Source organism: Phycisphaerales bacterium (assembly GCA_016716475.1).
Classification (GTDB): domain Bacteria; phylum Planctomycetota; class Phycisphaerae; order UBA1845; family Fen-1342; genus JADJWG01.
The window spans coordinates 807,400-865,070 of record JADJWG010000004.1 but is presented as its reverse complement, the minus strand read 5'-3'; the positions used below and the strand labels follow the sequence as shown (position 1 = coordinate 865,070).

48 protein-coding genes and 1 pseudogene (2 of these 49 only partly in view) are annotated in these 57,671 nt (G+C 65.2%); 25 read left to right on the top strand and 24 right to left on the bottom strand.

Translation table 11 applies throughout. The annotated features are described in order from the left end of the window. Positions 1-1,729, bottom strand: the 5' portion of a protein-coding gene (locus tag IPM18_17570; GenBank protein MBK9121391.1) for a beta-galactosidase. The gene continues 884 nt to the left of window position 1, outside the view; 1,729 of the gene's 2,613 nt are visible here — the first part of the coding sequence; the start codon lies at positions 1,727-1,729; the stop codon falls past the left edge of the window. Positions 1,730-1,849: 120 nt separating this feature from the next. After that, positions 1,850-2,623 carry a PEP-CTERM sorting domain-containing protein gene (locus IPM18_17565; GenBank protein MBK9121390.1) on the bottom strand — a complete coding sequence of 258 codons (774 nt, stop codon included), beginning with the start codon at positions 2,621-2,623 and terminating at the stop codon, positions 1,850-1,852. Between the two features lie 299 nt (positions 2,624-2,922). Between IPM18_17565 and IPM18_17560 the strand changes: the two genes are divergently transcribed. Next, on the top strand, positions 2,923-3,987 hold the full coding sequence (locus IPM18_17560) for a hypothetical protein (GenBank protein MBK9121389.1): 1,065 nt from the start codon (positions 2,923-2,925) through the stop codon (positions 3,985-3,987). Here IPM18_17560 and IPM18_17555 read toward each other — a convergent pair. Beyond that, a complete protein-coding gene (locus IPM18_17555; GenBank protein ID MBK9121388.1) occupies positions 3,906-5,681 on the bottom strand; it encodes a glycosyltransferase in 1,776 nt (591 codons plus the stop codon). The genes IPM18_17560 and IPM18_17555 overlap by 82 nt on opposite strands. 403 nt (positions 5,682-6,084) lie before the next feature. Continuing rightward, positions 6,085-7,206, bottom strand: coding sequence for a hypothetical protein (locus IPM18_17550; GenBank protein MBK9121387.1), 1,122 nt, complete (start codon positions 7,204-7,206; stop codon positions 6,085-6,087). 271 nt (positions 7,207-7,477) lie between these two features. Here IPM18_17550 and IPM18_17545 point away from each other — a divergent pair, with 271 nt between their 5' ends. From IPM18_17545 to IPM18_17480, 14 genes are all read left to right on the top strand, one after another. Further along, on the top strand, positions 7,478-8,083 hold the full coding sequence (locus IPM18_17545) for a response regulator (protein ID MBK9121386.1): 606 nt from the start codon (positions 7,478-7,480) through the stop codon (positions 8,081-8,083). 153 nt (positions 8,084-8,236) lie between these two features. Next, the gene (locus tag IPM18_17540) at positions 8,237-9,493 is read left to right on the top strand and encodes an efflux RND transporter periplasmic adaptor subunit (GenBank protein MBK9121385.1); all 1,257 of its coding nucleotides are present in this window, start codon (positions 8,237-8,239) and stop codon (positions 9,491-9,493) included. A gap of 19 nt (positions 9,494-9,512) precedes the next feature. Further along, the gene (locus IPM18_17535) at positions 9,513-12,668 is read left to right on the top strand and encodes an efflux RND transporter permease subunit (protein MBK9121384.1); all 3,156 of its coding nucleotides are present in this window, start codon (positions 9,513-9,515) and stop codon (positions 12,666-12,668) included. A 121-nt stretch (positions 12,669-12,789) separates the two neighbouring features. After that, on the top strand, positions 12,790-14,457 hold the full coding sequence (gene aroE / locus IPM18_17530; GenBank protein ID MBK9121383.1) for a shikimate dehydrogenase: 1,668 nt from the start codon (positions 12,790-12,792) through the stop codon (positions 14,455-14,457). 359 nt (positions 14,458-14,816) lie between these two features. Further along, positions 14,817-15,014, top strand: a complete 198-nt coding sequence (locus tag IPM18_17525) for a Flp family type IVb pilin (GenBank protein MBK9121382.1) — start codon at positions 14,817-14,819, stop codon at positions 15,012-15,014. Between the two features lie 177 nt (positions 15,015-15,191). Next, positions 15,192-15,782 (top strand): prepilin peptidase, encoded by a 591-nt coding sequence (locus IPM18_17520; protein ID MBK9121381.1) that lies wholly within the window; start codon positions 15,192-15,194, stop codon positions 15,780-15,782. 47 nt (positions 15,783-15,829) lie between these two features. Next, the gene (locus IPM18_17515; protein ID MBK9121380.1) at positions 15,830-16,180 is read left to right on the top strand and encodes a pilus assembly protein; all 351 of its coding nucleotides are present in this window, start codon (positions 15,830-15,832) and stop codon (positions 16,178-16,180) included. 180 nt (positions 16,181-16,360) lie between these two features. Beyond that, positions 16,361-17,482, top strand: a complete 1,122-nt coding sequence (cpaB, locus tag IPM18_17510; protein ID MBK9121379.1) for a Flp pilus assembly protein CpaB — start codon at positions 16,361-16,363, stop codon at positions 17,480-17,482. Further along, entirely contained in the window at positions 17,479-19,017 is a 1,539-nt protein-coding gene (locus tag IPM18_17505; protein MBK9121378.1) for a type II and III secretion system protein family protein, read from the top strand. The genes cpaB and IPM18_17505 overlap by 4 nt, the downstream gene beginning before the upstream one ends. 222 nt (positions 19,018-19,239) lie before the next feature. Then, positions 19,240-21,051: a VWA domain-containing protein gene (locus IPM18_17500; GenBank protein MBK9121377.1), complete on the top strand. Its 1,812-nt coding sequence runs from the start codon at positions 19,240-19,242 to the stop codon at positions 21,049-21,051. A gap of 155 nt (positions 21,052-21,206) precedes the next feature. Continuing rightward, positions 21,207-22,421, top strand: coding sequence for a response regulator (locus IPM18_17495; GenBank protein ID MBK9121376.1), 1,215 nt, complete (start codon positions 21,207-21,209; stop codon positions 22,419-22,421). Positions 22,422-22,505: 84 nt separating this feature from the next. Further along, positions 22,506-24,008 carry a CpaF family protein gene (locus IPM18_17490; protein ID MBK9121375.1) on the top strand — a complete coding sequence of 501 codons (1,503 nt, stop codon included), beginning with the start codon at positions 22,506-22,508 and terminating at the stop codon, positions 24,006-24,008. Between the two features lie 5 nt (positions 24,009-24,013). Next, complete coding sequence (locus IPM18_17485) at positions 24,014-25,021, top strand: type II secretion system F family protein (protein ID MBK9121374.1); 1,008 nt, start codon at positions 24,014-24,016, stop codon at positions 25,019-25,021. Between the two features lie 32 nt (positions 25,022-25,053). Next, positions 25,054-26,007, top strand: a complete 954-nt coding sequence (locus IPM18_17480) for a type II secretion system F family protein (GenBank protein ID MBK9121373.1) — start codon at positions 25,054-25,056, stop codon at positions 26,005-26,007. Positions 26,008-26,031: 24 nt separating this feature from the next. On the opposite strand, the gene IPM18_17475 is transcribed toward IPM18_17480, so the two are convergent. Further along, the gene (locus IPM18_17475; protein MBK9121372.1) at positions 26,032-26,460 is read right to left on the bottom strand and encodes a hypothetical protein; all 429 of its coding nucleotides are present in this window, start codon (positions 26,458-26,460) and stop codon (positions 26,032-26,034) included. Positions 26,461-26,596: 136 nt separating this feature from the next. Beyond that, positions 26,597-28,789 carry a TIGR03790 family protein gene (locus tag IPM18_17470; GenBank protein ID MBK9121371.1) on the bottom strand — a complete coding sequence of 731 codons (2,193 nt, stop codon included), beginning with the start codon at positions 28,787-28,789 and terminating at the stop codon, positions 26,597-26,599. Positions 28,790-29,076: 287 nt separating this feature from the next. Here IPM18_17470 and IPM18_17465 point away from each other — a divergent pair, with 287 nt between their 5' ends. The 5 genes from IPM18_17465 to IPM18_17445 all read left to right on the top strand — a co-directional run bounded on the left by IPM18_17465 (position 29,077) and on the right by IPM18_17445 (position 32,062). Then, entirely contained in the window at positions 29,077-29,742 is a 666-nt protein-coding gene (locus tag IPM18_17465; protein MBK9121370.1) for a sigma-70 family RNA polymerase sigma factor, read from the top strand. Positions 29,743-29,787: 45 nt separating this feature from the next. Continuing rightward, positions 29,788-30,303 (top strand): hypothetical protein, encoded by a 516-nt coding sequence (locus IPM18_17460; protein ID MBK9121369.1) that lies wholly within the window; start codon positions 29,788-29,790, stop codon positions 30,301-30,303. 18 nt (positions 30,304-30,321) lie between these two features. Beyond that, the gene (locus tag IPM18_17455; protein ID MBK9121368.1) at positions 30,322-30,741 is read left to right on the top strand and encodes a hypothetical protein; all 420 of its coding nucleotides are present in this window, start codon (positions 30,322-30,324) and stop codon (positions 30,739-30,741) included. A 177-nt stretch (positions 30,742-30,918) separates the two neighbouring features. Further along, positions 30,919-31,299, top strand: a complete 381-nt coding sequence (locus IPM18_17450) for a PQQ-dependent sugar dehydrogenase (protein ID MBK9121367.1) — start codon at positions 30,919-30,921, stop codon at positions 31,297-31,299. Between the two features lie 10 nt (positions 31,300-31,309). After that, positions 31,310-32,062, top strand: coding sequence for a PQQ-dependent sugar dehydrogenase (locus tag IPM18_17445; protein MBK9121366.1), 753 nt, complete (start codon positions 31,310-31,312; stop codon positions 32,060-32,062). A 137-nt stretch (positions 32,063-32,199) separates the two neighbouring features. Here the strand turns inward: IPM18_17445 and IPM18_17440 are convergent, their stop codons facing one another. From IPM18_17440 to IPM18_17425, 4 genes are all read right to left on the bottom strand, one after another. Next, entirely contained in the window at positions 32,200-32,445 is a 246-nt protein-coding gene (locus IPM18_17440; GenBank protein ID MBK9121365.1) for a DUF2934 domain-containing protein, read from the bottom strand. A 237-nt stretch (positions 32,446-32,682) separates the two neighbouring features. Next, on the bottom strand, positions 32,683-33,192 hold the full coding sequence (locus IPM18_17435; GenBank protein MBK9121364.1) for a hypothetical protein: 510 nt from the start codon (positions 33,190-33,192) through the stop codon (positions 32,683-32,685). Between the two features lie 55 nt (positions 33,193-33,247). Next, on the bottom strand, positions 33,248-33,604 hold the full coding sequence (locus IPM18_17430) for a hypothetical protein (GenBank protein MBK9121363.1): 357 nt from the start codon (positions 33,602-33,604) through the stop codon (positions 33,248-33,250). A 116-nt stretch (positions 33,605-33,720) separates the two neighbouring features. Then, positions 33,721-34,797, bottom strand: a complete 1,077-nt coding sequence (locus tag IPM18_17425) for a DUF2961 domain-containing protein (GenBank protein MBK9121362.1) — start codon at positions 34,795-34,797, stop codon at positions 33,721-33,723. A gap of 319 nt (positions 34,798-35,116) precedes the next feature. Between IPM18_17425 and IPM18_17420 the strand changes: the two genes are divergently transcribed. The 3 genes from IPM18_17420 (at position 35,117) to IPM18_17410 (ending at position 39,443) form a co-directional block, all read left to right on the top strand. Beyond that, the gene (locus tag IPM18_17420) at positions 35,117-38,257 is read left to right on the top strand and encodes a proprotein convertase P-domain-containing protein (GenBank protein ID MBK9121361.1); all 3,141 of its coding nucleotides are present in this window, start codon (positions 35,117-35,119) and stop codon (positions 38,255-38,257) included. A 411-nt stretch (positions 38,258-38,668) separates the two neighbouring features. Beyond that, positions 38,669-39,037: an RNA-binding protein gene (locus tag IPM18_17415; protein MBK9121360.1), complete on the top strand. Its 369-nt coding sequence runs from the start codon at positions 38,669-38,671 to the stop codon at positions 39,035-39,037. A gap of 196 nt (positions 39,038-39,233) precedes the next feature. Further along, complete coding sequence (locus IPM18_17410) at positions 39,234-39,443, top strand: hypothetical protein (GenBank protein ID MBK9121359.1); 210 nt, start codon at positions 39,234-39,236, stop codon at positions 39,441-39,443. A gap of 372 nt (positions 39,444-39,815) precedes the next feature. Here the strand turns inward: IPM18_17410 and IPM18_17405 are convergent, their stop codons facing one another. The 11 genes and pseudogenes from IPM18_17405 to IPM18_17355 all read right to left on the bottom strand — a co-directional run bounded on the left by IPM18_17405 (position 39,816) and on the right by IPM18_17355 (position 49,671). Continuing rightward, positions 39,816-40,220 (bottom strand): type II toxin-antitoxin system VapC family toxin, encoded by a 405-nt coding sequence (locus IPM18_17405; protein ID MBK9121358.1) that lies wholly within the window; start codon positions 40,218-40,220, stop codon positions 39,816-39,818. Further along, on the bottom strand, positions 40,220-40,450 hold the full coding sequence (locus IPM18_17400; protein MBK9121357.1) for an antitoxin: 231 nt from the start codon (positions 40,448-40,450) through the stop codon (positions 40,220-40,222). The genes IPM18_17405 and IPM18_17400 overlap by 1 nt, the downstream gene beginning before the upstream one ends. 901 nt (positions 40,451-41,351) lie before the next feature. Continuing rightward, positions 41,352-42,782, bottom strand: a complete 1,431-nt coding sequence (locus tag IPM18_17395) for a tetratricopeptide repeat protein (protein ID MBK9121356.1) — start codon at positions 42,780-42,782, stop codon at positions 41,352-41,354. Positions 42,783-43,049: 267 nt separating this feature from the next. Beyond that, positions 43,050-43,430, bottom strand: coding sequence for a transposase (locus IPM18_17390; GenBank protein ID MBK9121355.1), 381 nt, complete (start codon positions 43,428-43,430; stop codon positions 43,050-43,052). Beyond that, positions 43,427-43,567 (bottom strand): hypothetical protein, encoded by a 141-nt coding sequence (locus IPM18_17385; GenBank protein ID MBK9121354.1) that lies wholly within the window; start codon positions 43,565-43,567, stop codon positions 43,427-43,429. The genes IPM18_17390 and IPM18_17385 overlap by 4 nt, the downstream gene beginning before the upstream one ends. Then, the gene (locus tag IPM18_17380) at positions 43,564-43,791 is read right to left on the bottom strand and encodes a transposase (protein ID MBK9121353.1); all 228 of its coding nucleotides are present in this window, start codon (positions 43,789-43,791) and stop codon (positions 43,564-43,566) included. The genes IPM18_17385 and IPM18_17380 overlap by 4 nt, the downstream gene beginning before the upstream one ends. A 1,453-nt stretch (positions 43,792-45,244) precedes the next feature. Next, positions 45,245-45,595, bottom strand: a pseudogene (locus IPM18_17375) (recombinase family protein). Then, on the bottom strand, positions 45,592-46,107 hold the full coding sequence (locus tag IPM18_17370) for a DUF2924 domain-containing protein (GenBank protein ID MBK9121352.1): 516 nt from the start codon (positions 46,105-46,107) through the stop codon (positions 45,592-45,594). The pseudogene IPM18_17375 and the gene IPM18_17370 overlap by 4 nt, the downstream one beginning before the upstream one ends. A 510-nt stretch (positions 46,108-46,617) precedes the next feature. Continuing rightward, a complete protein-coding gene (locus IPM18_17365; protein MBK9121351.1) occupies positions 46,618-47,853 on the bottom strand; it encodes an HlyC/CorC family transporter in 1,236 nt (411 codons plus the stop codon). Between the two features lie 333 nt (positions 47,854-48,186). Next, positions 48,187-48,828, bottom strand: coding sequence for a DUF502 domain-containing protein (locus IPM18_17360; protein MBK9121350.1), 642 nt, complete (start codon positions 48,826-48,828; stop codon positions 48,187-48,189). A 153-nt stretch (positions 48,829-48,981) separates the two neighbouring features. Next, complete coding sequence (locus IPM18_17355) at positions 48,982-49,671, bottom strand: exopolysaccharide biosynthesis protein (protein MBK9121349.1); 690 nt, start codon at positions 49,669-49,671, stop codon at positions 48,982-48,984. A gap of 764 nt (positions 49,672-50,435) precedes the next feature. Between IPM18_17355 and IPM18_17350 the strand changes: the two genes are divergently transcribed. Continuing rightward, positions 50,436-53,210: an HAD-IC family P-type ATPase gene (locus IPM18_17350; GenBank protein MBK9121348.1), complete on the top strand. Its 2,775-nt coding sequence runs from the start codon at positions 50,436-50,438 to the stop codon at positions 53,208-53,210. An 820-nt stretch (positions 53,211-54,030) separates the two neighbouring features. Here IPM18_17350 and IPM18_17345 read toward each other — a convergent pair. The 3 genes from IPM18_17345 to IPM18_17335 are packed head-to-tail and all read right to left on the bottom strand — an operon-like array spanning position 54,031 to position 56,886. Then, a complete protein-coding gene (locus IPM18_17345; protein ID MBK9121347.1) occupies positions 54,031-55,350 on the bottom strand; it encodes a hypothetical protein in 1,320 nt (439 codons plus the stop codon). Positions 55,351-55,396: 46 nt separating this feature from the next. Beyond that, the gene (locus tag IPM18_17340) at positions 55,397-56,284 is read right to left on the bottom strand and encodes a nucleotidyl transferase AbiEii/AbiGii toxin family protein (protein ID MBK9121346.1); all 888 of its coding nucleotides are present in this window, start codon (positions 56,282-56,284) and stop codon (positions 55,397-55,399) included. Beyond that, a complete protein-coding gene (locus IPM18_17335) occupies positions 56,281-56,886 on the bottom strand; it encodes a type IV toxin-antitoxin system AbiEi family antitoxin domain-containing protein (protein MBK9121345.1) in 606 nt (201 codons plus the stop codon). The genes IPM18_17340 and IPM18_17335 overlap by 4 nt, the downstream gene beginning before the upstream one ends. A 562-nt stretch (positions 56,887-57,448) precedes the next feature. Here IPM18_17335 and IPM18_17330 point away from each other — a divergent pair. Further along, positions 57,449-57,671: the beginning of a hypothetical protein gene (locus IPM18_17330; GenBank protein ID MBK9121344.1), read on the top strand. Its footprint extends 479 nt past the window's final position; only the first 223 of its 702 coding nucleotides appear in the window; it begins with the start codon at positions 57,449-57,451; the stop codon falls past the right edge of the window.

The following is a 57,671-nucleotide window of genomic DNA, read 5'->3' as shown; positions in this document are numbered from 1 at the left end:
CCGCCGGGGCGGTCGCATCGAGCTGTGGAAAGCGATCAAAGCCAAAACGCACGGGCGGCAGGACTTCGAGCTCGCGATACCCGCGAACGATCAGGGCATCCACCCCGCCGAGTGGAGCAAGCTCCCACCACACCTCGTGCCGGCCCGGCTCGAAGCCCAGCGTGTTCAGCGAGACTCGATTCGTACCGGGCGCCGGCACAACGAGGCGCGCGATCTCGACCGAACTCTCGCGATCGTCGGGATCGCCCGTGCCGATCCGGAACGACACACCCTGCGGCGGCACCACGTCGAGCGTGACCTGCAACGGGGTTGCCAGATCGCGAGGTGTCGTACTGCGGAGCGGATCGTCCCAGCGCACCGCGGTTGCGGATTGCCGAATCGTCTCGCCGGGCGCGAGGATGTACAGCGGCTCGCGGCCCACCTCTATCTCGTACACGCCGCTGTCGGACCGCTCGATGCGCCATCCGCCGTGCAGATCCTGCAGCAGGACAACGGGGACGCCGAGCACGAGGCAGGCAGGAGCGCGCGGCGCGCTCCAATCACGCCACACGACCAGCGTGTCGGCGCTGCCGCCGGAAAACCCCTCGGGCGCGCCGAACAGGATGCCGGTGACTCCTGGCGCCGGCCGAAAGATACCCTGCGCCCGCAGCATTCCCACTCGCGCTGCCATCACCTGGTAGGCCCGCAGCGCAAGCTTCGGCGTGTAGTCGGTGCGCGTCAGCCCGCGATACACGCTGCGGTCAGCGGAATTCGGATCGTCCGTCCAGTCTGCCACCGTAAGCTGAAACGTCCGCTCGATCCCCAGCCCCAGCAGCCCGAGTGAGTAGCGCATCAGGCGCGCGGCCTGGTCTTCCTCGGAGAGCCCGACCGGCCCTGTGTAGAAGCCGTTCTCCGTATGCCAGATCGGCTTCTCGGCGTCCCCGTTCGCGGCCATGATTTCGCGCAGCCGCTTCAGCGCAGGCCACTCGGTGTCGAGGTCGGCGTGCTGGTTGTAGTTGTGGTAGCTGAGCACATCGAAGTGGCCAGCGGCGCCATGGGCGTACATTCCCGCAACGAACGCCGCATCCGGACCGGCGGTCACCCCACCCACCACCACGCAATTCGGGTCCGCCTCTTTCGCCGCGCGGTAGGCAACCTTCAGCAGTTCCGCATAGAGTGCCGGGTCCGGCCGCGGGGACCAGAATGGCTGAATGTTCGGCTCGTTCCAGATTTCCCAGGCGTGAATCCGCCCACGATAGCGTTTGACCATCTCATGCACGTAAACACCGAAGGCCGCGCGCTCTTCCGGCGTGGTCGGGCTGTCACCGCCACCCCACGCGGAACCGTAGCAGAGAATGGCAAGCACATTCACGCCGGCCCGCTCGTAGCTTTCGACCGCGCGGTCGAAGTTCGCCCACTCCCACCTTCCCGGCTGCGGCTCGACCTGCGCCCACCAGAAGTCCTGCCGCACCCACCGGGCACCGCTGTCGCGGATGATGCGCAGGCGGGCGGTCCCCTCTTCCCAGAGATGCGGCTTGCCCTCGGCGACCCAGTGGGAGTAGCTTGGCCCGTGGATGCCGAAGGGGCTGAGCCGGCGCTGCTCGAAGTCAAGGTCCATCGTCCGGGGTGGTCCGAACGGCGGCCATCCCGCGACTACGACGCAGCCCGGCAGGGACACCGTCGCCATCAAGAGCAAGCTGGTGTGAATCCAAGTCGCGTTCGCGCGCCACGAGATTCGGCTGTGCATCATCGGTCCTCCCACGGGCACGCAGAGAGTGTGCGGCCGCGTAGGAGACCCTAAAGAAAAACCGCGGGGTGGACAAGCCATCCCGCGGTCTGAATTGGAACGCTCCCTACCGTCACGTACCTTCTAGCGGCGGCGAATAGCCAGCGCACCCACCAGCGTGAGGAGCAGCAGACCGGCCGGTTCCGGCACCTCAACCACGTCGATCTCCCAGATCAGCGGAGAGACGAACGCGGCGGTCAGGCCATCATCAACACCCGTGAACGGATTGACGCCATCGAACGGATCACGCATCTGGCCGCCGGTGTTGTCAACCGCGTACAGTTCGAAGATCAGGTTCGTGGCGCCGGCCAGCAGCGTCGGGCTGGCGTCGTCGTAAATCGTGACGAGGGTCGAGGCCCAATTGTTGCCACCGCCTGAATTCAGCGTGCCGGACGGATCCGACTGGAAATAGCCCAGCAGATCCCAGCTCTGGCCGTCATTGTTCGAATAGCGGATGACCGTGGTCGAGAATACACGGCCGTCGCGGCCGGCGTTGCCCGAGAGAATGCGGATCTCGGCGAGGTCCGCGGCGGCGAAGTCGTAACGGATGAGCTTGGCGGGGGTGCCGACGCCCGGGAAGTCGTTGAGCAGACCTGTGAGGCCGGAGCCCAGCAGGCCCGCGCCGTCCGTCAGGGCCGGCAACTGGTCGGCAGGATTCGAGTTGGCCGGGTGCCAACCGAGATCGCCGGGCAGTTCCGTGCCAATCATGCCGGCGATGATGTCATTCGCGGCAATCTGTGCGTCGAGGCCATTGACGGCCGTGCTGTGTTGCGTCGAGTGGGTGATGGCAGCGGTGGCCGAAAAGGCGAACAGTAGTGCGGCACAACCGGCCCCTAGTCTCAGCGAGTGTCGATACATTCTTCTCCTCCAAGGCGTAAAGATGGTGAGCAGACGTGAAATCCCGTAACCGTCAAGCACAAGTATAACGGGGGCCCGGGCGGTAATACCAGCGTTTCGCTAAATCGGCAGGTGAATCTGATGTGCCATCCGTCAATTATTCGGACATTGTAGGGTGAGCATCGGAGGATACTCCGACTTGCAGTCAGCGCACCGCGCGAAGTATACTGAAACCAGCCGTGGTACGTTCGCCGCGATGCGGCGGGGGACGGCAGCCACGATCAAATCCCGCAACTTTGGAGAACAGGAGCGAAACCCACATGAAGCGACTGGCGCTGCTTTGTTTACCGCTGGTGGTGGGCGCGGCACAAGCCGACGTCAACCCTTACTTCAAATGGGAACTCGCACCCACCTTTGCCCAATTGTCGCATCCACCGAGCAGCACCGATCTCGTGCAGGGCTTCGCGACGACCACCGAATCGGGCATCCTTTCAAACCAGATCCTGAACGAAAGCGCCTACCCGTTCAACTTCGGCATCATCGACGCCACCAACGAAGTGTACTCGATGCTGATGAATCAAGGTTCTGCGCCGTGCCTTTACGATCAGTTTCCGGGTATCGGCCAGGCGAGCGACGGCTTCTACTGCTGCCCGTCGTTTGCCGGCGGCCACCCGGGCGTGTTCGTGGACGGTTTGGCGAATGGACCGCTCGACGGCATTCTGCGGGACTTCGCACGGGCCTCCCTGGTCGTGCGCTTCGGGTTCACGACTCCGACCAACATCGGGTACCTGCGTGTGCTCGGTGGTAACTTCCTCAATCTCGACGGTCGGGTGTTTCAGCACTATGACGTATGGGCTTCGACCGATGGTCTCGGCGACCTTGGCACCTACACCTTGGTGGCGGCCAGCGTGCGGACGGGCGAATTCGGCCAGCTCTTCAACACCGGGCTGTGGGCGGGCAGTCTGACCGAACTACACAACTTTGATAGCAAGTACCTCGTTCAGGGCTGCACCGATCTGCGGATCGTCTTCTATTGCGTCAGCAATACCCAGGGTGCCTTCCGCGACCCGTGGAACGGCGCGGCGAACGAGACCGATGCCGCCTATCTTTCGTGCGACATGGATCCCGAGGACGTGGACGGGCTCCGCAAGGCAATCGAAGCTCCCATCATCCGCGAGATCGATGTGTTCCCGCCGGGTGTTGGCACGCCGTGGGGCGATATCGACTACAACGGCAAGCGCGACATGATCGACGCGGCCGCATTCCAGGTTTGCGCGAGCGCAGACCTCACCACCGGCGGCTGCTACCGCTTCGACCTGGATGAAGACGACTTCTTGACGGGTGCTGATGTGACGCTCTTCGGTGCCCTGATGACGGGGCTGTAAGCTGGCGACCATTTCGAAAATACCAGGAGAGGTGAGACCCCCGGGTGGCCACAAGGAAGTGGGCCATCCGGGGAGTTTTTTTCACCTGACTGCGCGGGTACTGCCCGGTACCGGGGATCCACCGGAAGGCGGCGGAACCCTACCCCGTGGCGAGTCCGCCCGGCTGGAGTGGCGCCGTCGCAGGTATCCGCTTCGGTTTTCCACGAATGGAACGTGGCCGTGACTGCCAGCCCATCAGCAGGAGCCCCGTGGCATACAGAAGCAGGAAGATGCTGCCGGGGCCGTCGAAGTCGACGAACACGCACCACTGTGCAAAGCAGAAGGTGCCGACCAAGAGCTCGAGAATCCACAGCTTGCTCTGCAGGCCCCGGTAGCGCCCGCGCGGTCGGCTGTGCCCCTGGCTGCCGGACTTCGGCGTGCGGACAAACTCCCCTCCGCGCTGCACGAGACCAGTCGCGACTGCCACGGCATTGTTGACGGTCAGCCCCAGCCCCAGCAGGAGCAACTTGACGATCTCCGCAAAGCCGGGTGTGCGCCCACCCAGGGCCCGACGGGCATAGATGTGGACAATCACGGGTGCCAAGCGCCGCACCGAGGAAAACCAAACCTACCGAGTTCAGCCAAATCGGCCAGGGCTCGTCAAACAGCATCATCGGCAGCAGCGGCAGCAACCGCCCCAGTAGTGCCACGCACAACATCGGCAGGTAGATGCCGTACTGGAGGAGGTGCAGTGTCCCCTCGACCTTGGCGGCGAGCGGGAGTTGCGAACGCCACACCGCCGGCAACAGCTTGCGGGCGGTCTGGATCGTCCCCACGGCCCAGCGCCGCTGCTGACTCTTGACCGCATCGGCATCGGCGGGCAATTCAGCCGGAGAAACCTCATCCGCACAATAAATCATGCGCCAACCTGCAAGTTGCGCGCGGTACGACAAATCGAGGTCTTCCGTGATGGTGTCGCCGCTCCAACCACCGACGGCGGGGTCATCAATCGCGGCACGACGCCACATGCCTCCCGTGCCATTGAAGCCCATGAGCAGCCCGTTCCAACCGCGGGCGCCCTGCTCAATGGCGAAGAGGTTGTCCAGACTCAGTGCGAGGCCGGAGGTAATCCAGGTCTCCTGCGCGTTGAGGTGGCCCCAGCGACCCTGGACCGCACACGCCCGCGGGTCCGAAACCAACAACGGCACCATCCGACGCAGGAAACCACGATCGGGTACGAAATCCGCATCGAAGACTGCTACGAACTCCCCACGCGCGGTCAGCAACCCATGGGCGAGCGCTCCGGCCTTGTAGTCCGTGCGCTGCGGGCGACGAACGACAACGACGTGGTAACCATGCGACTGCAACTCGGCAACGACGTGATCCACAACCTGGCGCGTGCCGTCGGTGCTGTCGTCGAGCACCTGCACTTCATGCCGACCATGGGGGTAGTCCATCCTGGCGGCCGCCTCGATGATGCGGCGGGCAACGTTGATTTCGTTGTAGAGGGGGATCTGGGTCGTGACCAGCGGCCACTGTTCATCCGGCACGGACTGCTGGTAGTGCGCAATGCAGGCCTGCTGTTCAGCCCGTACCGACGCACGGCGCCGATGGGCCAGGTACAGAAGCAGGTACATGTGGAAGCCGTACAGACTAGGTACGGCTACCAGCAGCGCGAAGAATACGACACATAGGATGGCGACAAGAGTTTCCAAGGAAGCGCCTCAGACATGGCTCCCCCCAAGACGGTGCGGGAAAGGAGCCGAACGGCGACACGACGCGCACCACGAACGAAAAAGCTTTTTTAGGCCCCGGTGGCCGTGTATGTCAACAAACTCGTGTCCACGCGTTACCGGACGCGGCCGTCAGTACCCGAAACCGGTACGTGCCTTATTCACGCAGTCCGGGGGGGCAGTCGATGACCCGGACAGGGCTGAGGGTCCCCGCCCACTCCGTGCGGGCAGCCCGGCTTGGAGGGTCCGAGCGACGGCGAGCTCGGGCCCTCTCCTTTTTCCCGCGCTGGGCGATCGCGATCGCAGCCGGACGGCATGATTTCTGGTCCCGGCCGTTGCCAGTGCGTCGACCCGTGACAATCACACTCCTGTGTTTCCACAGGTATCAGCGCTGGCTCTGCTCGGTGCGCCTTGCACTTCCAGCGGCACGCTCGCCCGCAGGGGCCTCACCACCGGTCTCGCGTGACTTCTCGCGCTCTTCGGCTTTCGCACGTTGCGCGCGTGTCGGCAAGCGTTCCAGCCGGTCCTTGAAGCGCGCGAAATAACCGTCAATCGGCTCGCGGACCTTCTCGAGGTCTTTGCCGATGCGCTCCTTCGCCTCGGGTGAGTCCGCCGCGCTCAATCGTTCCTGCAGACGCTGGATATCGCCGGCCTTGATGCGTAGATACGAGTCGCGTGAGCGCTTGGCGTCCTCGAGAAAACTCAGTGCACGATTCGCCTGGGCCTGGTCCAGCTCGTACCGCTGGATGAAATCCTCGACATACTTGTCCCATTCATCCTTTGCCCCGCCGGGCGTGGCCGGCCGCACGTTCCGGTCCTCCGGTGTGGGTCCCGCGCCCGGCGCCGCGCCGGCATAGACCTGCGCACGCGCTTCGGACTCGGGCAGGCCCTCTTCGACGAGTTGTGCGACGCGCTGCTCACGCTCCAGTTCGCGGCGGCGTTCCCGTTCCGTCTCGCGGAACTGCGGGCTGCGGACCCACTCCGTATCGGGGTCATAGCCGCCATCCGCCCAGATCTCCATGCGCTGCTGGGCCATGTTCATGCCAACCCGCACCGCGGCCATCTGTCCGTTCAGGATTACCACTTGGTCATCCGTCATGAACGTCTTGAACTCTTCCGCCGACTCCTCCATCAGGACATTGAATTCTTCGAAGAGCGGGATGACGCGCTGCGACCAGGCGGCGACCTGATCAGGCGTCGGCGGCTCGTCCGCAATGAGGCCCTCGAAGTAATCATTCATCAGGGTCTGCATCTCAGCCCGGTTGGCCTGCATCCAAGCCGGAAATTTGGACTTGATCACTTCGCGCGTCAGCCAGACCTGGTCTTCGGTCAGGTCGTAGACCTTGGCCATCTCCTCCGTCATGCGGTTGATGCCGAAATCGATCATGCGCGGTGTCGGCCAGAAGCCCGCCGCGGGGACCTCCGAGGCGCGCTCCTGGCTCCACGCAACACCTCCGCCTGCGCTGAGCAACGTCAGCGCCACGATCCCACGATGGATAACTCTCATGTCCTGCCAACCTCCGCGCTGCACCGAACCAAGCCCCGGAGGGCGCCGGCGAATCGGCTCAGCGACCGCTCTGCACATACACCCCGCCGACCGCATTACCTTGCACACTATCGCACTCTGGCCGCGCATTTTCCAGTTGTCCAGCGCAGGCCCGTCACCACCGACAACCCTTGACAACTTCGCACATTCAAACCGCAGCGGAACTCACGCTGCAAGAGCCCGGTCCGCCCGGCCCCTTGGCTTGTGACCCGGCAGACCGGAGAATGGCACCATGACACGCTTGCTGCCCCTGCGCGCATTGGTGCTGGACGACGAGGAAGCCGTCGGGCGGCGGCTGGGTGAATGGCTGCGCATCGCCGCCTGCGACGCTGTAACGTTCACCGAGCCGGCGGCGGCACTCGCCCACGTGGCACAGGCGCCGCCCCACCTCGCATTCGTGGATCTGCGACTGCCGGGACTCGCGGGGGCCGAGGTGATCGCGCAACTGCGGATCCGCGCGCCGGGCGTGCGGATCATCGCACTCTGCGGCTTCCCCGAAACCGCAGAGGTCATCACCGCGGTGCGGGCGGGCGCCCGTGATGTGCTGGAAAAGCCGGTTCAACAGCCCGCCCTGCTCGCCGCCGTGGAGCGCGCCCTCGCCGAAGACGGCTTGCACATCCGCACCGAGGAGGAGTTCAACCAGCGCCTCGGCGCGCGGTTGCGGCTGCTACGCAGCGAGACGCAACGCACCCTCGCCGATGTAGCCGGCGCCGCTGACCTCACTGCCGCCCAGCTCTCACAAATCGAAAACGGTCGGAGCGGGACGACCGCCTGGGGGCTGGCGCGCATCTGCGGCGCACTTCGCCTGCCATTGGACACGGCCCTGCGGGGACTCTGATGAACGCGGGCGGTATGAGCGGTCCTGTCCCCTGTCCAAGCGGTCCGGCGCTGGTACCATACGCAACCGCACGGGGGGTCACCGGGAGATCCGTCTCCTGCTGAACGAGTCACATGGACCTACCCGCGGCGCAGAATTGGTGAGGCCCCGCTGATGTGGATGCTCAGGATCTTGCGCAGTGCATACGCCCACGGCCGGCGATGCCTTGGCCGTACGCTACCGGCCGTGTTCTTCTCCCTGCCCCTCTTGCTGGCAAGCTGCGAACGTCCGGCAGCACCACCCGCGGCAAGACCACCGGTCGAGGTGACTGTCAGTCACCCGCTGGTGCAGACGATGACGGAGACGCTCGAGTTCACGGGCACGACCGCCCCTGCGGCCATGGTGGAGGTCCGGGCGCGGGTGTCCGGTTTTCTGGAAGCCGTGCGGTTCGAGCCGCGTGACCGGGTCGCGGCCGGCCAGGTGCTCTTCGAGATTGACGCGCGGCCCTTCGCAGCCGAGCGCGACAAGGCGGCGGCCAGCGTGGCCGCACTGAATGCCGAGTTTGCGAAAGCGGAAAGCGACCGCGCGAAGGTTGAGGAGTTGTTCGAGCGTGGCGTCACGAGCTCGGACGAGCTTACAACCGCCCGCACTCGCTCCGCGGCGCTCCAGGCGCAAATCGCGGGAGCGGAGGCCGCGCTGGCGGAGGCCGAGCTGCGGCTGAATTGGTGCCGGGTTGAGGCGCCGATCACGGGGCGCATCAGCCGCAACCTGCTCGACCCCGGCAATCTGGTCACCGCGGACGCCACCGTGCTCGCCACGATCGTTAACGACGACGTGATTTACGCGTATTTCGATGCGAGTGAGATCGATGTGCTGCGGCTCCGCGAAGCCGCGCGCACCGGTCGCCTCACCAGCCCTGCTGAGGGCCCGCAACCCGAGATCCGCGCGCTGCAATGGCCCGTGCATCTCGGTGTCATGACGGACACCGGCTACCCCCACACGGGCGTACTGGATTACAGCGCCCCGGCCCTCGATCCGGGCACGGGGACCGTGCAGGTACGCGGCCGCTTCGACAATATGGATGGGGTCCTGATGGCCGGCCTGTTTGTCCGGGTGCAGGTGCCGGCGAGTGCGCCGTTCGATGCCTTGCTCGTCGCGGAACGGGCCCTGGGTTTCGATCAGGGGCAGCGCTTTGCCCTGGTTGTGAATGCGCAGAACATCGTGGAGTATCGCCCGGTGGAGGTCGGCTCCCTGCGGGATGGACTGCGCGTGATCCGGGCTGGGCTCCGCCCGGACGAGCAGGTGATCGTCAACGGGCTGCAGCGCGTGCGGCCGGGCGTAACGGTGCAGCCGATTCACGGACCGATGCCGGCTGACCCTGCTGCGGCACCCACTTCGCCCGTCCCCGCCACGGCGCCCTCCGCGTCCTGAGTCCAGGAGTACGGCCGTGTTGTCGCGCTTCTTCATCGATCGCCCGATCTTCGCATCGGTTCCATCCATCCTCATCACACTGATGGGCCTGGCGGCGGTCTTTACGCTACCGGTGACGCAGTATCCGGAGATTACGCCGCCGACCGTGAGTGTCGCGTGCAGCTACCCCGGGGCCAGCGCCGAGGTAGTGGCCGAAACCATCGCGGCGCCCATCGAACAGCAGGTGAATGGCGTCGAGAACATGCTCTACATGTCGTCGCAGTGTGCGAACGACGGCAACTACACGCTGAATGTGACCTTTGCGCTGGGCACCAACCTGGATATGGCGCAGGTGCTGGTCCAGAACCGGGTAGCCCAGGCCCTGCCGAGCTTGCCGGACCTGGTCAAGCAGGCCGGCGTCACTACGCGAAAGCGGTCACCCAGCATCATGCTGGTCGTGAACCTGATCTCACCGGAGGGGCGGTACGACCAGCTCTACCTCAGCAACTACGCCACGATCCAGATCCGGGATGAGCTCGCCCGTATCGAGGGCGTTGGTGATGTGGTCCTGTTCGGTCAACAGGACTACAGCATGCGGATCTGGCTGGATCCTGAACGGTTGGCGGCCCGCGGACTGACCACCGTGGACGTGGTTAACGCGGTGCGCGAACAGAACATCCAGGTGGCGGCCGGCCAGATCGGCCAGCCGCCCGCACCGCCGGATCAGGAGTTCCAGTATGTCCTGCGGACCCTGGGGCGGCTCGCGGATGCGGAGCAGTTCGGCGAAATCATCCTCAAGGTGGGGGCCCGCCAGGAGACCGTCCGACTGCGAGATGTGGCCCGGATCGAGCGCGGTGCCAAGAGCCAGGATCAGACCTGCCGGCTCGATGGCCGGCCGTCGACCGGTATCGCGATCTTTCAGATGCCCGGTTCCAATGCGCTTGAGACGTCCGCGCGCATCCGCGCGAAAATGGAGGAGCTGAAACAGGGCTTCCCGGAGGATCTGGACTACGCGATCGTGTATGACACGACGCCTTTCATCGCTGAATCCATCGGCGAAGTGTTCAAGGCCCTGAGGGACGCGGTCATCCTCGTGGGCCTGGTGGTCCTCGTTTTCCTGCAAAACTGGCGCGCCACGCTGATCCCGCTGGTCGCGGTGCCGGTGGCGATCATCGGCACCTTCGCGGTGATGGCGGGCATCGGCTACAGTCTCAACAACATCTCACTGTTCGGGTTGGTCCTCGCGATCGGCATCGTGGTTGATGATGCCATCGTCGTGGTCGAAGCGATCGAACAGCACCTCGAGCGGGGCAAGAGTGCGCGGCAGGCCGCACACGACGCCATGGCCGAAGTGTCGGGGCCGATCATCGCGATCTCGCTCGTACTCGTTGCAGTCTTCATCCCGTGTGCGTTCATCCCGGGCATCACCGGCGAGTTCTTCCGACAGTTCGCTGTCACCATCGCCGTCTCGACCATCTTCTCCGCGATCAACTCCCTGACGCTGAGCCCGGCGCTCGGTGCGCTGCTGCTGCGCGCCCACGGGACCAGGCGCGATCCGCTGACCACCCTGCTCGATCTGCTGCTGGGCTGGTTCTTTCGAATTTTCAACACCGGTTTCGGGTTCTCGACCGCGGTGTACACGGCCATCGTCGGGCGCCTGCTGCGGCTGAGTGTGGTCGTACTGCTGCTGTATGTGGGGCTTGGGTATCTCACGATCTGGAGCTTCAACCGGGTGCCGGGCGGCTTCATTCCAACGCAGGATAAGGGTTACCTGCTGGTGAACGTCCAGTTGCCGGACTCCGCCGCGGCTCGACGGACCGAGGAACTCATACCCCGGCTGGAGGCCATCGCGCGGGCTACCCCCGGCGTCGCCCACACACTCGCTATCACGGGACAGTCCTTTCTGCTCGGTGCGAACGGCCCGAACATGGCATCCATGTTCATCGTCCTGGACGACTTCCACCACCGGCAGGGTCCGGAACGCGGCGCGGACGCGATCGCCGCACAGTTGCGACTGCGCTACTTCCGCGAGATCCAGGAAGCGCAAGTCGCGGTCTTCGGGGCACCACCGGTTGACGGCCTCGGCAATGCCGGCGGTTTCAAGCTGATGGTACAGGACCGTGCGAATCTGGGCCTGACCGCCTTGCAGGAACAGGCGGCGAACCTGGCCGCGCAGGGCAACAGCAATTCCGATCTCGTCGGGCTGTTCTCCCCGTTCCGAGCCAACACGCCACAACTCTACGTCGATATCGATCGCACGAAGGCCAAACGTCTGGGCGTGCCGCTGAGCGACGTATTCAACACTTTGCAGGCCAACCTGGGCAGTCTGTACGTCAATGACTTCAACGAATTCGGCCGCACCTGGCAGGTCAAGATGCAGGCCGACGCCGGTTTTCGCCACACGGCAGAGGATGTGCGCCGCCTGCGGGTGCGGAATGCGGCGGGCGCAATGGTGCCACTGGGCACGCTCGCCTCAGTGCGGGACACCACCGGCCCCCTGCTGATCAACCGCTACAACATGTATCCTTCCGCCGCAATCCAGGGCGCCCCAGCGCCCGGTGTCAGCACGGGGGCTGCAATCCTGCGGATGGAACAGATCGCCCACAGTACCTTGCCGGCGGGCCTGACCTTCGAGTGGACGGAGATCACGCTGTTGCAGATCCTGGCGGGCAGCACCGCGCTGCTGGCATTCGCGGGCGCCGTGGTGTTCGTATTCCTGATCCTCGCCGGGCAATACGAGAGCTGGACCATGCCGTTGGCGGTGATACTCGTGGTACCGATGTGCATCCTGTCCTCGGTCACGGGCGTGGCGCTGGCCGGCCTGGACATCAACATCTTTACGCAGATTGGCTTCGTCGTACTGGTCGGACTGGCGAGCAAGAACGCGATTCTCATCGTGGAGTTCGCCCGTCAGCGCCGCACCGCCGGCGCGCCACGCTATGAAGCTACGCTCGAAGCGTGTCGGCTGCGTCTGCGCCCCATCCTGATGACCTCGTTCGCGTTCATCCTCGGTGTCGTGCCGCTGCTGCTGGCGAGTGGGGCTGGGGCAGAGATGCGCCGCACGCTTGGCACCGCCGTGTTCTCCGGCATGCTCGGAGTGACGGCATTCGGCATCCTGCTGACACCGGTCTTTTATTATGTGATCCAGTGGTTCGCCGACCGCGGCAGCGCCGACGCTGTGACGACGAAGCCATAGGTACCACCGTCGGCCCGCTCGCCGACGCGCCTGGCAGGCACTGTCGTACTGTCCTCCGACACCATTACAATCCGCGCAGACGCAACCCGACCATCCTCAAACTCGCCGCGGAGTAACCTTTTTGCGCAGCAGTGCCGAACGCTCACCAACCCGCCTTGCCGTGCCACTCAGCTCGGCCGAACCACCACTGGCGGAGCAGGTCCGTGCGGCCCGCGCAGGTGGCGCTGAGCTCATCGAATTGCGGGTCGACCTGATCGGCGACGTAGCGGCGGTGGCCGAGGTTCTCCTGCCTCCGCCTGCGGGCGGTTTCATCCTTACGATCCGCTGCGCGGAGGAGGGTGGCGCATGGCAAGCCGACGATGCCGTGCGGATCGCATTGTATGAACAGCTCGGCCTGCACCTGCCTGGTTGGATCGATGTGGAATTCGCAACCTGGCAGCGCTCGGCGAATCTGCGACAGAAGCTGGGCCTGGTATGTGAGCTGCGCCACACCGGCGGCGGTACCGGATCGGAATGGGCGGGCCAGAACGTTGGCCGCCCCAAGAACCGTCTCATCCTCTCACACCATGATTTCCGCACAACTCCCGCCGACCTCGAACCGCTGCTGGCAGATCTCGCTTCCAGTCCCGCCCACGTGGTGAAGGCAGTGTTCACACCGCGCGATGCGACCGATGCCCTCCGTGTGCTGACGGCACTGTCACGGCGCGGGCACGCGGCGCGGGATGTCACGACCGCCGGGCCGGAGTGGATCCTGCTGGCGATGGGCGAGGCGGGTCTCTGCACACGCGTGCTGGCACGCAAATTCGACGCGTTCCTCACCTTTGCGGCTGCGTCGGAAGGTGCCGAATCTGCGCCGGGACAGCCCACTCTGCAAACGCTGCGCCACTGCTATCGCTGGGAGGAACTGGGGCGGCGGACGCGCGTTTTCGGCGTGCTGGGCTGGCCGGTGCGGCATTCCCGCAGCCCGACTTTGCACAATGCGGCCATGCGTGTCGCAGGCATCGATGGGGTCTACCTCCCCTTCCCGGTGCAACCGACGGAGGGTGCGCTGTTTGCGTTTCTGGATGCAGCGACTGCGTTTGAAGAGCTCGATGCCGCGGGTTTCAGTGTAACGCTGCCGCACAAGGAGCATGCCTTGGCGTGGCTGCGAGCGCGCGGGTACGGCGTAAGCGCGCTCGCTGCGCGGTGCGGGGCAGTCAACACACTGATCCGGGACGCGGACGGTGGCTGGTACGGTGATAATACCGATGGCTGCGGCGCCCGCGACGCACTGATTGCAAATGTGTATGGTGACATGGAGAGCTTGCACGGTGAGCAGGTCGCCATCCTGGGGGCGGGGGGGGCCGCACGGGCTGTCGCGGTGACCATGCTTGACGCGGGGTGTGCTGTCACGCTTTACAACCGTAGCCGCGAGCGCGCCGAGGCGTTGGCGGCAGAACTTGGCTGCGCGGCTGCACCTTGGGAGCAACGCACAGATGCGGACGCCGGCCTGCTGATCAACTGCACTTCGGTCGGACTGTGGCCGGATGTGAATGACACACCATTCCCGGCGGAGTCGCTACGGCCTGGACAGGTGGTCTTCGATACGATTTACCACCCGCGTGAGACGCGCTTGCTGCTGGCTGCACGGGCCCATGGTTGCCGTGTTGTCGATGGCGTGGCCATGTTTATCGGGCAGGCCGCAGCACAGTTTCAACTCTGGCATGGACAGACTACCTCACTTCACACACTCCAGGCGTTACTGGACTCCACTGCAAATCCCAACACACCTGTGAATCCGTCGCAGTAACACGCGCAAAGCCAGTCGGAAAAGGGGGTTCCCAGAAATTGCGGGTCGTGTCGGCGTGCAGGTCGAGTCTGCGCGAAATTTCCCATTTTCACAGAATCATTTGCTTCCGGGCGGGGGCATTTGGAGATTTAGGTTGTCACGAAACGGGCCAGCAGCCCGGGACGTGCGGCGACGAAAGCGAACACACCCCTGAATCGCACGTCGCGGACACGAGCAGCACCGTGAAAGAGGGCGCCTCCGACCGGGAATACCCGGGCCGGGGCTGTCCGGAGTGGAGAAATGCGGTTCGCACGGAAGCGGAGGTTCACCACGGCGCCTGGCGCCGCACCAAAGTCTGCCTGTTATCGAAAGGATGAGAGATGAACGCGTTTGTTTCCCGCATGCGTGATTTCCTGAAGAGCGAAGATGGCCCGACCGCGACCGAGTATGCGGTCATGCTCGCACTGATCATCGTGGCGTGCATCGCGGCGATTACCGCCCTCGGTGGCGCTCTCCGGGCGACGTTCAACAACCTGTCCGGCCAGATGCCGGTCGGTGACGGTTCCGACGTGCCGTAATCGACGCAGCGGCTGGGTCGAACCGACGGATGGCTATCGGGCGGCGGCACCGCATACGCGCGGCGACCGCCGCCTCTCTTTCTGGACCGTCCGGTTGGAACATCCGATGGAAAGGGACGACGCCGCCCGCCCGCGGGTAGGCGCGCTCAGTGACACGACGGCGAGGTTTGCGGCACCATGACCTTCATCGCGGAACACTACTGGGAACTGACGCTTACGCTGCTGATTCCAGCGATCCTCTACGCGTCCTGGATCGACTTCGCGGAGCGGCGGGTACCCAACTGGTTGAACGCGCTGATCGCAATTACCGGACTGACTATGCAGGCAATCGCGTTCGGCTGGTATACGTCCGGTGAAGAACGCGTCCTGGGCGGGGTCGGCTGGGGCCTGCTCGGGCTGCTGGTCGGCTTCGGCGTACTGATCGTGCCTTGGGCCATGCACGGCATGGGCGCCGGCGACGTCAAGCTGATGGCCGCCATCGGCTGCTGGCTGGGGCCGTGGCTCACGCTGGTGAGCTTCGCGGCGGGCGCGGTGATCGGCGGCCTCGCCGCGGTGGTGATGATCTACTCCACCGGGCGAACCGTCCACGCAATTACGAACATGCAGACGATCCTCACGAAGATGCGACGCTGGGACACGGCGTTCGGCACCTACGGCGGGGCCAAGACGTTTGGGGTGACCAGTCAGCTTCTACCGTACGGCGTGCCGCTCACCGCCGGCACGATCGCCGTCCTGTTGACCTGGTTCCTGGGAGGTTGGTTGAAGTGAAGCGAAAGAAGCAAAACCTGCGACGTCGGGCGGCGGCGGCCGTTGAGATGGCCATCGTCACGCCCATTCTCCTCACCATGCTGTTTGGCATTATCGAGTATGGCTGGGTGTTTACGGTCCGCCAGGCGCTGACGACCGCCGCTCGCGAGGGCGCACGCACAGCGGCCCTGCCGGGTTCGGATGTGGCCGAGGTCGAAGCGCGCGTCGCGCAATACATGACGCCACTCGGCCTGACGACCTTTTCCGTCAATGTCGAGGTGGACGAGTCGAGTAATCCGACCGGCGTAGTCCGGGTCTCGATCCCCTATTCCGATATCACGTTGGTGGGCTGCTACTTCGGGTGCGCCTATGGCGACCTGTTCTCGGCCTGCTCAATGCGAAAGGAAGGGGTGAACTAAGGTGCAGCCGGAATCGCGGACGCACCAAAGGTGACCTCCGCCTGTGCGGGGGTGGACAGGACGAGCAGTACGCCGCCGCTGCGTCTTCGGACGTAGCGGCTTTACGGCAGCGCAGCCGGCGCGGAGATGCAGAGGTCCGGGTGGACCGGACCCGGCAGAGCCAACTTCGGAAGGACGACGATGAACGCGAAAGCGCTGGTACCGCTAGTGGCCGGCCTCGGCGTGGGTGGGCTGGCCCTCTTCCTGGGGATCAACACCCTGAAGAACGCACAAGCCACGCCGCAGCCGGTGGCCAAAGTCAAGCTCTGGGCCCCGACCCAGGACATCCCGCGCGGTACGGCAATTCGCGACGAGATGCTCACGGCACTCTCGTTTCCGCGTGAGCTGGTCCCAACCGGGGCCTTCCTGAAAAAGGACGAACTCGTCGGGCGGGTTCCGAAACTCGTCGCGCCGGCCGGACTGCCGGTGCTCGAGTCGATGCTCGCCCCCGCGGGCACCCGTCCGGGCATTTTTGTGAAGCCCGGTTATCGGGCGGTAGCAGTGAAAATCGACTCGGGCTCCGCGGTGGATTTCCATCTTGAGCCCGGGGCATTTGTCGACGTGGTGGCCTCCTTCCAGGTACGGCGTAATAACCGCCAGGAAACGATCGCCCGTTGCATCGTGGAGAACGTTGAACTGGCAGCCGTGGGACCGCGTGTCAGCCCGGGTACCAACGATGACGCTGACAGCCAGCGCCGCAATCAGCAGGTGCGGGCCGTCACGCTGTTCGTCAAACCCGACGAGGTGCCGAAGCTACTGCTTGCCGAACAACGGGGCCGCATCAAGTTGAGTCTCCGCGGCGAATTCGAGGAAACCAGCAAGCGCGATGCCGAGTTCGTCAGCGACATGGAACTGCTGGGTGAGACGCCCCCTGCCGACGCCAGCAAGCCGTCCGAGAACCCGCTCAGCCGCTGGATGCAGGGCCTCTTCGCGCCACAGACTGCCCCAGAGCCACCCGCCCCACCGGTCCTGGCCGCCGTCCCCCCCCCGCCGGCAGAACCGACCGAGCCCGAATGGGTCGTGCGTGTCTTCCGCGGTGATCGGGAAGAGGTCGTGCGTTTCAAGAGCCGCGAATCCCGGGAACGAGTGCCGGCTGCAAAGAGCGCCGACCGGCAACCCACCGCCGCGGCCGCACCACCGGCACGTGAGAAGCCCGCCCCGGCCGCCTGGCCGCTGCCAACCGAACCTGAACCGACGCTGGACCCACTCGACGACGACCCTGAGTCGGGTGATCCAATGGAGCCCGAGGAGCCCCACGAATGAGACCCCAATTTCTAATCGCCGAATCTCGCCGCCGCGCGGCCGGCCTCGTGGCCGGCATGCTGGCGCTGTTCGCAGCCGCGCCACGCGCGGCGGCCCAAGACGCCGCACCGGAGGTGGCGTTCACTGTGCGCCAAGCCCAGAACGGTGCACAGATGATCACCGTGCCGGTGAATCAGGGCGCTTTGGTGGACTTCAACCTGCCGGTCAGTGACGTTCGCATCGCGAATCCCGAGATTGCGGACGCGGTCATGACCACGCCCAACCAGCTCCTGATCCAGGGCCGGGCCTTCGGCACGACACAGTTGATCGTCGTGGTCGATGGCGGTCATGAGAAGGCGTTCACGGTAGCGGTGGACCTCGACCTCGAGCGGCTCGCGGCGAGCATTCGCACGACGGTGCCGCGCGCGAAGGTGGATGTTTCCGCCCTGCTCGACGCGGTCGTGCTGACGGGCACGGTCCCCGACACGGACTCGGCTGAGCGGATCATGCAGGTGGCGAACATCTACTCGCCGCGCGTGATCAACCATATGCGAGTCGCCGGGGTGTACCAGGTATTGTTGCGCTGCACGGTGGCGGAGGTGAATCGCTCCGCCACGCGGCAACTCGGCTTCAACGGCTGGATGGCCGGGGCCAACTTCCCGAGCATGTTCATGTCCAGCAACCTCGCCGGCATCAACCCGGTGGATATCAGTGCCGCCGCGGGCTTCAATGTTCAGGGCCCGATCCCCTTCGGTACGAACAGCATGAACGTCGGCCCTGCGCCGACCCTCACGTTCGGCTTTCCTGACATGCAGATGCAGGTCTTCATCCGCGCGCTGCGCGAGAACGGTCTCCTGCAGGTGCTGGCCGAGCCCAACCTGGTCACGATCAGCGGTCAGGAAGCGAGCTTTCTCGCGGGTGGGGAATACCCCGTCCCGGTCGCACAGCGTGACTCCGTCACGGTGGAGTTCCGCGAGTTCGGCGTGCGGCTCAATTTCCTGCCGGCCGTGCTCAGCGACCAGCTCATCCGTCTGCAGGTGGCGCCGGAAGTGAGTGAACCGGACTTCAGCACCGCCGTCACCATCGGCGGCTTCGTGGTGCCGGGGCTCATCCAGCGCCGCGTCGAGACGGTGGTCGAGATCGGCCCCGGACAGACGTTCGCCATCGGCGGATTACTCAGCGAGAAGACCCGCGCCAGCAGCGCGAAGGTGCCGGGCCTGGGTGACGTACCGGTGCTCGGTGCGCTCTTCAGCTCGGTCGATTATCAGTCCAACGAAACGGAACTCGTGATCCTGGTAACGCCGGAGCTCGTGGCTCCGTTGAATCCGGATCAGGTGACGTACCTCCCGGGTACCGACCACATCGCCCCGAACGACTGGGAGCTGTTCGTGCTCAGCAAGCTCGAGGGCGAGGGTGATCCGCGGACCAAGCCGGCGGACGATGAAACGCCGGATCCACAACCCGCGGCCGCACGTCTGCGGGCGACGCGGGACGCGTGGGCAGGACTGCGGTTGCGTGGGCCCTACGGCCCGGCAGCCGGCCCGGAGGGCTTGTAAGGCCATGAGGCGTCGAATCCCGACACCAGCGGGGCGGGTCGCACCGGTCGCAAGGCCGGCGGGCCCCACCGCGCAGGGACGGGAGGCGCCGCTGGACCCCACACCCGGCACACGGGTGCGCGGGACACCCGGCTCACAGCGCGCGACAAACGTCGTCGAGGTGGGCAGGAGCAGTGTTCGTGTTCGCGAGTCAGGGCTGCGGAAGGTATGGAGGTAGGAAAGATGCAATGGCAGAAAAAACACATGCGCCGGCACCGGAAACGGGCGGCCGCAGTCGCGCAGGTCGCGGTCTGCTCGACTGTGATTCTCGGAATGGGTGCGCTGGTGATCGACATCGGCGCGATGTACACGGCACAGACGGAGTTGCAGGTCGCGGCCGACGCTGCGGCACTCGCAGCGGCATCGCAACTGGCCGGTCTGGACGGCAGTGATCCACGGACCAAGGCGCTCGAGGCAGCCGGTACGTATGCCCAACTGAACCAACCCGTCGGGTTGGCGGTGCAAGTCTTCCCGGATGACCTGGAGTTCGGGCGGTCCGAATACAACCCGAATACCGAGCGCTTTCGCTTCCAGGAAGGTGGTGGCCCCTTCGATTCGGTCCGCGTGACGCTGCGGCATGCGCCGGATTCGTCACGGCTGAAGCTGCCATTCCTGTTCGCGCCGATCCTCGGAGCCAAAAGCACGCAACTCGAAGCCCGCGCCGCGGCGGTCTTCATCCCGCGTGATATCGCGGTCGTCATCGACCTGTCGAACTCGATGAACTACGACAGCCAGTTGCGTTACTGGAATCGCACGGACGGCGGTTATTCAAACCTGCGTGACATCTGGTGCGCGCTGGACGGGCCGGAACCACAGCGCCCATATCTGCCTTCGGCCGTGGTGGACGAGACGGAGTACGCGGACGATACGGGTCCGACCTTCGGTTACATGACCGAGTGGGGCGCCCCGCTGCAACCGACGAACCCCGGTCGCTACAACCACACGAGCGACCCCGGCTTGACCTACATTCGCCGGAATTACTCGCAGAGTGCCTCGGTGTTCGGCCCGAAACTGTCCGCCGCGGGCTACAACGCCTCGGAGCAGTCGGCCCTGTTGTCCAGCTCGAATGATGGGACCGCAACGCACTTCGTGAACCGCACCGGCGTGCTGCTGGGACTGGCCCAGTGGCGCAGCGGCAAGAGTGGCGCGGCCTATCCCGGCGGCGGTAACGGTGACAACGTCCTCGCCAACAGCGAGATGGTCTGGCTGCCGAATCCTCCGTTTGCCAAGAGCTGGAATTGGTCAACGTTCATCAACTATCAGCAGGGTAGTACCGCAATGTTCCGCTACTACTACGGGCTGAAGACCTTCACCAATTTCCTGCTCGACAACCAGCCGCGACCGACGCAGACCGAGGGCCTGTGGGCCACGCCGCAGCAGCCGCTGCGCGCGACCAAGGATGCGGTGTTGGTGTTGGCTGACGTGATCGATTCGCTGGAGAGTCTGGACCAGCTTTCACTCGAGGTGTACGGCCGTTACGCCGCCCACGAGATCGACCTCACGGACGACCTCTACCGGGTGCCGAACCGGCTCTACCAGCGTCAGACGGCCCATTACGACACCACGACGAACATTGGTGGCGGCATGTACCACGCGATTGCATCGCTGCTGTACTCGGAGACCGCCCGCCGTGCATCTTCAAAGATCATGGTCCTGATGTCGGACGGCCTGCCGAACGAGCAGGATACCCGTGGCAGTCTGTCCCTGATTGACCAGATGGACCCGCCGGCAGGCAGCCCGCAGAGCTGGGGCAGCGGCGGCAGCGCGCCATCGGACTACGCCCTGGCCATGGCCCGAATTGCGGCCAACAACAAGATCCGCATTTTTACCGTCAGCGTGGGTTCGGGTTCGGATCGCTCGCTGATGCAAAGTATTGCCGCGATCGGCGGTGGGCAGGAGTTCTACGCGGACGGGACGCCCGAAGAGTACACCAAGCAGTTGGAGGATATTTTCCGGTCGCTTGGAGGCAAGCGGCCCGTGGCCCTGATCGAGTAAACAACGCCTGCGGTGCGGGGCCGCTCAGGACCGCCCCCCGCACCGCCCGCCGCGCGGCCCCCGACGCGCGGCCGACTCCGGCATGGGGTCGGAGTGGAAGCTCACGACGAGCTTCACCTCCGCCCGCCAGCGGACCGCAAGGGAGACAGACGCAGTTGAACAAGGCCGTGCGTGTCATCGTCGTGAACACCGACGAAGAAGCAGCGCCGGAGCTGCGCGCCCTCCTCCTGAGCATCGAGGGTGTCAAGATCGTCGCCGAAATCGACGAGCCGGCCCTGGTCGAGCAGGCGTTGAACCAGTTCAGCGCCGATGTGCTCCTGCTGCACCTCGACCCGCACCCGGCCGTCATGATGGAGGCGATCACGCCCCTGATCACGGCCCGCAAGGATCAGCTTGCCGCCATCGCCATGACCGAGGACCGCGACGCGGAACTCGTCATGCGGGCGATGCGGGCGGGCATGCGGGAGTTCCTCTGGAAGCCGTTTCCGCCCGAGCAATTGGCCGACCTGCTGCGCCGCATCGGCAGTGAGGCACCCTCCGCAGGCCGGCGCGCCGGACGCTTGATCCCGGTGGTCGGCTGCTGCGGCGGCGTGGGGGTGACCATGATCGCCACCAATCTCGCGGCGGAACTCGCGCAACTCCCGGACTGGGCCGAGGGCGAGAAACCCCGTGTTGCGATCGTGGACCTCGACTTCCGGTTCGGGCAGGTGGCGATGTTTCTCGACGCGCAGGCCAACTACACCATCGCCGACCTCTGTGATTCGCCCGAGCATATCGAACGGCAGATGATCGACCGTGTCATGGTGAAGCATGCCAGCGGACTGCACGTGCTGGCGCACCCGGCCGACATCGAACAGGCCGAACGCATCAGTGCCGCGCAGTGTGCCGGCGTGCTGGCCGCTCTGCAGGAACACTACGACTTCGTGGTGACCGACGGACCGATCCGGTTCGATCCGACCGCGCGGGCGGTGTTTGACATGACCGACACCTATCTGCTGGTGCTGCAACTGCTGGTACCGCCGGTGCGTAACGCCGACCGGCTGCTCAATGAGCTGCGGCGCGGTGGTTACAACCTGGATCACGTGCGGCTGGTGTGCAACCGGTTCGGACGGGAGGCCGCGTACCTCGAACCGACGGACGTCGAGGCGACGCTGAACCGCAAGATTGCGTGGACCTTGCCCGACGAATGGAAGACCGCCAGTACGGCGACGAATGTCGGCGCGCCGTTGCTCGACTGCGCACCGAAATCACGCCTGCGGCAGGCGTACCAGCAAATGGCCCGCGAGATCGCCGGGGTGGTCCCGGAACCGGGCACCGGTCCCAGCGGGGAGCCGCAGAAGAAGGGCCTGTTCTCGCTGTTCGGTAGTTAACCGTAACCACGGACCCGAGGGCGCCACGCGCCGCGGCAGGAGTCGTTTCCGATGGGTTTGTTTACGAAAAAGCCCAGTGGACCCATGACGGACGCACCGCCACTCGCGGATCGCCCGGCGCCCCCGCCGCCGCCGCCCCGTGCGACACCGACCGCCGGTGACCGCCCCCCAGCGCCTCCGGCCGCGGCCAGCACCCCTCCGGCCGGTCCCCGTAAGCCGATCGCCCCGGCCGCACCGGGCCCCGTGACTCCGAAAGTGCCGCCCCCGACGAAACCGCGGCGGGATCCGGTGGAGGACGAACGCGCCCGGCGTTTCGGCGAGTTGAAGGTCGAAATTCACCGCAAGCTGGTCGACCAGCTCGACATGACCAAGCTGGCGCAGAACGTCACGGATGAGATCCGCGAGCAGGTGCGCGAGATCGTCAGCGCGCTGTGCGACGAGTCCGACTCGCTGCTGAATTTCAGCGAGAAACAGCGCCTGACGCAGGAAATCCTCGACGAGACGTTCGGCCTCGGGCCGCTCGAATCGCTGCTCAAGGATCCGGCAATCTCGGACATCCTGATCAACGGCCCGAAGCAGGTCTACATCGAGCGCGCCGGCCGCCTGGAGATGACCGACGTCAAGTTCAAGGACAACAGCCACCTGCTGCACGTGATCGACAAGATCGTCTCGCCGCTCGGGCGGCGGTGCGACGAGGTTTGCCCGATGGTGGACGCGCGGCTCAAGGATGGCAGCCGCGTGAACGCCATCATTCCGCCGCTGGCAATCGACGGCCCCTCGGTTTCGATTCGACGCTTCGGAGCCGACCCGATCACCTGGCAGGATTACTACCGGTACAAGTCTTGTGCTCCCGAAGTCGGCGCCTTTCTCGAGGCCTGCGTGCATGCCGGCCTGAACATCCTGATCGCAGGCGGTACGGGCTCGGGCAAGACGACCCTGCTCAACAACCTATCGACGTTCATCCCCGAGGATGAGCGCATCGTGACCATCGAGGATGCCGCCGAATTGCAACTGCGCCAGCCCCACGTGGTGCGGCTGGAGACGCGGCCGGCGAACATCGAAGGCAAGGGGCGTATCACGATCCGCGACCTGCTGATCAACGCCCTGCGCATGCGGCCCGACCGCATCGTCGTCGGCGAGTGCCGCGGTGGTGAGACCCTCGACATGCTGCAGGCGATGAACACCGGGCACGAAGGTTCGATGACGACGATTCACGCCAACAACACGCGTGACGCGGTGCAGCGCGTCGAGACCATGGTGATGATGGCGGGCTTCGAGCTGCCGACCCGGGCGATCCGCCAGCAGTTCGCCTCGGCGGTGAATCTCATCGTGCAGGCGGCCCGCCTGACGGGCGGCCCGCGCAAGATTATTGCCGTGACGGAGGTACAGGGGATGGAAGGCGACGTGGTCACCATGCAGGACCTGTTCAAGTTCGAACAGGACGGCGTGGGGCCACAGGGCAAGGCGTACGGGCGGCTCGTGTCGACCGGCGTACGGCCTGGTTTCCTCGACCGGATCAAGGCCTCGGGCGCGCACGTGGACAACGACTGGTTCCAGGCGCGCGACCTGGTCGTAGACGAAGTGTGAACGCCATGATTCCCATGTCGCTGGCATTCGACCCGGGCACGGCACTGACGGGCGGACTGCTCATTCTGCTGCCCCTGCTGGGTGCCGTCTTGCTGTCCTACGGCGTCGCCCAGGTGGCCTTCGACCTGCGCGCCAACGACAAGAAGCGGGTGCAGAAGCGCCTCCGCGGTGCCCCGCGCACCAGCGAAGACCGGCTCGACTTCACCCAGTTTCGCAAGCAGACCGCCGAAGCCACCGGGGCCCTCGCGCGGGCCTTCACGCGCCTGAGCTTTACCGCCCGGCTGCAGCGCACGCTGGAACAGGCGAACCTGCCGTGGTCCGCCTCGCAGACACTCGTGAACCTGACCGCTGTGGCCAGCATCCTGCTGGCGGCCCTGCTGGTCTTTGGCATCAGCCCGCTCGTCGCCGGCGGAGTCGCCGCGGGCGTGTTCATCCTGCCGCTGGTCTACTTCGGACGCTGCCGCAACAAGCGGCTCACGAAGCTCAGCAACCAGTTGCCCGACGTCTTCGAGTTGCTCAGCCAGGCCCTGCGTGCCGGCAACTCACTGGCGAGCGCCATGCAGGTCGTCGCCAAGCAGCTCCCCGACCCGGCCGGCACCGAATTCGGGCGTGTCTTTCACGAACAGAACCTCGGCCTGAAGATCGAGGATGCCCTGCGCAACATGGCGGATCGCGTCGACCTGCTCGATGTGCGGTTCTTCGTGACGGCCGTACTCATTCAGCGGCAGGTCGGCGGCGACCTGGCCGAGGTGCTCGACAAGATCAGCTCGGTGATTCGCGAGCGCATCCAGCTCTTCGGCACGGTGCAGGCCCTGACGGCCGAGGGGCGGCTCTCGGGCTACGTGCTGCTCGCGTTGCCGGTGCTGGTATTCTTCATTCTGATGTACGTGAACCCGGAGTACATGAGCATGCTCCTGATCGACCCGACCGGCAAAATGCTGCTGACGGTGGCGGTCGTGATGCAGCTCATGGGTTGGGCGCTGATCAAGAAGATCGTCAACATCAAGGTCTGACCGCGCTGCGGCGCAAACGGGAGATCCTCCCCATGCTCGTCAACCTGATCATCCTCAGCGTGCTCACCGTGCTCGCGGTTGGACTGATCGTCTACAGTCTCTGGCCCAAAAGCGGCATTGACGCCGGCGCCGTCAAGCGCCGCCTCGGTGGGCGCCGCGGAACCGATGAAGAGGCCCTGATTCGCGACCAGGCCAAGGCCACCGCTTCGAACAGTATCGTGCGCAAAGCCACGCCGATGTTCGCCAAGCTGGTCATGCCAGTCTCGGAGGAGCAACTTTCGAACCTGCGCCTCAAGCTTGCGAATGCGGGCTTCCGGCAACCGCAGGCCCAGACTCTCTTCCTCGGCAGCAAGACCTTCTGCGCACTCGTCGGGCTTGTACTCGGGCTGTTCGCAGCCATTGCCTACGGATGGAGCGCCACGATGATCGCCAGCGCGGCCGCCTTTGCCGCCGGCGCCGGCCTGATGATTCCCGACTTCTGGTTGAGCATGTCGATCAGCAGTCGGCAGCAGAAAATCCGCCACGGGCTCCCGGATACGCTCGACTTGCTGGTGGTTTCGGTGGAGTCCGGCCTGGCGCTCGACGCCGCCTTCAAGCGCGTCGGGGAGGAGATGTCACCCGTGCACCCCGAGCTGTCGGAAGAGCTCCGGATCGCCACGGCCGAGACACAGATGGGCATTCGCCGCAACGAGTCGCTCGAAAACATGGCGCGGCGCACCGGACTCGACGAGGTGCGCAACCTGGTGTCCGTCGTCGTACAGGCAGAGAAATTCGGCACGAGCATCGCCCGCGCCCTGCGGAACCAAGCCGATGCGCTGCGCGTCAAACGCCGTCAGGCCGCGGAAGAAAAAGCCCAGAAGACGGCGGTGAAGCTGATGATCCCATTGGTGCTGTTCATCTTCCCCGCGATCGGGGTGGTGGTGGCCGGTCCGGCCGCAATCAGTGCCGTGCGGGCATGGCAGGAGAATCCGAACCTCGGTGGCTAAGCCCATGGCACCGGCGGTTCCCCATTACCGCCGCGTCAGAGTGGCGGCACCATTGTCGACCGTGATGGTCAGTCCGAGGATACGGTAGATGTATGAGGCCTGGCCGGTGATGGTGTTCTCATCGGCGGACAGGGTGCCTTCGAAATTCAGACTGCCGCCCCCGAACAGGCCAACCCCTATACGGACACTCTGACCGTCGACGCGGGTGCTGGCAACCCGGAGCTGGCCCTCTACGGTCGTAGCGCCGAATTCGTATCGAACACTCGTGAGGCGTCCGGCGCTGTTGAACTGGAGGTATGTGGCTGAGATACCCGTCTCCTCCACGGTCGAGAGGCGCCACTCCCCTGCCAGCACGGCCTCCGGCGGCGGTTCACTCGGTGCAGGACAACCTCCTACCACGGCCAGCACGGCCAGGAGCACACCACCTAAACCGAAACTGCGACTATGCCTCATCGGTAGATCTCCCTGTGCATGCGGCGTCGGCCGCCCCGCGGTCGACGACACCCGCATGCTACGGCCAGCCAAGCTGCGAGCCAAGGACCGTGCTTGCCAGGCGGCACAACCGGACCCGGGCGCAGTGCGCCTACGGCTACCCTTTGAGCGCCGCAATGAACCCGGAGATATCAGCGAAATTCACCAGCCCATCCCCGTTCATGTCTCCGTGCAGCCAGGGGCAGTCGATCGGCCAGCCCTCCGGCCCGCCCGCCTTGATGGCCGCAATAAATCCGCTGATGTCCGCGAAATTGACCAGTCCATCACAATTCATGTCGCCCGGCCGCAAACCATAATCGAGCACGATCGTCGCATCGGCGAAGGCGCCCGTGGTCGGATCGGTGACGCGGAAGTCCAGCGTGTCGCGTCCCCGGGCACCGGCCTGGGGCCGCACGAGGCGGAAGGGTCCGTTATGCGTATCAACCACCTCGGCTTGTGCCGGGACGGATAGCAGGGTGTATACCAGCGTGCCGGGCGGCCGGTCGTACGCCGCCGGCAATTCAAGGATCAGTGGCGCCGTAACGGCTACCCGGCGCGTGTAGCCGAAGGCCACGGGACCTGTGGCCACGGGAGCACTCGCGGTTGCCGATATGGCGACGGGCTGCGGCAAGCTCCGCACCGTGGTGCCGTCGACGTAGTACGCTTCGCCGAAAACCTGCGACGGTCCGGCCCCGAGCGTGTGCCCATAGACGGTGAACGTCGCAGTGCTGGTTTCCGGCGCTGCGGCCAGCACGCGCCCATTGTGCACGAGGCGCAGCTCGCGGGGTGTCGTACCGGTGGACACGAGGTCAAATGTCAGCGCGGTGGTGAGTGCTCCATTGGATGGCCCCGTTACCGTCACACCGCGGCTGCGATTGTCTACCCACAGACTGCCGAGCCAGCGCCCCGTGGAGCGCCACAGGCGGTTGTCGTACGCCAGCACGCGTACGTCATGGAAGCCATCGGACAACTCCCGAGTGTCCAGCTCAAAGTTCCCGCCGGGTGGCACCGTCGCGGTGAGCACCCCATCAATGAACAAGTCGAACTGCGTGATCTGCGCGCCCAGGTCAGGAGACGTTGCGGCCGGAATCAGTGTCAGAAAACCACTCGCGGGCGTTGCCGGCAGTCCGGCGACGGCGACATTGGGCAGGCGTCCGAAGGGACGCGTGACCGGATCTCCATACAGCAGCATCTGAAACGGCAGGAACTGCACGGTCCGGTACACCGCTTCACCGAGCGACAACCCGCGGAAGTACAAGTAGTGCATGCGGGCATGGGGGAACTTCCCGAGATAATTGCAGGGTTCTTCGACTGCCCCCCACGAACCGCTCGCCCCTTTTGTAATCCAAGCCGACACCTTGCTCTGGCTGGTCGTATCAAAACGCGCGGCGAAACTCGTCAAGTGCTCGCAGAATGCACCGAGCAACAGCGTGAAATTGCCGCTGACAATGTTCAATGATGCGGCCCCGGTCATGATTCCCAGCACATCGTGCTGGCCGGTGGGCAGCGTGCCGGTCAGGATCTGGGCAAACCCGCCATTGTTGTTGATGGAAGCAGCGGCGGTGGTGTACTGCCCCGCGGCCGCACGTACATTGCGGTCCGGATCGGCCGTATTGTTCATGAAGTAATATGTGCCGGAAGGCAGGGCTCCGTCCGCGGCGTTCGAACGATCGATCATGGTTCGCAGTTGCTCGACGGTGTTGCCCTGGCTGCCGGTGTAGCCCAGCAGCGCCGCGAGCACATACCGCCGGGCGTTGGCCGAGGTACTCGGAAAGCCGCCGAGCCAGGCCACCTGCCCATTGAATGCCCGGATATCCGTCAAAGCCGTGTAGTAACCGTTGCCGGCCTCGACGTTCAGGGCTCCCGCCAACACCTCATCCAAACGGTGGGTGAGGTAGTAGGCCCCGGAAATCGAGATACGCCGTACCGGCGCGCCGATATCCTCGCACCCGGTGCCGTAGACCGTGCCGGCCGGGATGGAAACGAAGTAGTCATTTGTCGGCGCGATGACCACGTAGTCGATGTGGGTCTCGAGTTGAGCGTGCGCGAGAGTACCAAGAAAAGCAGCGCGGTTCTCGGCGGCAAAAGTAGCGATATCGACCGCTCCCGGGCGCATATAAAGCACATTTCGATCCGGAATGTTTCGTACTGACCGGTAATAATTGCCGATGTGCAACGCATCCGGGTTCGAAGGATCGATGATCAGGAGCACATTTTCCGGGCTGCCCCCGGCGAAAGCCAGCCCGGCGGCGGCAGCGCCTCCCCAGAGCGCAACGATGAACGTACGGCGGTTTGCCGTCCTCATGCCCATGCCGATCATCCTTTGGCGCGCTGGACGCTGCGATCCGTTCAGGCGCAGGCGCGTCGCCCGACACCCGGGAACTTCCTCCGATCGTACGATCCTATGCTGCCAGATTGTGCCGGGCGAGACAAGTCCGCACACCCCGCCGAGGTGGTGCTGTCTGTGCATTTTCATGCCGTTGCCGACACCTGTACGTCCGAGAATTCGCGCTCGCTCCACGAACGTGCATTGTCCGGCTCCTGTGTGTGCATAGAATACGCAGGGGCATGAGGTTTAGGCGCGCGGATGGGCACTGCATGACCGGCAAGCCGCATCGGTCCGAGCGTGAGCCGCCTGCGCCTGTGGTGCGCCCTCCGTCACCGATACCGGCACAGGTGGCGGAAGCCCGACAGAGTGCGGTTTTAGCCGACCTTGATACGCAACTGATGCTCCAGGTGCGCGGCGGGGATCGCGACGCCGCCGGCGCGCTGATTCGCCGCAACACAGAGCGTGTGGCGCGCTATATCAGTCGCCTCGTGCGCGATGAGCGTACCGTAGAAGACCTGACCCAGGATGTCTTCCTGCAAGCCCTGCGACAAGCCGAGCGCTACGAGCCCACAGCGCGCGTCTCGACCTGGCTCTATCGCATTGCGACCAACACCGCCCTGAATTACCTGAAACGCCCGAGCGTTCGGCAGCGCCCCATGTTGGAGGAGCGCGACACCTTCGACGTGCCGGATTGCCGGTTGGCGCCTCCCGATCGCCAGATGTCGCTCGATGAGCTCCGGGACCGCGTCGCTGCGGCAATTGACAGCTTGCCCGTGAACCAGCGGATCGCCCTGACACTCTTCCAGTATGAGGACTGCTCCTACGAGCAGATCGCCGAAGTGCTGAACGTCACGATCGAGGCCGTGCGCAGTCTTCTGACCCGGGCGCGGACAAGTCTGCGGACTGCGCTCGGAGACCTGATGCAGCCGGAGTAGGGCTGTGACGCGGCCGCGTCACGACTTGCCGCCACGGAAACACACATGTCAACCGACGGGCCGTCTGCGCATCTCGACGCCAATACAGCCGCCGACCTGCTGCGCGGACATCTGTCGCCGGGCCAAGCCGCCGCCTGGCAGGCCCACCTCAGGCAGTGCGTCGCATGTCGTGCGATTGTCGCAGAAGAGCGCGCCTTGCATGGCATGCTCGCTCTTGGGGACATCGCGCCGCGCGCTGCCGGGACCAGCGTTACCCGTGGTGACTTCAGCATCACGTTGGATCGAGCCAGCCATTCGCGCCCCTGGTACATCGCTCTGGGATTCGGTGTCGCCGCGAACCTGCTCATGACCCTGAGCTGGATGTGCTACCCGCCCCCGGTCACCGTAGCGGGTTCCGTCGAACGCGAACTCGCTGCGGAATTGGGCGTACCGCCCGAAGTGCAGGAACAGGTGGTGCGATCACTCGCACAACTGCGAGTGTTGACCGCCGACTCATGGGTTGCCGACGATCTCGAAACCGCGCGCGCACTGGCGAAGCTCATCCGGGAATTCCCGCATTAGGGGCGGAGTACGTTACACATGCTGCGGGCATTGACCATCCTCACCCTCGTGGCGGCCGTGGGCGGCGGCGCATTCACCGCCCACGCTTACTTACGACGGCCGACGGTGACCAATGGCTCTTGGCACACCTGGTCGGAACTCACACCGACCGAGCGGCAGGGCTGGATCGAACGCTACAAGGAGCGTGCGGCCAGCGGTGATATCATGCCGGTCCTTGCTCAAGCCCGGGTCTTCGCCGCCCTGCCTGCTACGGAACAGGACCACCTGCGTGAGGTGGCCAAGGTGATCGCGGAAACCCTGGCAGCCATGCCGGCAGCGCGGCGGCGGGAACTGCTCCTCATGCCGCCCTCCTCACGCGCGTGGCACCTTTTCCAGCAGCTCGCGGACACGCGCCCCGAGCTACTCACAACCTTGCACCCGGCCCCTGCGCAACCTTGATGCGCGCCGGTTCCGGCACCGGCGCCCTGTACGGGGGGGTACAGCGCAAGTACGATTCCGCCCGATAAGCCCTGAAGGCCTTCCGTCTGGCGCCGCCGTGCGCGCGGCGGGCTGACCCGGCCACCGTTCGAACTGCCGGGCCGCCCACAGACGTGGTACGCGTGCCGGAGGAAACGCATGCGCAGTGCAGCGTCACGTGGGTTCGGCTGGACCGTCACCCTGCTCATTCTCGCGGCGGGCTGCGTCCCCGGTCCTTCCGATCTACCAGCCAACCGGGATGTCGCTCCCGGTTGGCAGGCCGAGTTCCTCGCGAGCGGCCTGGGTCCGGTCAGCGCGATCGCGGCGGCCGGCGATGGGCGTGTGTTCTTTGCCGAACGCACTTCCGGCCAGATCCGTGTGCTGCGCGACGGCATCCTGCAGACAACCCCCGTCGCGACGCTCCCGGTCAACGCAGCCGGCGAGCGGGGCCTCCTGGGTCTGGCGCTGCACCCGCGTTTCGAGGTAAACGGCCGCTTGTACGCATTCTACACGCTCGGACGCCGCGGCCCCCACGGATGATCCACGCGCGGTGCTGGATCAGCGCATCGTCTACTTCGAGGTTGATGCGGAGTTGGATGTGGCCTTGGGCGGCGAGGTGTTCGTAGCCGCGTTTCCAGTCGGTACCGGTGTGACGCGGCTCGGCGGCCAACTCGGGTTCGGGCCCGACCGGACGCTCTACCTGTTGCTCGGCGATGGGGGCGGCGTGGAACTCGCCCAGGATCCCGACTTTTTCCCCGGCAAGGTGCTGCGCTTCAACGACGATGGCACTATCCCGACCGACAACCCTGGCGCGAACTCACCGCTGTTCGCACGCGGACTGCGCGCACCGCGCGGGTTGGCTTTCGATCCGGTGAGTGGTGAGGGTTTCTTCGCGGATGACAGCGGTAATTCCCATGAGGTGAACCGACTCGTCCCCGGAGCCAACTATGGTTGGCCCAGCGTCGTAGGTGTGGCCAACACAGCCGCGGAACGGGAGTTCGTCCGCGTTACACAGAGTTACCGCGATCCAATCCTCGCTACGGATACACCGATTGTCGGGGCGGCATTCAACCCTGGTAACAAGTACGGGTTGGAAGTGGCCGGCCGGCTCCTGTACGGCGTGGATGAATTGCACCAGGTGCGCGCACTGACGTTATCTGATTCACGTTTGCTGGCGGCCGGCAGCGCGCCTTTCCTTGGGAACCTGCCCGGGGAAATCCGTGCCGTGGCCTTCACGCCACCTGGCACGCTCTACCTCGCGGTCGGATCCTCCATCGTACGCATCGTGGAGTATCACCTCTAACCAACGCGCAGCGCACCGCGGGACGGTTGGTGTCAATCATGCCCGCTTCCCACTGTGGGCTTCGCCACTGCTCAGCGCAGGGGCCCCCGATCGATGCCACCGGGTACAATCCGGTTCGGCCGCCCCCCCTCGCAGCGCTACTTCGAAAGCTCTGTCGTCAATTCCTGCACCGCCTGCAGCCAGTCGCCCTGTGCATCGCCCGGCGCGCCATTGCGTCGCTGAAAGATCTCGTACGCACGGGCGCGAATCTGCTCTTCGGTGAGAGTCACTGGCGCCTGCCGAGTTTTGGTGATGGATGATGCCGATGTGGTGGCGCCGGTCGTCGTGCCGCCCTTGGAACTCTTGGTGGAGGTTTTACGGGTTGAAGAAGCTGCCTTGGCCATGATCTTACGACTCCCTCTTGGAATCTCTGCGCCGCGCCCGGGTCCGTGGGGCGGCCTACCGTGGGTGGGTCGACGCGTGCCGAACGTCGGACCTCGATGTATGTGCACATTGTAGTCTAACACGGCTCCGACGGGTACTCACCATGAGGGTGCGCCGCTTGCGTTTCAGACCTGTGACGGGATGAGTTCGTTCTCCATGGCCTCATTCGCACACGCTCACGGCTGAATCGGCCAGGTTCAGCCACGGGCATTCACATTCAGGAAATGAGTTTGCCAGGCGTGCAGGAGGAGTGCCAACTCCTCGGCTGAAATGCCCAAACTGGTCGGGAGCGTTACCGAGGTCTCCTCGCCAGCTTCGCGGGCACGCGCGAGCGCCGCCCCACGCAGTTCAACCACAACATGCCGACGCATCGAGACGATGCTCCGCCGCACCTCGACCACCTGGATCATGGCGATGTCGTTCCAGGCATAGCGCCGGACGCGAAAAGCAACTCCTAATGCGAGGCCGGTGGGACCGGCGTGCAGGAAGCCCGCCCGGGGATGCAACCCCATGGCGGTCAGTACGGCGGCGGTGCCAAAGAAGATCAGCCCAAAGCGCCCGTGCGGATTTCCCTGGGCCAAGGCAACCCCACTCGCCACCGCGACGAACAGGCACACTCCCAGCACGGCGAGACGGCCCATGCGCGGTGGGCGGAGCCAAAGCTCGGTGATGCGATTCGGCAGATGGTCGGCGGCGCGGCGAGCCATAGGGGCGGCGGGTCGGCCCGGCGACGTGAAACGTCCCGGGCCGTGCAACCGTTCCTCAGCGGGCCAGCGGGGCGCGCCGCGCCCAGAGCAGCCGGCTGTCCTTTTGATCCTTGAAGAATACAGCCACATCCGTCGGCTGCAATTCCGCTGAAAACTGCCGGAACTGGTCAGACTGCAACTGATCCGCCGTCCGTTTGTCCGCATACGCGTGAATGAAGACGACGTTTGCAACGCGCTTCGTCTCGAAATTCGTCAGGTACAGGTACGGGGAGGTATTGTGAACCTCGCAGCGGAACTCGCTGTCGCCCGCCTCGATGGCGGAGAACTCCAGCATGTCAAGCGAGGCCATCCGTGCGCAGCCACCCACCAAAACCAAGGTAGCCAGCACCAGGCACGCGGCGGCATTTCGCATACGATCAACCCTCACTGTGTTCATGACTCTTCGGTTCCTGCTCATCCGCAACACACGTCGCTCGACAAGCTCCACGGCCGTCTCGATCACCGATCTCACGTAACTCCACAAGCTCCCTACCGCGACCAGCGACCTTCCGCATCCGGCAAGGCCGGGAACTGCGCGTGCGGCTCCGCCTGGTACCAGTACGAGACCGAAGCGAGGTCATCGGTAAGCGGCTGAAACTTCGAGTTCGGCCACCAGCCCAGCGCCTGGATCGTCACCCGTAGCGCCTTGCGAAAGCGGATCGGATCCATGATGTGCCAGCGATACAGCCCGTAGCGCGGCACCTCGTTGTCTACGTGACGAACCAGCGGCAGACCCAGGAACGGGGTTGAGTACGGCTCCTCGCGGTTATCGGGCCCGTAGAAGCCCCACGCCCCGCCAAAGTAATCCTCAGTCCCGGTGCCGCAAATCGTCGGATACTCCCCGTCGTCGTCGAGGAAAAACTTGATCTCGCCTTCGCCCCACCAGCCATTGGAAAACTGCGTCCAGGCGATGTACGTACCCACATAGTGCCCGCGTCCCGTCACGCCATCGAGCAGCGTGTGCTCGGGTTGTTCACGCGTCGTCAGGGTGCGGCGCCACTGGGCGTGGAAATAGGCGGCCGACTCCGGTACCGGCCGCAAAGCGTAGGTGATCTGGTAGAAAAAGCCGTTCATCGCATCACGATGCTGATTTTCGATGGTGATCTTCGCGGAGCGCCGGAAGGGCATCGGCCAGTAGCTGTTGAGACCACCGGCTGGATTCACCGCGATCGGCAACGAGTTGATTTTCGCGCGCAACGCGTGGCCGCAGCAGAAGAAATCTCCGAGCGGGGCTTCGACGGAGGGGGTCGCTTCGCCATCCCAATAGATTCGCAATACGAAGTCGCGAAAAACCTTCGGATCGACGGTGATCCAGATGTGCTGGATCATGCCGGGCCCTTCTATCTCGGCAATCGTGCGCGTCTCGCCCGCTTGCAGTTCGATGCAGGGTTTGACCTTCCAGCCCTTGCCCAGCTTGCTTGCAGGATTATTGGTCTCGGGCGTCTCGTGCGCCCCGCCGCCCACGGCACCGGTGGGATTTTCGGCGCTGATCGAGCGCGTCTCGGCGTCGTCCAGCAACGGAATATTTCCCAGACCCAAAGAAAACGATGCGAGCGGATCGACCATGGAACGACACTCCTCCAAAGGATGGTCCGAGTTTCGAATGCCGCCACTGTGCGCAGCGCAGGGAATTTTGGCAAGCCGGACGTGCTTTGTTCCAACCCTGTGACGCGCCCTGGGTCGCTATTGCCCGGGGCAACAATTCCCGCTTGCGATTTCCGCCAGGAAAGAGGTATGCTTGGTAGCGGAGTTGAGGAACAGCAGGTCGCACCCCCGGTCTGAACGTGCCGCACGTCTTGCAGACGTGGGTGGTGCCGAGGATTTCCCCGACGGCCCAGCCCACGCTGAAACACAACGCCGCCGCGGATCAAGGAGTCTCACAGAGATGATGCGAACCCCGTTTCGCGTGGTCGGCTACTTCGTGGTAGCTGTGACCGCGCTCAGTATCGTTGCGCCGGCCTGGGCCAATCCCAAAGTCGACGCCCTACCCATCGTACGCATTGCACCCCTTGACCTCACCGTGGTGCGCGCCGAAGACGAGGCCCGTTCCGCTGAAGGGCTGGCTCCGCGCTTCGCTGTTCCTCACCACGTTGTCATACGGCCCGACACCGACGGGGTCTGGAGTGACAAGGGTGATGTCAACCGCCTGTGGCAATTGCGTATCACCTCACCCGGGGCCCTCTCGTTGAACCTCGGATTCACGGCGTTCTACCTGCCGGAAGGCGCCGTTCTGCGGCTCTACGCGGTGGATGGCAGCTACAATATCCGCCCCCTCACGGCGGGAGACAACGCCGCACACGGTGAATTCTGGTCACCGGTCCTGTTGACGGACGACATGATCGTCGAACTTGAGCTGCCCGAGAAGCAGGTCGAGCAGCTCGTGCTCGAACTTGGATCCATCAACATCGGCTACCGCGGGTTCGGCGAAAACACCGAGCGCGCCGGCGCCTGCAACGTCGATGTGGTGTGCCCGCTCGGACAGGGCTGGGAAGACGAGATCAACTCCGTCGCCGTGATCTCGACCGGCGGTTCGCTGTTCTGCTCCGGATTCATGGTGAACAACACGGCTCAGGATCAGACCCCCTTCTTCATGACGGCCGCCCACTGCGGCGTAAACTCGGGCAACGCGGCCTCGCTTGTGGTCTATTGGAACTACCAGACGACGACCTGTGCCGGTCCCAGAGACGGTCAGCTCGTCGATTGGCAAACCGGTTCGATCTTCCGCGCGTCGAACAGTACCAGCGACTTCACCCTGGTGGAACTGGTGCAGGCCCCGAACCCCGCATGGGAAGTGACCTTCGCGGGCTGGGACCGCAGCAGCAACGACCCGCAGTGGTCCGTCGCCATCCACCACCCCCGCACCGATGAGAAGTCGATCAGTTTCGACTATGACCCGGGCACGACCACCAGTTACCTCGGTACGACCGTGCCCGGCAACGGCACCCACATCCGCATCGGCCAGTGGGAAGACGGCACGACCGAACCCGGCTCATCCGGCTCGCCGCTTTTCAACCAGAACCACCAGGTTATTGGCCAGCTTCACGGTGGCTACGCCTCCTGCACCGTCATCGACGCGGATTGGTACGGTCGCTTCTCCGTTTCGTGGGACGGCGGCGGCACGCCCGCCACGCGCCTGCGAGACTGGCTCGACCCGCTCAATACCGGCCAGATGACGATCAACACGCTCTCCGCGCGCGGCATCACGGTCACGCCCTCGAACGAGGTTCTGCATCTGGGTGTGGTCGGCGGACCGTTCACCGATGACACGTACGCCTACACGCTCGCCAACAACACGCCGGACCCGGTGGACTACACCGTCCACTTCAACTACGGCATTGGCTTGCTGATGAATGGCGGCCCCGGTCCGCTCGGCGGCACGCTGGCCAGCGGCGCGAGCTTCCCGCTGACAATTACACTCGGCCCGGCCATCTATGCCCTGCCGGCCGGCTTGTATGAAGAAGAGCTGGTCGTCACCAACGTCGGAACCGGCGTCGGCCGCACAATTAAGCACAAGGTCGAAATCGGCCTCACCGCCATCACGGTGACCCCGGCCGATGGCCTGACGACGGGCGGCCCGCTGGGCGGTCCCTTCAACGGATTCATGAATTACACGGTCACCAGCACGCGGCCTACACCCGTCACGGTCAACGTCGCGGGCGACCAGGGCTGGATCGCGATCAACGGCAGCAATGCCCCGGCCGTGTTTACACTGACGGGCATTGGTGACAGCGCAAACGTTACGGTCGCGATCGACAACTCGGCCACGGGCCTGAGCGCCGGACTGTACGCGGGTACTGTCACCTTCACGAATGCGGCCGGCGGCGCCGGCTCGACCGCGCGCGCCGTTTCGCTCGACGTGGGCCGGATCGCCTATGCGGCCACGGACGTGCCGCAGCCGATCCTCGATAACACGACCATTTACAGCTACATCGACGTCCCGGATTCCTTCTGCATCGGCGACGTCAACGTTGACATCAACATCACGCACACCTTCATCGGCGACCTGATCGTCGAACTGCGCTCCCCGGACGGCACGGAAGTGCGCCTGCACAACCGTACCGGCGGTAGCGCCGACGACATCGTTGTGACGTTTGACGATGACGGCGACGGCCGACAGCCGGACGGCCCCGGCGCCCTGGCCGACTTCGACTTGACACAGGCGCAAGGCGTGTGGCGCCTCCGCGTCTCCGACCTGGCGGGTGCCGACGTAGGGACGCTTAACAGTTGGACGCTGCGCGTGGCGCCCACGACAGGCAACTGTGAACCGCCGATCCTGATCTACAGCGAGACGCTGGATCAGAATCCGGGTTGGACGACGGAAGGCCAGTGGGCCTTCGGCCAGCCGACCGGTGGCGGCGGATCGTCGGGCCTGCCCGACCCCACCTCGGGCTACACCGGTCCGTACGTCTACGGCTATAACCTGGCCGGTGACTATGTGAACAACATGCCGGCGTACCACCTCACTTCGACGCCCTTCGATTGCACCGGGCTTACCGGCGTGCAGTTCCGGTACTGGCGCTGGCTGAACGTCGAGACGACCACCTACGACAAAGCCACCGTGTATGTGAGCATCGACGGCGTGAACTGGGTGCAGGTGTGGCAGAACCCCGGCCGTATCACGGACAACGCCTGGACGCAGATGTCCCACAAGATCAGCGCGCTTGCTGACAACCAGCCGACTGTGTACCTCCGCTGGACGATGGGGCCGACAGACAGTTCGCTGATCTTCTCCGGCTGGAACATTGACGACGTCGAGATCTGGGCCCAGCCCTCCACGCCGCCCGTCCAATACTGCCCGGGCGACATGAACTGCGACACCCTGGTCAACTTTGCCGACATCAGTCTATTCATCGCCGCCTTGAAGACCGCCGATCCGGCGACCTGGCCCTACGATCCGGCCGGCGGCGTATGCGCCCATGCCAACGGTGACATGAACGGCGACAGTCTGGTGAACTTCGCCGACATCAGCGGCTTCATCGCGATGATCAAGAACGCGCCGGAGCCCTGCACGACAATCGTGCCCTAACCCGGCTGGGCCAAGCCAACTCCGGTGCACCGTCACCGGGGAATGGTCCGTCCAACTTGAACCGGCCCCGGCGGCTGCCTTCCTGGTACCGCCGGGGCCGGCCCCTGTTGGGTCGGTGGGGTCCAGGGCGGGGGTAAATGGGTGCTTCCCGAACCCCATTCCGTGCGCGCACGAAAAACACACCCTCCGACCCCGGATCCGGGTTTCAGGGGTCTTGCCGCCGTTTGCGCCGAAGGTACAATCGGGGCAGGTTTGGAAAGCACGATCGGGTCTTCGAATGCGGCGACCTTCTCATGTTCCGCAGCAACGTCCCCCTCGCAGCGCCTGCCGACGGGCTAGCGTAGCCCCTTTCACTGGACCCTGAAAGTAAATGCCGGGTCGAAGCGCCATCGATTGTCAGGAGAATCCTCGATGGGCAAGAAGTTGTATGTTGGGAACCTGTCCTACAATGTCACCGGCTCCGATCTGGAGGAGCTCTTTTCTGCCCACGGCACCGTCGAGTCGGCGCAGATTATCACCGATCGCGAAACCGGCCGCAGCAAGGGCTTCGGCTTTGTCGAGATGAGCTCGCCCTCCGAGGCGGAGGCCGCCATCTCGGCCCTCAACGGCCAGCAGCATGATGGCCGCACCCTCACCGTCAACGAGGCCAAGCCGAAGGAGAGCCGCGGCGGCTTTGGTGGTGGTGGCGGTGGTGGCGGCCGTGGTGGCTACGGCGGCGGCGGCGGCGGCCGTGGCGGCTACGGCGGCGGTGGTGGTGGCGGCGGCGGCCGACGCTACTAAGTCAATCGCTTTCCGCACCCAAGACAAGTACCCAATGCGGCCCGTGCGTGTTCACCACACGTACGGGCCGCTAGTTTGGTAAAACCCCTTTACGCCGCCAGTGCGCATTGGACAGAACCGTAACCGTCCGGCGAATCCCGTCTTCAATTTGGCGGCGCGTTGAGGCACCATGCCTGCCCGAGAGGAGGCGTGGCGCATGGCGAAGGTGGCAGCGCGGGATTTGGAGAAGGAGGCGTTGTGCCGGGGCCGGCTTCACAACGCGCACCGGCCACATCAAGGGCTCGACAACCGGACGCTGCCTGAGGCCGCGACCGGACCGCCTGAAGACTTGGCGGCCGAAGCCGCACCGGAGCTTGGCCGGGTTCGCTGCCAGCGTTCGCTGGGCGGACTGCTCCGGCACTACTAACGCGCTGCTTGAGCGGCACGCGTGCGCCGCCACACGTGTGACTAGGAGGCGCGCCGTTATCGCGCGCTCGTGGTACCATTACCGCCGCTGAGCCGTGCGCTGCGACTGATTGGGCACACTGCCGGCCCTCATCCGGGGCCACGGTCAATCTCCGGCAGCAGCTTCCATTGCGCGCATCCGGGGCCCGCCGACATTTTGGCCCCACGCTCACGGACCTGCGCGCAGCGCGAGCAGCGCTCGCCCGCCCATGTGATCGAGCAGATCTTGGTCTTCAAGGATCACTGGATTTTCGAGATCACTGGCGGCCGGCAGTTGGCGGATAGCGGCTTGCCCGAATGACCACGCGACTGGCGCTGCCAGCAAGAAGTCGCCTCAGCCCTTCGTCCAGTTCTCCACGCGCAGGCCGGACACGCGGCGAAACTCGCGTTCGTTGTTCGTGACGACGGTGGCCTTGAGTGCGACCGCGTGCGCGGCGATCAGCGTGTCGAGCGGGCCAATTGGTGTGCCGGCCCGCTCGAGGTCGGCACGGATGTCGCCATAGGTCGCGGCGGCTTCATGGTCGAACGGGCAGATCTCCAGCGGCGCGCAGAAATGCGCGAGCGCCACGGTGTTGCGCTCGGGGTCGCGGCTCTTCGCTACGCCGCACCGCAACTCAGCCAGCGTGATGGCCGAGATGCCGACCGTCCCGATCTTGCGCCGGCGGAGGCGACCCAGTACCGCTGGCGCCCGGCCGCGGATCAGCTCGATGCAGATGCTCGTGTCGAGCAGGAAGCGGATCACAGGCTTTCGCGCTCTTCAGCTTGAGCGGGCTGATCACGTTCGCCCATGAAGTCCTCGGTGAAACGCTCGATGCCCCGCGCGAGCAGATCCCAACCCTTTCGACGCGGGTACAGAATCACCATGTCGTCGACCTTGGTGATGAAGACCTCGTCTTCGTCGAAGCGGTACTCCTTGGGCAGCCGCACCGCCTGGCTGCGTCCGTTGGTGAAGAGCTTGGCCGTATCCATGGCAACCTCCGATGATATATACTATGGTGTATTCCGCCGCGGTCAAGCATTCGCACTCGAATCGCCGCTTAATCGTAAGCCGTGTAATTTCAGTCATTTGCGCCGATGTTAGGGTCGCACGTCGCGACGCTCTCACGCTCTCACTCTCGGTCCCGGCGAGAGAGTCACGCCGCATCACCGTAACCGTCCGTCCGAAAATAGCTTGCGTTACTTGTATCGAACTCCCGGCGTTGGCTCTCGGTTCCGAACGCGTGTGGTAACCAGGGCCCCGAGAGCGGTTCAGAGAGTCTGAGAGTTAGGGTAAAACGAACCGAACATACTCTCGGATCGGTTCACAAGGCGGTGTGACAGAGACGCGGTCGCGTTTGTAAGAGATTGCCGCAACCGGCGTTGCGCGCGGCGGCGCTCTCCAACGAAAAAGCCCACCTCGTTTTGAGGTGGGCTTCGTATCTCCCCGATCGCAACCCACTTCATAACCACTCTAAGTACGTTGGGGCCGAGAGTGGCCCAGAAAACGGCTTAACAGCCCCGGTTTGGAGGGCCGTGGCCTGCCGGGACGGGTCGCGGCCTTGGCCGGTGACCGGGGTGGCTTGCGGCCGGGAGCGGGCGACGCCCGCATTGCTCGCGCGCCGCTTCTTTCCTCGAATCCCGCGATGCAGCCTTCAGCGCCACACCTCCTCTCGGGAGGCATGGCGCCTCAACGGGCCGGCGAATTGAAGACGGGATTCGCCGGACCCATACGCCCTGCCGCAGGCGGAACGAGAGCGCACGCATCGCAGCACCTCCTTGCGTCGCAAACTGCTATTATGGCGTGCGCGCTTACGGTGCTGGGCCTTACCTTCAAATTGCTCGAGTCGTCACCTGCGAACGGCGAGCGCAACGAGCGAGTTGCCGTTTCGGTTCAGTGCGCAGCAGCCCCGTCTCCCGGTTCCGATGCAGGTTCAGGCTGACCCGCCAGGAGCCGTCCAAGGCGCTCACGCACACCTTCCGCGTCCTCGCGCCGGCCGCTCCTATCGAGCATTTCCGCGTACATGCGCAGTGTCATCGCAAACTCACCGACTTCGCAAGGCATGGCAGCCTCGAATACCGCAATCGCCTTACGGTACATTAGGTCCGCTTCGCCAGTGTCGCCGTGGAGCACGTCAAGCCGCCATGCCAAAGCCGTCAATCCCGTTCCGCCGCCCGGGCTGCCCTCCCTGGCGGCATGTTCGTAGATGCTCACGCTGCGGCGCACAGCCTCCCTTGCTGCCTCCATCCCTCCGCGCCGCGAGTGGAAGCTGGACAACGAGTAGAGCGCCGCCGCCACCTGCAATGCGCGCTCGCCATGCGCGACCTCAAGGACTCGAATCGCATGCCGGTGCTGCTCCTCTGCGGCCCGATAGTCGCCGGCACCCTCGTAACGGCCCGCGAGGCGCCAATGCATATCGGCTGCAACGTCGGGCGCGCCCGCCCCCGTCGCCTCTGAGACCTCGAGCCAGCGGCGCGCCGCTTGCACAACGGCTTCGTCGTCGTGCAAAAGACCGCAGAGGTAAACAACCTGTTCGAATGCAGCGAGCTGCCATGGGCTGTCAACGGAGTCGCATTGCTCGACGATCGCGAGCGCGCGACGAACCAGGCGTGTCGCCGCCGACACGTGCGGCTGCGGCCTGTCGACGCAGCCATCAGGATCAAGTATCGGCGCTGGTGTCAATCTGAGTAGGACATGCTCGCGCGCGGCGCCTAGCAGCACGGGAACCAGGTCGATGTGGTTCGCACCGGCTGCACTCTCAATCGCGGACACCGCGCAAACATAGAGATCCTCGGCGCTCACTCGGCGCAGGTGCCTCAGCCGTGCGAGTTCGCACAACGACGCAACCAACTTCCGGTACGCGGAAGCGCCCTGCTGCTCGAGATGCGCAATTCGAATTGCATACAAGTGCTCCATGTGAAGGAAGACTTCGCCCATCGTGCCGCGTGTGCCTCTGAGCCCGATGGGATCACCGATCGAGAGCAGGGCATGGTTCGCCAGCGTATCGGCGACTCGCCGCAAGTCCACGGCTTCATAGAGATGCCCTCTCTGGTTCGTGTCTGCAAGGAGATAGAGCGTCGAAGCGGCGCAAAATGACGGCGCGAAAACTTCCCCATCGAGGTCCAGTGCGTTGTGGAGTCGCGACATCGCAAGCTCCAGATCGCCTCTCTCGATAGCGATCCGTGCTTCGTCCACTTCGCGCGCCCATCGCATTGTGCGGTCGGCCACGATCGCGGAATCAGAGGCAGCTGGCGCCGCTGCAGCAATTGCAGCCGCGAAAGCGGCCGCAATCCACGGATTAAGAGGAGCATGTGTAGCTGCCATACTGAACGTCACCTCCGCTGACGAGGCTTGCGATGCTGCTCAGCCCACTCGCGGGCTTCGCGCTGTGCTTGCTGCGCTGGTGTCTCATAATCCGCAATAAACTTGGCCGCCTGCGCACAGATTTTGCGCTCTTCCTCAGTGCATTCTGTGAAGTATGACGGGGGCACAGGCTCGTTCTTGTCTTTTTCCATTGTTGCTCTGAAGTTCTTGCCGTACGCCGCACACGAGGCTATCTCAAAACCTCTGAAAGCAAGAGAAGCGTACAGGTCATATGCAAGAAGCCGCTGAACAGGCAGCTCGACTTCTCCCAACGGATGCAGAGCCGACGGTAGTTCTGGATCCAGGAGATCGTCCGCTCCACCGTCCAGCCGCCGCTTGGCGCGCTGCAGCGGCCGGGCGGTCCTGTGTCACATTCTCCGGCTTGCGGTTGCCGCGATGCGGCGCGATCATTTCCATGCCGCGCTGTGCGAGCTCTTCGTCGAGCTTGTCGCTGTCGTACGCCTTGTCGCCGATCACGCGCGGCGGCGTCTCGCGCGTCAGCACGAAGTCGAACAGCGCCTGCACGCAGCGGCTCTCGTGGGCGTCCGCCGGCGCGGTATCGATCGCCACCGGCAACCCGCGAGCATCGACCAGAACCATGATTTTCACGCCTTTTCCGAGGTGGCCGCGCTGATCCCATCACCGCCGCCCCGGGCCTTGGCGAAGGTGCCGTCGATGAAGCATTCGTACACGCGGTACGCCGCCCGTTCGACCAGGGCGTCCGGCGGCCCGCATGGCCTGCTCAAAGAGCCCTTCGCGCGTCCAGCCGCTGGAACCAACGGTGCACCGTGGCCCGCGCGCCGAACTCGCGCGGCAGGTCCTTCCACTTCGCGCCGTTGTCCAGCATCCAGAAGATGCCGCGCAGCGTCCGCCGCTTGTCCGCGACGGGCCGTCCGCCCTTCGGACTCTTCGGCCGATCCGGAATCCTGTCCGCCAGCCAATCCAATTGCTCATTCGTGAGTGTCAACATGCATCATTGTACAAAGTCAACAGGTGTCCCGGTTTTGAGATAGCCTCACGTCTTCGCCTGCCTCGCCGCCATGAACTTGATTATTGCAACACACTCTAGGTCCTCGTGGCATTCCGCAAGCGCGTTAGCTAGACAGGCGAGGTGCGCAGCATCGCCACCACACTCGCTGTGTTGTGAGCCAGTGGAATCGGTCTGAGATCTCGTAGGGCAGAAGTCATGCTTGTACACCATCGCTCGCCCCGCGGGATAGGGTACGTATTCACACTTGATGTCATTTGCGGCATGGTGTTGCTCCTCGGCTGCGGTGCACCTGCGTGCAATTTCAAGAATACGGGCCCGACCCTTCGCTTCCTTGTTCCCCGGCACACTCGCGTCGATATTGTCACCGCAAATACAGACGCACGGGCGACACCCCCCCTGGCCATCCTCTTCGCACTTGGCGTAGCCCCGCTGCCCGGGATTGCTGCAGTCACAGGACTTGCAGTTGGGCGCGGGCCCTGGGTTTGTCGTCGGCTGCGCCGGTTGTGGCGATTGCGCGTGACAGGCAACCAAGCCGCTGTAGTCGAAGAACACCGTAGTCGCGTAGGTTGGGCAGCGGTACTCCGCTGCCCAACATCCATCTCACTCGCCCGCACTCCGCGAAATCCTCTCGAACACCGGCACCACGCGTACCCGCCGACGGCGGCACGCCCCATCCGCCGAGCCGGCCAAGGTGCGCACCGGTACTCCGGTGCCCACCATCCTTCGCACACCGCTGGTCCCGGTTCGCCCACACTCCGCGATATCCTCTCAAATCCCCGCGCCGCGCGCACGACCGCCAGCCGCCCGCCCAACCCCCCACGCACCAACGAGCCGGCACCCTGCCCTGAACACTTCGACCGCAGCCGCGCATGGCCGCACACCCTATGCCCGCGATTCACCAATCTGAACCGTCCGCTACCCACATGCGCCCCGATCACACTTCCCGTGCGCGCGGCCGTCCCGCCGGCCCCGCCGTCGCCAACATAACCCGCCTTACCCCCGAACTCCAACAAAATCCGCCCGCCCGCGGACGAAATCCGCTCGCGACCGCTCATCGCCGGCTCCCGCCGGTTGCCACCGCCAACGAGCCCGCCTGTCCTTGCCCCACGCCCCGCGCGCGCCAATCCTCATCCCATGGTCGCGCCCCTCCACACCCGCCACCGCCCTCAACCCGACCACCCTCCTCAAAATCTGCGTCATCTGCGAAATCTGAGGACCTTCTCCTCCTCCGCCCCAGCCCGCACGCCCACCGCTCTCCCGTTCCCACGCCGCTCCGCAAATTGCCCAGATTCACACCCGCACGCGCCACTTACTTACCCAACATCCAAGATTCCAAAACCGACTCACACGAAGTCGGAATCTTGGAATCTTGGAACAGTTATCGCGCACTTCCACCGCCGCCGCGTCGCAATCCCGCAACACACCGGCCACCCACCGAGACGAACGAGACCTTGTGCCGCTCGAAGACCTCCATCAGTTTTGCGAAGTCGAGCAGCGATCGGCTCAGGCGATCCACCTTGTACACGACCACGCAGTCGACCTTGCCGGCCTCGATGTCCGCCATCAGGCGCTGGACCGCCGGCCGGTCCATGTTGCCGCCGGTGAACCCCCCGTCGTCGTACCGGTCTGGCAGGCACACCCAGCCCTCGGCCTTCTGGCTGGCGATGTAGTTCTCGGCGCTCTCGCGCTGTGCGTCGAGCGAGTTGAAGTCCTGCTCGAGGCCCTCCTCGGTGCTCTTGCGCGTGTAAATCGCGCAGCGGACCCGCTTCCCGTTGCCGTTCACGCCTCCTCCGGTTTCTGGATGTTGAAGAAGTGGTAGCCGTTCCAGTGCGAGCCCGTGATCGCGTGGGCGACCGCGCTGAGCGAGCGGTACGCCCGGCCGTCATACTCGAAGCCGTTCGTCAGCACCTTCACCTCGTACAGGTGTCCCTTGTACGGGCGCGTGAGCGTCTGGCCTGGCATCGGCAGGCGATCGTCGCGCGACATCGCGATCTGCCCCGTCACCGTCTTCAGGTCGCCCGGCGCCGGCGGCATCGCCAACTCGCGCGGCGGCCGGCGGCGCAGATCCGCGTCCCGGGCGAGCTCTTGCGCCCGCCGGCGCGCACGCTCAGTCAGATCGCCTTCCGCCAAGGCTTGCAGCCGCCACGCGATCCGGCGAAACAGGTACTGGCGGTTGCCCGCCCGCGTTTCTTCACCGAACAGCTCGACGTGCCGCCGGCGCAGCTCCCTCACCGTCATCCGCCGCAGGGCGTCGATCTCGTTCGCCAGGTCGGCGGCGTCGTTCTTCGCGGCCATGCGTCTCTCCGTTTCTCGGGCCGTTAACCAGCCGGCACACTGAGCCTCGTTTCGCGGGAAAGCTCAAGGCCGCTTTCGGCAGATTCAGAGAGATTCGCGCGGGGGACGCTGGTGGACGCGCCGGGGCGAGGGATCGGCGGCGCCCTGTCAATCTGGATCAGGCGCGCCAGAGCAGCAGCGACGATCGAGATGATCTCGTCGCGAGGTTCCGTGGGCGCGACGTCGGCGGCGCGCGATGACTTCCGTGTCGCAGGCATGTGGGCTCCATCCCCGAGTTGTCGGGGGAGTTCACCCGCTACATCTGCGTCATAACGAGGTTTGTCGCGATTGGGCTTTCCGAAGGCAGTGGATGCCGCGCCAGTTCGCGAGTCCCTGCTGCCCAGACGGCCTTGCCAGTGTTCTCTCCTGCGGCATGCTCAGCGCGCTCGGTGAGGCCCCCGTCGGCTGTCCGATCCGCACGCGAGGAGCAGGAGCCTAGACACTTCGATCATCGCCCGCGGCCAGCATGCGTCAGTCGCTCAACTTCGTCGTCGCCGAGGCCTCGAAGACCCGCCCGCGTCTCACACGTCGCACCACGAACTCCACTCCTTCATGCCGCAGCACCTGTCCGGGTCTGGGGGGCTGGCCGAGTTCCCGCTCCAGCCACGCCGCGAGCGTCCCGATCGCGGCTACCGCGGGAGCCCCGAGCTTCACGGTTACTTCACGCGCCGGCACGCCGCCGCCAAACATCCAGGTGCCGCCGCTGAGAGCGTGGATGTGGCGCGGCAGCCGGTCGAACTCGTCCTCCAGTTCGCCCACCAGTTCCTCGATCAGGTCTTCCAGTGTGATCAACCCGAGGCACCGCCCCTGGGCGTCACGAGCGATCGCCATGTGTTCGTGCTGATCGATGAATGTGTTGAGCAGGTCTGAGGCAGAGCTCTCCGGCTCAACGAAGTGCACCGGGCGGATGATCCCCTTCAGGCTCGGATCGCTCGGATTCGTGCTCATGTAGTAGATCATCTCCTTGAAGTTCACATAGCCGATGACGCGACTGCGGTCGTCGCCCTCGCAGACCGGGAAGCGCGTGTGGGCGTCGATGTGGGCGGTGACGAGCGCTTGGTGCAACGATTGAGCCGTGGAGAGCATCGAGACCTGCTCAAGTGGGATCATGACCTGCTGAACGCTGGTCTGAGACAGCTTGGTCGCTCGGTTGATGATGCGCTCCTGGCGCGGCCCGATGTGCTCGGCGAGCCGCGCCATCATCGCCAGCGACGTGATCTCCTCCAGCGTTGCGGGAGCCCGTTTGTTCGTGCGTCGCCCCTCGAACGGGCGGTTGAGCAGGTGGAGGACGTGAATCACCGGCGTGAATAAGCGGATGGCCAAGACCAGCGGCCGGGCGATCCATACCGCTACCGTCTGGTTGAAGTGCACGCCGAGAGTCTTGGGCAGAATCTCCGTGTACTGGAGCATGGCGAACGTGAACAGCAGCGAAAACAGCCAGATCCACTGGTCACCGAAGAGCTCGTCGAACTGAGCCCCGGCAACCGACGCGCCGATCGTGTGCGCGGCCGTATTCAGGATCAGGATCACGGCGATTGGGCGTTCGATGTTGTTCTTGAAGCCGCGCCAGATCGATCCGATTCTGGCATGACGAGCCGACAGATCCGCCACCTGGCTGGGCGTCAGGCTCAGCAGCGCCGCTTCCATGAGTGAGCAGACAAACGATACGCCGAGCGCAAGTGCGACGGCAGCAACGAAGACGGTCACGTCGTGAATACCTCCGGCACAGGCAGTCGGACATAGCACCCACGCCACCGTTTCCTGCCGCCGACATCGGAGCGTGCGTGCCGTTTGCCTGGTGGATGATCGGCAGGGAGGGGCGCCCGCGGCGCGGCGGGTCTAGGGCGCAGTCACAGCCCGCTGTTCCGGCCTGTGGCCGGTCAACCGCACAGTGCTGGCTGCCGAGTGAGAGCGCCCGATCATGGCCCTCATTCTACCGAAGCGGGCCGCCGCTCGCCAATGTCCGTGGTCGCGGGCACGGCTCATCGATCGCCACGCCGCCGCCCGCCGCCCGCCGGCAGCTGCGGGCCCTGCGGCTCTTCATGCTGACGCCGCGCCCATCGCCGTTGGCGGTACCACGCCCATGGACACGTACACGCTTGTCAGGCGATCCATCCCGAACCCGGCCGGCTTCACCCAGCTCGCCGGCACGTACAGCAGGCCGCCACCAAACGGCACCGGTGCGGTCGGAACCAGTATGGCGACGTACGGCTGCCCGTTCAGTTCGATGGGCTCCGGAGCCGGCATGAGTGCGAGAACCACCACCCCGCCCTCACCTCCGAAGAAGCACCAGACGGGACTCATCGCACGCAGCGCCGACTCCTCCCGCGGTTCGAGCAGGCCGACAAAGCAACTGGACAGATCGTAGATTGGGCCGATCACCGGTATCCGGCGAAGCGTCTTGTCAGTGGCGTTCTTGAGCTGGCGGCGGAAGCGCGACTTGACCACGAGGCCGATCGCGTACGCGAGCATCAGGGCGGCCAGTATGCCGATCAAGTAGCCCACGAACACGTCGGTCGCGACGGCGAGCCCGATCGACGACAGGAACTTGCCGGCATAGCTCTGTGGGCCCACGAGCCGATGCACCGCCGCACCGACCCAGAGGAGCACGGCCACCGTAACTGCCAGCGGCAGAAGCGCCACGATTCCCGACAGCAGTGTCTTGAAGTGCGAACGCAACATGTTCACCACCTGCTCCGATTCGCGCCGGGGCGCTGGAGTCCCTGTTACCGCACAAGTCTACGTCGAACTGCTGAGCGCAGCGCCAGGGGGCTCCGTGTCCCGGAACCGCCGGGCACATCAGTGGCCGCCGCCGTCCGAGGCCGATCGCGCCGATCAATCGCCGCCAAACCATCCCTGAAGCTGATCCACGCCCCAGCCGACGCCCTGCGTGCCCCCCCAAGCCAGCGCGCCGAAGAAGGCAAGGGTCAGGGCGAAGGCCACCAGGGCGGCGACGGCGCAGTAGCCGTCGCGTTCAAGAAGGGCCGCTGCCGTCAACACGACCACAATCGCCGGCAGGAAGTTCGAGAACGGAATGGGCAACGGCAGCAGCAGCAGAAGCCCCGACACCAGGACCATCGCGCCGTAGGCATGGTGGAGTACGCCCTGATCCACCAGAATCGTCCAGCGCGGGCGCAGGCCCCACTCCAGGAAGCGGACAATACGCTGGCCGGCAGCGAGGAGCTTCGCGAAGAACCGGGGCGGCAGCGCCGTGTCTGACAACCTCGCCGGCAGCCAGGGCTTCTGCCGCAGTGCGAGACGGAAGCCGATCAGCGCGATCACCAGCCCGAACGGCGTGGAGAGCCCCGGCAGGGGGATGGGCGTGCAGAACGGCAACGCCAGCAAGATCAGCAGCAGCGTGTAGCCCCGCCCCTGGAGTACCTCCACCACCTCGCGCAGCGTCACCGGGCGCTCGGCGAACACGTGGACCAGACGCGCCAACTCCTCTGACAGCCGCAGAGTGCGGGACGACTCGGGCGCACTCTCCGCCACAGGCGTCGCACGCGGCAAGAGCGGATCGCTCAACGGCACTCCTGTTCGATCCCGTAAGCGCTTGGCCTGGATCGATTGCTGCCGCGGGTGTCTGCACAGCCCGGTGTCCCAGCGGCGCGCACCGGCCGACGGCTGCGGCCGGGGCCTCGGCCCGACCACGAGTTCCGCCCGCCCATCCCGAGCCTGCTCAGCCGTCCGTCACCATTCCGCAGGTCCGGCAGCCGCACCCCCACAATCGGGTGTAATCAGCATCGCAAGCCATGGCCACACCGCAACGGGTGTGCCAAGGGGGGGAAGCAGCGGGCGACACGACGTCCTCATGCGGGCTAATGACCTGCCCTGGACGGCGCGCCGGCGGTCACGCCGAGGCCGCTCCCAGCATTATATGGGCATGGATGGGGGCCGCAAGCGTCGCCGCGGCTCGCGCCGCACTACACCGGGTCCAGTGCGCCGGCACTCGCGCCGCGTGAAGTAGCCAGAACACAGGCTTGGTGCGCCGCGCGGTCGTCCACGCTCGACAGCCGCTGCTGCAGACCCAGCCACGGTCGGACGTCGCACGTCGTCACCTTGATCGCTCGCGGTCGCGCGTGATGACCAGTCTGGATCTGGTCCCGCCCCCGCCCGTCACCTATAATCCGCCCACATCGGGAAGTAACCAACCGCGTCGCGCGACGCGGACCCGCCGCCGTCAGCACGGAGCCGGCCGCCACGCCGCTCCCGGTTGCGGGCTGCTCCTTTGGGCAGAGGTGAAACCGCACGGCGTCGCCGGCGGTTCACCTGCGCCGGTCAGGAGCGATATGTCCCCCGCCGAACGGCTCGCCTCCCGCATCGCCGAGGCGCAGCGGCCCGGCGACGTTCCCTGGCACGCTTGGGACGGCCGCGACGTCCTCGCCGCCCTTGACGCGAATGAGGACGGTCTGACCGTCGCCGAGGCGGGCGCGCGCCTGAGCAGGCACGGTCCGAACGTGCTCCCGCGTGCGAAGCCGGATGGCCCGCTCACGCTCCTCTGGCGGCAGATCAACAACCCCCTGATCTGGGTGCTCATCGCCTCCGGCGCGGTGGCCGTGGCGGCCGACTGGCACGGCGAGGGACTCAAGAACGGCCTCGTCATCCTCGCGGTTGTCATCCTCAACTCGATCATCGGCTTTGTGCAGGAGTACCGCGCCGGCCGCGCGATCGAAGCGCTCACGCGCATGATGCCGGAATCGATCACCGCGCGCCGCGCGGGACGCCGCATCGCCGTGTCGGTGGCCGATCTTGTTCCAGGCGACGTGATCTTCGTCGGCTCCGGCGACCGCGTGCCGGCCGACGCCCGGCTGCTGCACGCCCGCGGGCTCCACGTAGAGGAGGCCGCCCTCACCGGTGAGTCGGTCCCGACGCAGAAAACGCCGGAGGCAACGCCGGAGTCCGCCGTCCTCGGTGACCGCCTCGGCATGCTCTATGCCGGCACGCTCGTCACCGCGGGCGTCGGTACGGCCGTCGTCGTGGGGACCGGCGCCGCCACGGAGCTGGGGCGCATCTCGGAGTTGCTCGACCAGGTAACGGACCTCGAAACGCCGCTGACGAAGGCGCTGAAGTCCATTGGCCTGTGGATCAGCGTCGGCATCGTCGTCGTGGCCGTCGTGATCCTGGCGGTCGGCGTCGCGCGAACCGTGGCGGAGACCGGCGTCGATCTTCTGACGGCCCTCCGCCAGACCGTGATCTTCGCCATCGCGCTCGCGGTTGGCGCGATTCCAGAGGGCCTGCCCGCGATCGTCACGATCGCGCTGGCGATCGGCGTGCACCGCATGTCGCGGCGCCGCGCGATCGTGCGGCTGCTGCCGGCGGTGGAGACGCTGGGCTCCACCACGGTCATCTGCTCCGACAAGACCGGTACGTTGACCCGCAACGAGATGACGGTCCGCAGCGTGTGGACGTCCGACGGCGCCGCGTTCGACGTCGAAGGCGTCGGTTACGAGCCGCAGGGCGCGTTTGTCCGCAACGGGGAGCCTGTCGCGGCACCGCCGCCCGACGTCGCCCATCTGCTGCGGGCGGCCGCGCTGTGCAGCGACGCTTCGCTGGCGCAGCATGACGGCCGCTGGACGATCGCCGGCGATCCGACGGAAGGAGCGCTCATCGTCGCGGCGCGCAAGGTCGGCGATCATGAGGATGCGCTGCGCGCGCACTACCCGCGCCGCGATGCGATCCCGTTCGAATCCGAGCGGCAGTACATGGCCACGCTGCACCCCAACGGCGACGGCGGCTGGATGATCGTGAAGGGCGCGCCGGAAGTCGTGCTGGAACGCTGCGCCGGCGAGGCGCCCGAAGGCGGCCGCCGCCAGCTCGCCGCGCTCGCCGGCGCCGGGCTGCGGGTGCTCGCCGTCGCCGAGCGCACGGGCCTGATCGCCGAGCGGATTGACGAGCACGATGTGCGGGACCTGCGTCTGCTCGGCCTGATCGGCATGATCGACCCTCCGCGGCAGGAGGCGATCGACGCCATCGCCGCCTGCCGCCGCGCCGGCATCCGCGTGAAGATGATCACCGGCGACCATCAGGCGACGGCCGCCGTCATCGGGCGGCAGCTCGGGCTGATCGATGAAGGCGGCAACGCCGTGCTGGGCGCGGCGCTCGGCGCGATGGACGAAACGGAGCTTCGCCGCGCCGCGCGCGAGGAGAGTGTATTCGCCCGTGTCGCGCCCGAGCACAAGCTGCGGCTGGTGCGCGCGCTGCAGGCCGAGGGCGAGGTGGTCGCCATGACGGGCGATGGCGTGAACGACGCGCCGGCCCTCAAGCAGGCCAACATCGGCGTCGCGATGGGCGTCACCGGAACATCGGTCGCCAAGGAGGCCGCGGCCGTCGTGCTGACCGACGACAACTTCGCCTCCATCGCGGCCGCGGTGGAGGAAGGCCGCCGCGTCTACGACAACCTGGTGAAGTCGCTGGCGTTTGTGCTGCCGACCAATATCGGCCTGGCCCTGATCCTGGTGGCGGCGGTGGCGGCCTTTCCGTTCAACGCCGCCACCGGCGAGCTGCTGCTGCCGATGTTGCCGGTGCAGTTGCTTTGGATCAATCTTGTCGCGGCGGTGGCGCTCGCGCTGCCGCTGGCGTTCGAAGCCCGCGAGCCGGACGTGATGTCGCGGCCGCCGCGGCCGCCGCGGGCGCCGATTCTCAGCCGCTTCATCGTCTACCGCACGTTCATGGTTGCGGCGCTGATGACGATCGGCGCGCTCACCGTCTTCCTGCTGCTTCGCCGCGGCCTTGCGGAGGCGAGTCCGGCGCGGGCCCAGACCGGCGCCGTCACGGCGGTGATCTTCTTTCAGATCCTCTACCTGCTCGACTGCCGGTCGCTGCGCGACTCGCTGTTGCGCATCGGGCTCTTCAGCAATCCGGTGCTCTTCATCGGAGTCGCCGTCGTACTGGTGCTGCAGGCGCTGTTCGTCTACCTGCCGCCGATGCAGCGGCTGTTCGGGACGGCGCCGCTGACGCCGTTCGACCTGCTGCTCTGCGCCACGGTCGGCGCGGCTGCGATGCCGCTGATCGCGATCGAGAAGCGGCTCCGCCGCCGCACGCGTCCGACGGCCGCCGGTCCGTGACGGCACGGTTCGACGGGTGCGAAAGCTGCCGCGCCACCTCGGCTGCACGGCGCGAGCGAACACGATGCGACTCTTGCATGAGTGTTGCGCGCTGCATCGTCCCAGGAATGTGCCGACAGGGCGCGCCGCCGTCTCCAGGGTTGCGTGGCGCTGGTGCGTCAGACCGGCCAGACCACGTCCGGCTTCCACAGTTCGGGCAAGACCTGCCGGATGGGCGGTGTCCACTTGTGGCCATGGCCATGCCAGCGGTTCCCTGCGTAGCCTTGGCGCGCAGTCGGCGCGGCAGCCGGCGCGGCCGGAAGAGGCAGAGGCATGCGCAGTATCGAAATCCCCGCGACCGCTTCGCGTTCCGAACGCGTGAGTTAACCACGAGAGCCGCGGCGGGGTGAGAGTCTGAGAGTCGGGCCCGGATCGGCCCCGAGAACCGCCCGTTCGGCACCGGCCCCCGCGTCGCCTCATCAAAACCGAGAGCGCGGAACTGCCCCGCCGAAATCGCCGTAACCCTTTGCCAACAACGGGATATAGCCGCCGGCGGCCGGTCGGCCCGCCGCTCGCCCCCTGTAAACAAACGGGTCCGCCTCGGTTTGAGACGGACCGTCGTATCTCCCCGAATGTAACCCTAGCAGTAACTCTCGCGCCGATGCGCGAGCGCGCTCTCCGATTTCGCGCCATGCGCAAGTCGCCACCCCAAAGCAACTTGCGCCTTCGGGCGAGTGGCAGTTGCTCTCGGGCTGTTAACACGGCACGGCCGGGAATGCCGCTTGCCCAGTGCTAACTGGAACTGCGGCTCCGGTGGAGAAACGGCGGCGTCCCACCCGGTTCAATGAAGCCAGTAGCGACGCCCCGTCATGTCGTAACCGAGTCCTTCGAGTACGCGGCACACTTCGTCCCACGCGCCGCGCCGTCCGTCGCCTTCTGCCGCGCGTATCTCGTCTTCGTGCAGCGCATGCAGCGCGTCGGTATCCCCGACACCCAGGCGTTCGAGAATCGGCCGCGTGTGGCGGGTCCATTCCAGCTTCTCAAGCGGCGTATTCGTTGGCGGCTCGACGTCTTCCGGCAACGGCTCGGCACGAATGAGCGGATCGATGTGGTCGGCGTACCAAAATGCCCACTTGAGCCAGCGGCGGAACGCCTCCTCGTTGTGCGGCTTCAGGTTCCCCAGGCCAACCTCGGTGTCAAGCACGGAAAGGTAATGGCGGATGCGTTCCGCCTCGTGCCACCGATCGACTTCCACCTTCAGCTGTTCGCGACGCTTCTGCTCTTCCGCTACATGTCGCTCGGCCGTCCCCCGACGCTGCTTCGCACGATCGCTCTGCCGCGCCGAAATCTCGTGATCCAGGCGCTCCTGTTTCTCGTGGTCGATCCGCCGCAGAAGCCCGGTGATGATCGAGTCAATCAGTTCCTCGACCCGTTGGCGTTTTCCATCCGCCCAGGTGCCCCGCAACTTCGCGTCCCAGGCGTGTTCAAGACGCAGCACGAGCTGCCCAGTGTAGTGGTGGTCATACCCCCAGCCAGATTTGGCGGGAGTACGCTCCTGTTTCTCCTCCAATTCCACCGCTACCTGGTCTTCCCCGACCGCGAAATATGTCGCATGTTTGGTTGCGTCATGCATGTGGCGATCCACGGTCACCGCACCGCCGACCGATTCCCAGCCTTTGATCAACGTGTCCATGATCCGCAGCGCCCGCGGGAGGGTGCCGCGCGATACGTACACGCTCAATGCCCTGGCGCGCTCGCGGTCCGTCGCCTTGCCGGCATCGACCGCTTTTCGGTATTCCTGTGTGACGACGATGAGCGGATGGGGTGAGGATAGCCTTTCCGGCACTGCCGTTGCCGCGGCTCGGAGCGGTCGTTCCGCCAGACTCTCAAGATCAGGGTCAAAGAACGCTCGCGCACCCGGCTCGCCTCCATAAAACCGGACTTCCTTGAGGCGTGGATCGGTCAGCGGCGGGAGTGGGATCTGGGGCGATTCCTTGCCATGTGCGAGCTTGGCCCAGTGCCCGCGCGGCGGGCGCGGGATGTCGTGGCGCTTGCAGGCTTTCGCCAGCGCTACGTCGCTGATCCCGTACTTCTTCGCCAGCGTAAGGCCGGGCGTGGACCAGACTTCCTTGTACAGGTCATCACGATCGATGGTAATCACGATGCTCGTCAATCACGTCTTGAATCCGCAACGGATATCTCGTTCGTCACTTTCCGAGCGTCAGCGCGTTGGCTTTGATCATCGCCAACTCTACCCGTGTCCAGATTGTGTTCACGACCTCCCCCAGGTCCGCAGGCGCGTCTTCGATTCTCAGCCGCCGCAGAAACTCTGGCCAGCGCCGTTGTGCGATCGGATCACGCACGAACTCGTCGGAGAGTCCCGTCGGAGCGCGATCCGGCACGAGCGTCTTCCGCCGTTGAAATGTGGCGGCGATCGCCTTCGCGAGTGCGTAGCTGTCGGGGTCGAACAGCCGGAGGATTGCCAGCAGGTCGTAGTAGTCCTTCATGCGGCTGTTGGCCATGCCGAGCTTCACGATTGCCTCGAGCTTCTCCGCGATCACCGCCTCTGGCGGATACATCCGCAGCTTCGGTGCCTCCTGGTCGAGCAGCGTCGGAAACGGCTCGACCTTTGGCTGCGGCAGAATAGCGTCGCCGAACCCGACGTCGACCTGCATGTGTATGCGGGCGTCGCCGAGCATCGCGACGAGCTTGGCGCGAATGCCGCCGTATTCCTGCTCTTCGCGGATTTCCGCTGCCGTGACCGAAGCCGGATCGAACTGCAGGCCGTCGTCCGGAACGACCGTGGCGATGATCTGCCGCACCGCAGTGGCGACGGCGTCGGGAGTGGGGTCGCCGAACCCGAGCAGGTCGAGGTCCTTGGTCGGCCGGTGCAGGTCTGCCGCCCACACGCGAAACAGCATGGCGCCCTTGAGCACGAAGCGATCGGCGAGCGTGGACTTGGACAGGCGGTACAGGAAACGCTCGATCGCGTACTGCGTGAGCAGCGCGTTGTAATCAGCGCCGCGGCCCTGACTCAGGTTGAGCAGACGCCGGCGGACGGACGCCGCCATGTTTGTGACGCCCTTGTCCTTCACGCGAGCGACTCCATGTACGGTCGCATGATGTTTGCTACCCGGTCGATTTTCGCGAAGCGGTAGATTTCGTCCATCGTCGCCTTGCGCTGGCGCCAGCAGTCGCGCAGCGCCTCGATGGCGACGTCGGTCCCGACCTGCCTGCGGTACTTGAAGCAGTCGGCAACCGTCTTGGCCGGCGCGGTGATGCACACGTCGACTCCCTCGATCTCATGGACATCGACACCCTCGGTGAGCCCGGCGCCCGAGGCACGAATCACACGCACCGGCGGATGTTCGATCTGCGGACGCCAGGCCGTTTGGCCGATCATGATCCAGATCTCGAACGGGTTTTGCGTCGTGAGCTCGTGAAACCGCAGCGCCGACAGCAGGCAGACGATCGCCTTCGGCGCCCGCTTTGCGACCGCGGCCAGATCCGTGTGCTCGGTCGGCTCGTACTCCGGCACCGTGTACACGCCGCGCGATCGACGTACCAGCAGCCCGGTGTCGACCAGACGTTTCAGTATGGTGCGCGGCACGCGCAGCCGGTCCAGGTCGCGCGGGCGGACGAACCCGTATTCGCGAGCGTGGCGAAGCAGCCGTTCTGCCTGTGGTGCGATCGCCATGATGGCCCTTGTTACGATTCCTCTGCAACTACCAGTATCGGCAGAGGTTTCGTAACACGGTACCCCCAGGGCGTCCCGCGATCAAGTGCCCGACGGAGCCAACCTGTTTGAACGCAACAACTTGTTAACCGCGCGGTGGCGACGTTAACTCCCCGGTCAAATACCGAACAGGCAGGTCAACGGCCGGGCGATCGTAAGTCATTTATCCGCAACAGGTTACATCGGATGTTATCCCCGAACGCAACCCTTATACGAACTCTCTCCGCTGCCGAGAGTGAGAGCGCCGGCTTCCGGCCGTTTAACAGGCGACGGTTCGAGGGCGCGGCTGGCCCGGCGAGCGTCAAGCCGCTGCCAATGGTGCTGGCCGCCGGCCCCACGCCCGCCCACCGCAACGCCATCCCGCCGTCCGGCGACGGCGTCCCACTGTCGCCGTAATCCTACGCCGAACACGCCGTGTCCCGGCACCCCGGCCGTGTGACAGCCAGGCGCGGGCATTGTGCGAGCCCATCCGTTCTGCTACGTTTCGGCCATGGGTTCCGCTGTCGTTGACATCTTCTGCGAGATGGTCCGCGCCTGCCGCGCCGGCGACTGCATGCGGCCGCGGAGCGCGAACGACAAGGAGTACTTCGCCCAGGACTGGTTCATCGATCGGCTGAACGCGCTCGGCGTTCCGTTCGAGCAGCAAGGCCGCAACAGCTACCCGGACTTTTGGGTGGGCGCGGACCCGGAAATCGCCGGCTGCGAGATCAAGTCCCTCGCCTTTGCGAATGGCCGCCCCGCACGCA

Coding starts and splice junctions, on each gene's coding strand:
- IPM18_17540 (MBK9121385.1), top strand. CDS start 8,237: ATGTGGATGCTCAGGATCTTGCGCAGTGCATACGCCCACGGCCGGCGA.
- cpaB (MBK9121379.1), top strand. CDS start 16,361: ATGAACGCGAAAGCGCTGGTACCGCTAGTGGCCGGCCTCGGCGTGGGT.
- IPM18_17520 (MBK9121381.1), top strand. CDS start 15,192: ATGACCTTCATCGCGGAACACTACTGGGAACTGACGCTTACGCTGCTG.
- IPM18_17485 (MBK9121374.1), top strand. CDS start 24,014: ATGATTCCCATGTCGCTGGCATTCGACCCGGGCACGGCACTGACGGGC.
- IPM18_17435 (MBK9121364.1), bottom strand. CDS start 33,192: ATGGCTCGCCGCGCCGCCGACCATCTGCCGAATCGCATCACCGAGCTT.
- IPM18_17420 (MBK9121361.1), top strand. CDS start 35,117: ATGATGCGAACCCCGTTTCGCGTGGTCGGCTACTTCGTGGTAGCTGTG.
- IPM18_17335 (MBK9121345.1), bottom strand. CDS start 56,886: ATGGCGATCGCACCACAGGCAGAACGGCTGCTTCGCCACGCTCGCGAA.
- IPM18_17475 (MBK9121372.1), bottom strand. CDS start 26,460: ATGAGGCATAGTCGCAGTTTCGGTTTAGGTGGTGTGCTCCTGGCCGTG.
- IPM18_17440 (MBK9121365.1), bottom strand. CDS start 32,445: ATGGCCAAGGCAGCTTCTTCAACCCGTAAAACCTCCACCAAGAGTTCC.
- IPM18_17415 (MBK9121360.1), top strand. CDS start 38,669: ATGGGCAAGAAGTTGTATGTTGGGAACCTGTCCTACAATGTCACCGGC.
- IPM18_17380 (MBK9121353.1), bottom strand. CDS start 43,791: ATGTTGACACTCACGAATGAGCAATTGGATTGGCTGGCGGACAGGATT.
- IPM18_17465 (MBK9121370.1), top strand. CDS start 29,077: ATGACCGGCAAGCCGCATCGGTCCGAGCGTGAGCCGCCTGCGCCTGTG.
- IPM18_17430 (MBK9121363.1), bottom strand. CDS start 33,604: ATGCGAAATGCCGCCGCGTGCCTGGTGCTGGCTACCTTGGTTTTGGTG.
- IPM18_17350 (MBK9121348.1), top strand. CDS start 50,436: ATGTCCCCCGCCGAACGGCTCGCCTCCCGCATCGCCGAGGCGCAGCGG.
- IPM18_17395 (MBK9121356.1), bottom strand. CDS start 42,782: ATGGCAGCTACACATGCTCCTCTTAATCCGTGGATTGCGGCCGCTTTC.
- IPM18_17545 (MBK9121386.1), top strand. CDS start 7,478: ATGACACGCTTGCTGCCCCTGCGCGCATTGGTGCTGGACGACGAGGAA.
- IPM18_17400 (MBK9121357.1), bottom strand. CDS start 40,450: ATGGATACGGCCAAGCTCTTCACCAACGGACGCAGCCAGGCGGTGCGG.
- IPM18_17360 (MBK9121350.1), bottom strand. CDS start 48,828: ATGTTGCGTTCGCACTTCAAGACACTGCTGTCGGGAATCGTGGCGCTT.
- IPM18_17470 (MBK9121371.1), bottom strand. CDS start 28,789: ATGGGCATGAGGACGGCAAACCGCCGTACGTTCATCGTTGCGCTCTGG.
- IPM18_17425 (MBK9121362.1), bottom strand. CDS start 34,797: ATGGTCGATCCGCTCGCATCGTTTTCTTTGGGTCTGGGAAATATTCCG.
- IPM18_17455 (MBK9121368.1), top strand. CDS start 30,322: ATGCTGCGGGCATTGACCATCCTCACCCTCGTGGCGGCCGTGGGCGGC.
- IPM18_17550 (MBK9121387.1), bottom strand. CDS start 7,206: ATGAGAGTTATCCATCGTGGGATCGTGGCGCTGACGTTGCTCAGCGCA.
- IPM18_17410 (MBK9121359.1), top strand. CDS start 39,234: ATGGCGAAGGTGGCAGCGCGGGATTTGGAGAAGGAGGCGTTGTGCCGG.
- IPM18_17560 (MBK9121389.1), top strand. CDS start 2,923: ATGAAGCGACTGGCGCTGCTTTGTTTACCGCTGGTGGTGGGCGCGGCA.
- IPM18_17460 (MBK9121369.1), top strand. CDS start 29,788: ATGTCAACCGACGGGCCGTCTGCGCATCTCGACGCCAATACAGCCGCC.
- IPM18_17450 (MBK9121367.1), top strand. CDS start 30,919: ATGCGCAGTGCAGCGTCACGTGGGTTCGGCTGGACCGTCACCCTGCTC.
- IPM18_17525 (MBK9121382.1), top strand. CDS start 14,817: ATGAACGCGTTTGTTTCCCGCATGCGTGATTTCCTGAAGAGCGAAGAT.
- IPM18_17480 (MBK9121373.1), top strand. CDS start 25,054: ATGCTCGTCAACCTGATCATCCTCAGCGTGCTCACCGTGCTCGCGGTT.
- IPM18_17515 (MBK9121380.1), top strand. CDS start 15,830: ATGGCCATCGTCACGCCCATTCTCCTCACCATGCTGTTTGGCATTATC.
- IPM18_17500 (MBK9121377.1), top strand. CDS start 19,240: ATGCAATGGCAGAAAAAACACATGCGCCGGCACCGGAAACGGGCGGCC.
- IPM18_17505 (MBK9121378.1), top strand. CDS start 17,479: ATGAGACCCCAATTTCTAATCGCCGAATCTCGCCGCCGCGCGGCCGGC.
- IPM18_17565 (MBK9121390.1), bottom strand. CDS start 2,623: ATGTATCGACACTCGCTGAGACTAGGGGCCGGTTGTGCCGCACTACTG.
- IPM18_17370 (MBK9121352.1), bottom strand. CDS start 46,107: ATGGCCGCGAAGAACGACGCCGCCGACCTGGCGAACGAGATCGACGCC.
- IPM18_17490 (MBK9121375.1), top strand. CDS start 22,506: ATGACGGACGCACCGCCACTCGCGGATCGCCCGGCGCCCCCGCCGCCG.